The sequence below is a fragment of the Halomonas garicola genome, assembly GCF_055382465.1.
The window spans coordinates 166,338-222,770 of record NZ_AP043931.1 but is presented as its reverse complement, the minus strand read 5'-3'; the positions used below and the strand labels follow the sequence as shown (position 1 = coordinate 222,770).

Sequence of the window (56,433 nt, the reverse complement as noted above, 5' to 3'; positions counted from 1 at the left end):
AAGCTCACAGAATAAAGGTTCCTAAGCCAACAAACTGCAAGCCTGCCATGCCCCGACAAATGCTCACGGATGAACACTGGCCGAAGCTGAAATCTATCCTGCTTCAACAAGGTATTTATGACAAGACCGATCTGCGTACCACGGTGGAAGGCATCCTTTATCGGATGCGAACCGGCTGCCCGTGGCGGGACCTACCGGAGGCGTTTGGCCCCTGGAACACGGTCTACAAGCGCTTCAACGCCTGGTCAGCGAGTGGAAAGCTGATGAGGATTTTCATCTCTCTGGTGGAAGATCCTGATGTCGAGTGGCTATTTATTGATGGTTCCTACGTCAAGGCTCACCAAGATAGCACTGGGGCTGCCACGGAAGATGCAGAAGCCATTGGCAAAAGTCGTGCAGGCAATACCAGCAAGATCCACTTGGCCGTGGATGCTTATGGGTTGCCGATCGCCTTCAGAATAACCGGGGGTGAAGTGCACGACAGCACGGAAGCCCAGGCATTGATTGACGGTTTGCCGGCAGGTGACGCGCTGGTGGCTGACAAAGGCTATGACAGTGAACGTATCCGTGAGCAGGTCGAAGCCAAAGGAATGGCTGCCGTCATTCCACGCAGGCGTAACTCGAAAAAAGGAAATGCCAATCTGGACAGAGGGTTATATCGCTACCGGCATCTGGTTGAGAATGCCTTTGCTCGATTGAAACCGTATCGCGCCATTGCGACGCGCTACGATAAGCTCAAACGAAATTACGAAAGCATGGTGGCCTTGGCATGCGGCTTTTTATGGCTACCAATGTGAAACGTCAACAGGCCCTAGCACGCTCACCACCCCTCAACGGGACGCCGTTGTGAAGAAAATACGAAGATACAGCCGTACAAGCGAAGGGCGTCCCCTGCGGCCCTCCACGCTGCCGGTCACAGCGGGGCAGTCAGCAAAAAGGGGCGACACGCTGCTTGCGTGCCGCCCCTTCGCTGCTCAAGAAATAATCGATATCAGGCGCTGCGCGTTACCACGCGGCGTCTTCGCCCTCACCCTCCTGGGCGCCGCCGGGCTGTTCGCTTTGGGCTTCGCTGTCCGGCTCGTCGTAGCTGCCCGGCAAGCCGTCCTGCTCATCCTGCGGGGCGTCGGCGGCGTCACCGGACATGGCCGGCGGTGCACTCTGCCCGGCATCGGCGGGCGGCTCGGGCCGGGAGTTGCTGATCTGATCGTCCTGACCGGACGGCTGCTCCATGGTGCCCTGGTCGTCGGCGCTATCGACCCCTTCGTCAGCGGCACCGGCAACTCCGATACCCCCGACGCTCAACGCGCCCGCGGCCAGCAGAGCAAGGACGCTTTGCTTCTTAGCATAAGGAAATAAACGCATGATGATCACTCCAATCTCTTTGCCTGGTACGCCAATAAAATGACTGCTGACACAGGCGCGAAGCGCATCGCTTCTTTTTGCCTGTTACTCATCAGTCAGCGTCAACGCGGCAAAGTTTCCGCGCCGGCGCCGCCAAAAGGGCCAAACAATGTGTAAATCATCCGCTGCGAGGAGCCGCTACCGCCGCAGCTCGTCCAGAAGTTCGATGGAGCGCAGGCGGTCTTCTCGGGCATAAACGTCGGTAACCACCATCAGCTCGTTGGCTCCGGTTTGCTCAAGAAAGGCGTCTAAGCCTTCGCGCACGCCGTCGGGGTCGCCGACCACCGCCGCGCCCAGGTTCTGGGCCACGGCGGCCTGTTCCCGGGGCGACCAGTCAAGCGATTCCGCCGGCGGCAGAGTGCGGGTGCTCCGCCCCCGGTGCAGATTGAGAAACTTCTGCTGGGCGGTGGTATTCAGGTAGTGGGCGTAAGAGTCGCTTTCGGCCACGACCACCGGCATACCCACCATGGCGTAGGGCTCATCGAGCACGTCCGACGGGCGGAACTCCCGGCGGTATAGCGCCAGCGCTTCCAGCAGATAGCCGGGCGCAAACTGCGCGGCGAAGGCAAACGGCAGCCCCAGCCGCCCGGCAAGCTGAGCGCTGTAGCCGCTGGAGCCCAGCAGCCAGAGGGGCACGTGGGTATCCTGGCCGGGCACGGCGCGAATGCGCTGCTCGGGGCCCGGCGTGCCCAGGTAGCGGCGCAGCTCTTCAAGGCGCTCGGGGAAATCCTCCACCCCGGCAAACGGATCCCGGCGCAGGGCACGCATGGTCGCCCTGTCGGACCCCGGCGCCCGGCCAAGGCCCAGGTCAATCCGCCCGGGGTACAGCGTTTCGAGGGTGCCAAACTGTTCGGCAATCACCAGCGGCGAGTGGTTGGGCAGCATGATGCCGCCGCTGCCCACGCGGATGTTTTGCGTCTGGCCGGCGACGTGGCCAATCAACACCGAGGTTGCCGCGCTGGCGATGCCGTCGATGTTGTGATGCTCTGCCAGCCAGTAGCGGTTGTAGCCCAGCGCATCGGCCCGCCGAGCCAGCGCCACGCTGTCGTCAAAAGCTTCACCGGCGCTGCCGTCGTGGCGGATAGGCGCCAGATCCAGCACCGAAAGCGGCGTCTCACGAAGTAACGACATATCGGCCTCACTGTTCAGGAAAGTTACGTCAGGAAAGTTACGTCAGGAAAGTCACCTCAGAAAAGGGCACGCCCCGATCGAGGGTCAGCCTGCCTCGATTGAAGATAAGAGAATGGCGGTATAACATCCGTCACGCGCTATTCGCTAGGGTGTGTTAACAATCATTAGTTTCGTTTAAACTGATTTAGTATTCATAGATTTTGGTGGGCCATGAGTCGGTTGAAGTTACGCGATGATCAGTGGGAGCGAATCGAGCACCTGCTCCCCGGCAAAGCCTCAGACTGTGGGGTAACTGCCAAGGACAATCGCCTGTTCGTGGAAGCCGTGCTCTGGATCGCTCGGACCGGCGCCCCGTGGCGTGATCTTCCCGAATCTTTTGGGCGCTGGCACACCGTCTGCATGCGGTATAACCGTTGGTCACGAAAGGGCGTTTGGCAGCGTATTTTTGACACAGTAGCCGACGATCCCGATCTAGAGCAGCTGATGATCGACGGTAGCATCGTCAGGGTGCACCAGCATGGAGCGTCAAAAAAAACACGCAAGACGTCGAAGCCATGGGCAAATCTCGAGGCGGATTGAGCACCAAAATTCATGCCGCAGTCGATGCGTTAGGTAACCCAGTACGATTGGTTCTCACACCGGGCCAGGCGTCGGAGTATGGTGCTGCTCCCGCTCTACTGGAAGGTTTTTCCCCGCAAGCGGTGCTGGGCGACAAGGGGTATGACTCCACTGCTCTGCGGGACATGATTCAGGCCGCAGGTGCCGAGCCGGTGATTCCTCCGAAAAAGAATCGTTTGGCGCGCATTGAAGTAGACTGGCACTGTTACCAAGATCGCAATCTGGTGGAGAGGTTCTTTCAGAAAATCAAGAAGTTCCGGCGGTTATCTACACGCTATGAGCGACTGGCAAGAAACTACCAGTCACTCCTCTGCCTCGTGTCAGCCGCCATATGGCTGGCCTAATTGTTAACGCCCCCTAGTATTCATAGATTTTGGTGGGCCATGAGTCGGTTGAAGTTACGCGATGATCAGTGGGAGCGAATCGAGCACCTGCTCCCCGGCAAAGCCTCAGACTGTGGGGTAACTGCCAAGGACAATCGCCTGTTCGTGGAAGCCGTGCTCTGGATCGCTCGGACCGGCGCCCCGTGGCGTGATCTTCCCGAATCTTTTGGGCGCTGGCACACCGTCTACATGCGGTATAACCGTTGGTCACGAAAGGGCGTTTGGCAGCGTATTTTTGACACAGTAGCCGACGATCCCGATCTAGAGCAGCTGATGATCGACGGTAGCATCGTCAGGGTGCACCAGCATGGAGCGTCAAAAAAAACACGCAAGACGTCGAAGCCATGGGCAAATCTCGAGGCGGATTGAGCACCAAAATTCATGCCGCAGTCGATGCGTTAGGTAACCCAGTACGATTGGTTCTCACACCGGGCCAGGCGTCGGAGTATGGTGCTGCTCCCGCTCTACTGGAAGGTTTTTCCCCGCAAGCGGTGCTGGGCGACAAGGGGTATGACTCCACTGCTCTGCGGGACATGATTCAGGCCGCAGGTGCCGAGCCGGTGATTCCTCCGAAAAAGAATCGTTTGGCGCGCATTGAAGTAGACTGGCACTGTTACCAAGATCGCAATCTGGTGGAGAGGTTCTTTCAGAAAATCAAGAAGTTCCGGCGGTTATCTACACGCTATGAGCGACTGGCAAGAAACTACCAGTCACTCCTCTGCCTCGTGTCAGCCGCCATATGGCTGGCCTAATTGTTAACGCCCCCTAGCGCCATTCCACAAATAAGTCGAGCGGTATGACAAGCCGACCCCATCTTTATTCGACCCGCTACGAAAGCTGTGCTAGCATCCGCTTCACTTTTTATCTGCGCCATTCGTTGAATGGCGTTTTTTTTTAATCATTTTCCTCTCAAGCCGGCATTTTTTTCCGCGCAACTCGATTTTTGACCCTAACCCATCCCAACTCGCTCACTTCGCAACCTGAACGGTGTCATCTGAATGCATAACCCTGCTGCTAGTACGGCGGACAGCACGTCCGCTCACACGTCCCGATCCACGGAGCCTGCCCAGGGGCTGCGCTCCCTGGGCGATCCGGTGGTGCTTATTTTAAGCATCGGCTTTATCGTCGCCTTTATCCTGCTGTCGTTTTACGACCTCAACATGGTCGCCAACGGCGTGAGCGCAGGCTTCGCCTGGACGGCTAAAACGCTAGGCTCCTATTTCCAGTTTTTGCTGTTAGCCACCTTTTTCATCGCCGTTGGCCTGGCCACCACGCCGGCGGCCAAAGCCAAAATCGGCAACCTGGACGCGCCGGAAATGAGCACCTTCAAGTGGCTGTCCATCATTTTGTGTACGCTGCTGGCCGGCGGCGGAGTGTTCTTTGCCGCAGGCGAGCCGGCGTTTCATTTCTTGACCACGCCGCCGGCGCTGGATGCCGAACCGGGGACGCCGGATGCGGTAGCCGGTGCGCTGGCGCAGTCGTTCATGCACTGGGGCTTTTTGGCCTGGGCGGTGCTGGGCACGCTTGCCTCCATCGTGCTGGCGCATTCCCACTACGTAAAAGGCCAGCCGCTGCAGCCGCGTACGCTGCTCTACCCGGTGCTGGGCAAGCGCCTGCTGAGCGGGCCGCTGGGCGGCGTGATTGACGCGCTGTGCGTTATCTCCATGGTCGCGGGGACCGTGGGCCCCATCGGCTTTTTGTCGACGCAAGTCAGCTTTGGCTTGCACGAGCTCTTGGGCGCACCGGACGGCTTTGCCACCCAGATTGCGGTACTGATCGCGCTGGGCTCGATCTATGTGATCTCGGCGATGACCGGTATCCATCGCGGCATCCAGTTCCTGAGCCGGTTTAACGTCTTTCTGGCGCTGGCGATTGGCGCGGTCATTCTGCTTTTCGGCCCCACGCTTTACTTCTTCAACTCGTACCTCTCGGGCATGGGCTCCTACGTCACCAACTTTTTCACCATGGCCACTACCACCGCGGAAACGGCATCGCCGGGCTGGATGCAGGGCTGGACGGTATTCTTCTTTGCCTGGTTTATCGGCTATGCCCCGCTGATGGCGATTTTCGTGGCGCGAATTTCACGCGGGCGCAGCATCCGCGAGATGATCGTCGCCGTGGCGGTTATCGCCCCGATTGCCACCACCGTGTGGTTTACCCTGCTGGGCGGATCGGGCGTGTTCTATCAGCTTACCGGCGCAATCGACATGACCGAAGCGCTGACCAGCTACCAGTTTGACGTGGCGACGCTGACCGTTGCCCAGGCGCTGCCCGGCGGCACCGCAATGGCGCTGGCGATTTTGCTGCTGACCACCATCTTTGTGGCGACTACCGGCGACTCCATGAGCTACTCCATTGCCGTAGTCGGTGCCGGTCACGACAAGCCGAGTCCCAAGGTGCGTGCCTTCTGGGGCATTGCCATGGCGCTGATGGCGGGCATCCTGCTGGAGATGGGCGCCGGGCAAATCAACGCGCTGCAGCAGTTTATCGTGCTCACGGCGGTTCCGGTGTCGTTCATCCTGCTGCCGACGCTGTGGGAAGGCCCGAAAGCAGCCTATGCCATGGCCCGCGAGCAGGGCATCATCGACTAGCCCAGGAGGCCGGCTTCAACTAGCGTCGATATAAACGCCAACGGGCCGCTAAAAAGCGGCCCGTTGGCGTTTTTACGTCACGAAGCGGAAAAGGTAGGCTGAAGCCTCCGCCCAGGCAGGTTTATTCATCCACATCCTCCTCGGAGGGGCGCTGATAGTCGGCGCCTTTGCCCGACTGGATACCGCGACTCGGGTCGTCACGGCGCTCGGGACCCGTGTGCTCCACGGCGGTGGACTCGACCACGCGCAGGTTGGCCGCCGGCGCGGTGCCGTCCTTGCGCTCGCCGAAGTACAGCGTGGTGTGCGGCTGCGGGATCTCGATACCGGCTTCATCAAAGCGCAGCTTGACCAGCCGGTTATACGCACGGCCCACGGCCCACTGGTCGCCCGGCGTGGTCATGATCATCACGCGGATATTCACGGAGCTATCGGCAAGCGACGTCACACCGGCTACGGTCAACTCTTCAAGCAGCTTGGGGCCGTGCTCCTCGCTTGCCTGCAGGTCGCTGAAGGCTAGCTGGAGCTTCTCTACCGCGTGGTCGATGCTCTCTTTGTAAGCAATGCGGTATTCCTCAACATGGTAGGCAAAGTCGCGCATATAGTTGGACACCGTATCGATACTGGAGAACGGCACGATGTGGTAGGTGCCGGATAGGTCGCGGATACCCACCGAGCGAATGCTGAAACGCTCCGCCGTGCCAACCACGCCGCCGGCGCCCACGACGTCGCCGGTGTTCATGGCGTTTTCGATCTGGATGAACACCCCGGTGATCACGTCCTGGACGAGCTTTTGCGCACCGAAGCCGATGGCCAGCCCCAGCACCCCGGCGCCGGCGATCAGCGGCCCGATATTGATCCCGATCTCGGCAAGGATGATCATGCCGGTCATGGTGATCATGGTGATGATCAGCGCGTTGCGAAACAGGCTCAACAGCGTTCTGGCCCGAGCCGTCGGCTGCCCCTTGCCGGTATCGGGATTGAGCTTGTGCTCGATGAAGCTGGCAAGCCCCAGCCATATCGCCAGCGCCACGATCAGGATGATCGCCACGTGGATCAGCTTGCTTACCAGGGCGATACCCTGCTCGGAGGCGTACCAGGCGGCCAGGTCAAACAGGTACCAGGCGTCGAGCACCACCATCACTACGACGACCAGGATGATCCCCCGCAGCACTTTCAGCGCGGTGGGCACGTAGCTGTTGAGGCGCTTTTCCAGCATCGGTAGCTTGCGATTCACCTCGGCTGACAGATGAATGCGCCGGCCAATGGTCTGGGTCAATAGCGACGAAAGCAAAAGCCCTGCGACCACGGCGCCCAGCGTCTGCAGCGTGGCAAACAGCACAAACGGCAGCGCTTCGGCCGGGCGCAGCAGGGTAATGACAAACACGCCGATGAAATAGACCAGCGCCAGCAGATGCCAGGTGCGCGCCAGCAGATGCAGGGCAACGCGGCTGGGCGCCAAGGTCGCCCGCGACGCGCTGGCATTGATGCTTTGACGCAGGCGCAGGCGGTTTTTCAGCACCACGATCACGGCATAGAGGAAAGCGGCCAGCGTGATCAACGTGCCCAGCGCATCGCCAAGCGACGCGGCCAGGTAGTAGTTGACCAGCGGCACGGCCACCATTAGCCCGTAGCCGACCATGCCCACCAGCCGAGCGATCCAACGGTTCCAGTAGGAAGCCTCGAAAGCCGAAATCGGCAGCAGGCGCAGGCCCTGATAGCGCGATGAGAACAGCATGCGCACGGCGGCCTTGATCAGCTCGATTACCAGAAAAGCATTTAAAAACAGCGATGCTCGAGTAGAAAGGTCACCGGTATGGCCTATCGCAAAGGTAGCGATCAGGTTGCCGCCGACATAAGCCAGCGCGACAATCAGCGCATCGATCAGCGCGGCAATGATCACGCAGGTGACCAGCCGCAGCACCGGCGTGTAGTCGCCCCGGCGCGACCAGGTGCTGATACGGGTGAACAGCGGCTTGGCCAGCCGACGACAGGCGATGAACAGCAGAAAGGTCGCGGCAACCACCAGCCCCAGATTGATCGCCGCGCTGACAAAGGCGGCGGTGTCGAAACCGCCCGCCTCTTCGCCGCTGAACAGCTCGCGACCGATCTGGGCCAGCTGCTGGAAGTGCCCCCCCACATCGCTGACGATGCGGCTGGTGACTTCGGCAATCTGGCGCGGCAGTGACACCTCTTCAGGGGCGATATCGCTGCCCTGGGCGGCCTTCTCCGGCAGGTCTTCCGGAAGCTCGCGCGTAAGCTCGCTTTGGGGAAGCTCGCCGGCCTGCTGACGCAAAAACTCGATCAGCTCCTCTCGGGACTGATCGTCTTCCAGCAGGTTGGCAAGCGTTGCGTAGGTCGTCTCACCGTTTTCAGCGGCGGCGTCGGGCGGCGTCTGTGCCTGGGCCGTCAGCGGCGCAGCAAGCAGCAGTGCCGCCAGCAGCCACAGGCTTAGCACGGCCCCCAGCTTGGGTAGCAGTCGTAATGGCGTCACGCCGTTGTCTCCTTGGATCGAATAAACCTCTGACCATCAGCGATGGCCAATACGTGTCGTCGCCGTCGCAGTCGCTATTTAGCAGCAGCGGCAGCGGCGCGCATGGCGCCGATATTCTTTGGTCTTTGAAGGAGAATCAAGCTTTTGTCGGGTTAATATGCATTACGCCGAAGGCGCAACGAGCTTTAAGCCCGCAGCACCTCCGGAGGGCAAACAAAGGCAGGAGCTAGGGCTGGAAGGGCATGCGGAACGTCAGGCTGACATCCGAGGCGTCGTCGGTCAGCCCCAACCCCAGGCTGGTGACCACCGAGGTGCTGTCATTCAACGCATAAGTGCCGCCGAGGTTGAATACCCCGACGTTGGCATCACTGCCGACCACCTCGTTGGTCACGCCGCCCTGGGTGGTTTCGGATTTCTGGATATACTCGTGGGAGTAGGAGAGCGACAGGCTCAGCCGCTCGTTGAGCGCAAAGGCGGTGCCGAAGCCGGCACGAATGGAGTCGCCCAAGTCGACCTTGCCCGACTGTTTGCCGTCTGACGCCGAGATGTCGTCGAAGCTTTCCTCGATATTGTAAGTATAGCCCAGATTGGTAAAAACGATGGCCGGGTCCAGGGTCTTGAGCAGCGAGACCCCGCTGGTAACTGCCCAGACCCCGTTGCCGGTGGGCAGCTCGGTGGGCACGGTCAGATTCGTATTGACGTCATTACCCTTATCATCTTCATCTATTTTAATGGTATCCGTACGTGTGGAAATACCGTAGGGGTCGGTGCCGGTGGGCGCCCGAACTCCCAGGTTCAAGACTACGTCGGGGCGGGTTTGCGTCTCGGGCAGCAGGCGGTAGGAGAGCGAGGCGCTGATATCGCCGAGCCCCGCGTCATCCACCGATCTCTCGCTATTGAGCTGGGTCGAAAAGCCTTGGCCGATCGACTGGTAGGTACTGCTGCGGTAGACGAAAGGAACGTTGAGCCCCAGCTCCAGCCGGTCGGTCAGCCCGTAGCGGGTGCTCAGGTCGAAGGTGGTGATATGGCTCTGGACGTTATCGACGTTGATCTCGCCGAGGAAGATGGCGTCCAGCGCCAGAAAACCGCGCAGCGCCAGCTGGGAACGGTCGGAATAGGAGTAGTTGATGCCCGGCTCGAGGGTCAGGCGATCGGAGAACAGCGCGTGCTCTTCGCGCAGCACGTTCTCCACGCTCTGGCTGGGTCGGGCTTCCCGGACGACCTCGCCGCCGTCGTCATCGACCTGCGCCTGAGCCGCCGAAGAAACCCCCAGGGCAGTTGCCATGAGGGTAAAAGAAACCACCGATACCGGCTTGCGCGTAGAAATTATTGTGTCGCCCACACAGCTCTCCTTGGTATTTTTTGTTAACTGCTGCCGTATTGTTTTTATCGCACCGCCTGACTTATTGATAGCGGGGGGGGTAACGGCGGGTTACGCGCAGTGTAGACCAGTCGTGCGCTGACCGTCATCCTTCAGCGACGCAGACCTCGCGCCGACTCGACGGCGCCGCGCAAGCCGGACACCTCCGTATTAGCACCACGGTCGCCCATATAAAGCTGCAGCCGCGTCAGGTTGCGCACCTGCTGCGCGTCGCTGGTCAGCTGAATCGACTGCCTGAGCCCGCGGCCGGGCACGATGGCCTGGCTCACGCTGCCCATGCTCGGCACCTGCAGATTGACCCCGATTCCCCGGGCACCGCTGCTAACGGCCATCCGGGTACCCGAGGGCAGGCGTTGCTGCGTGTTGGCGGCGCCGGCGCTACCCGCCGACACGTCCCGCCCGGCGGCATCGAGAATGTCGATCTGCAGGTCGTTGGCCGCCGCGTTGAAGTTGCCGCCGGCCTGAATGCTCTGCACCACGCCGCGCGCATTGCCGGTGCCGGCGTCGCGCACCACCGCACCGTTGCCTGAAGACGCTCCCGGAAGGCTCGTTGAATTACCCACGGTCAGGTGGGGCTCGAAGCGAACCGTCGGCGACGCCCCGCGCAAATCGCCGCGCAGCGTCCCCCCGGCCCTCAGCTGCTCGCCCGCCGAGGTGCGCCATTCGCTGGACATCTGCACGCCGAAGAACATGATTTGGCCCTGGTCGACGAAGCGCCCGCGCAGCTGCGCGAGTTCAGCATCGCTGAGCTGGCGCTCCTCGGAGAAGGTCGCAAAGTCCGAGACTTCGGCCTGAACGGAGCCCGTCATCAGCCCCGCAGTGGCGATGACCGCCAGAACCGCTGCGCCGCGCGCCTTCCGGTGCATTGCTTTATCTTGTTGTTCTCGCTCGTGTGTCATCATGTTGGTGATCCTCTAAACGCTGACGAACGCTTTTAGCCAAAGCTCTATAGGTGACAACCCCGGGCTATGCTAGAAGACATCCGCGTGTCGAAAACCGAAATCGAGCAGTTTCTGTTTGGGTACCGGCGCAAAGATATCCTGCATGCGGTGCGCCGTAAGCGGCTGGCGGGGGTCCAACAGAGCGGTCTGCTGATCAAACCCCTCGCCGACGATAGCGAAGATGATGCCGTTCCACGAAGCCATGAACTTGTCGCGCTCCATGATCCGGTTACCCAGCGCCGGATCGCCGACATAAACCCGGTCCCCGCTGGCCTTCTTGACCACTACGAAGTGCTTGTAGCCCTCCAGGTCAAGCAGCACGATCACCGGAATCGAAACCGCATCCAACGTATCTGGCGCCACCTCGTAGCCCCGGCCGCGATAGCCGAGAGTCTGTACGTAGTTCTTCAGGTCCAGCAGCGAAAAGCCCCGTGCCAGCACGACTTCGGGATCCGATACCTCGAGCATCCCCGCAAGCACACCTTGCTCGGTGGTCCCGGGACGCTGGTAGGCATACTTGAGAATGGTGGCCAGCGACGCGGCTCCGCAGGAGAAGTCCGTATGCTGCTCGACCAGGTTTTCGAAGCGCCGCTCGCGAATCGACTGCACGTCTTTGCTGATCACCGTGCCAGAAACGACATTACCCAGACGCACGCTGGCGGCCTGGGCATCCAAAAAGGGTAGGGCAAGCCCGAGAAGCAGTAATGGCATCCAGCACCCACGGCTTGATTTCATGGCTGACTCCCTGGCTTACCCGATAAAGATTGGCAAGCCTGTAAAATATCAGAAGCTTGCAAAACCCGGCCTGCAAAAGCAGGCCGGGAAGGTTATTGCAGCATCATCCAGATGCTTGGCTGATAGGCGCTATCACTCAATTCGGGGGAGTCCCGGGAGAGCCGCCCATGGAGGAAGCAATCGACAGCGAGTTGCGCTGCAGGTTGTGTGTGCCTGCTGCTACGTTAACGCCGACGTTACCGCTCGCGCCCTGCAGGGCATTACTGCCAATAGTGGCGTTGTTCTCGTTGTTAATGTAGACGGTATTGGTGGTGGTTACACCGCCGGACAGGGTTCCGCCCATGGCCATCAGACCGGCTTCCTCAAAGCCCAGCTCACCGCCCTCGCTTCCTTCGAAGCGCCCGTCCTGACCCGAATCGCTCTTGTTATCGAAGTCAGCATGGCCCCAGTAGGACGAGCCGCCACCTTCCCGGTGGTTGCCATCAACACCCTCACCACCATCCTTCCAGATTTCGGGGTAGACGTCGTTGGTCTGATTCCAGCGGCCTTCGTAGTCACCGTTACCCTGACCCGCATATCCACCGACCATCACGCCGGAAACGGCCACATCAACCGTATCGGTGAACTCTTGGGTAAGCCCCTTGTTGGTTGTAGAGTTGCCGGTCGTCTGCTGGACGCCGCCTGTGGTGGCGCGGGTGTGGCCGGCATTATTGTTGCTGGAGGCTGCCAGCGAGTTCTGCTGGGCGTTGCCGGAACCTGCCGCGATGTTGGCGGTAATGTTGCCGCTGGCGCCATACAGCGCGCCGCTACCCAACCTCGCGTTGTTGGGGCTACCGGCGTTGGTCGTTACGTTACCCTCGGCGTGCTGCGCCGAATAAGCCGCGGACTGCCCGAACACATCCATGGCGTCGGAGGAGGCAAGCGCGGCGTCGTTAGCTTGGGCGTTGTTGTCACCCGCCGCGACGTTGATACCCACGTTGCCCGTCGCGTTCCCACCGGTGCCCGAACCGACGGTGGCGTTATTCTCGGAGGCTTTATTGGCTACCCCGTTGTCGGCAGTGATCTGCTTGCTGTCGACGGTGGCGCCGGAGTAGTGCGCGGCCTCATCGTCAACGCTTACGTCGATATCGAAGTCTTTGCGGGTATACGATTTATGACGCAGATCCACATGGATGTTATTCATGAATGTGGACTCAATGCTGCTCTCTGCGTCGATGCCATTGCCGTTGCCGCTGCCGTTTTCAGCAAATGCTACGGGTGCCACCATCAGCGCGGTGACGGCCAGTGCGAGTGGAGCTTTTTGGAACATTTTCATGGTATTTCTCCTGAATGAACCGATTCATTCTGATTACTGCGTTATTCGCTACGGTTTCAGCGCCATGTTCATGCGGAAGCTGTTGCTCGTAGCGTTCCCCGTGCCGGCTGACTGATTCACCTGGATAACGCCGCGGGCGCCCTCGAATGCCGTCTTGTCGATCTCGACGCGACTCGTGGAATGTCCCGAACGCTCACCGGTACCGGTCAGCCCTTGCCTGTCGGCCTGTACTCCCTGCAGCGTGGTGTCGCTGAGGTTGCTGGCCGATATGCCCATCGCCACTCCGAAGGAGTTGCTCTGCGCATTGCCTTGACCCGCCGCCTGGTTGATCGACAGCCATCCCTCCGACTGTTGAAAGGCGGCGCCCTTGATGCCCGTGATGTTTTGTTGGTTGACGAGCCACTCTTCGATCCTCGATCGCTGCTGCAGCTCGTTCGCCGAACTGGCGATGTTACCGATCGCCAGCGTGCCGACGTTGCTCTGCAGATTGCCGTCGCCGGCGGCCATGTTGGTATTGCTGACGCCGCTGATCTGGCTCAGCGCATCGCCACTTATCACGGTAGTGTTGCGTATGCCTGATAACTCTTGAGCCGCGACCGTCTGGATGCAGCCGATCATCAACAGAGTGCCTACTGTGGCCGTGACGCTTTTCTTCAGAGCGCCTGTATGAATATTCGCCATGATCAGTCCCGCCCTGTCAGAGGTGAGAGGGCCCGACCCACGGTGCCGGATATCCCTGAGGTCGCCGACGTCACCCGGCCCGCTACGCCGCCACCCCCACCGCCGCCGCTGCCACCCCCCAGGCTTCCCGCAGCTCGCTGGCTTGTGCTGCCGGCGGCGCCATTCATTCGCGAGCTGGTCCCCAGAGTATGGTGGAGCGGAGCCAGTGAGCCCTGCACGCTGCCACGGATACCGGCGGCCCGCTCATCGGTCAGCGATACGGCGTTGATGCCGTTGAGTCGCTGCTGAACCGTGTCCCGCACGTTGACTTTTGAGGTGATGGGCCCGCCATGCCGCTCGACGCGATTGATGGGGGCCGCTTCGACGCGACGCTGGATAACGATGTCACCGGGCCGCACGCGGGGTTTAAGCTGGTGGCCTGTCGCCGCGTCGGCAATGGCGACACCGGGGGCGCTCAAGGCAACCGTTAACAGGGCGACGCCCGCTGCTCGATTGATAACTAGACGCTTCATGGTTTATTGCTCCCGCCGCGTAGTTACGCTGGTGCTTTGCTGATTGCCAAGTCCGCGGGAATGCGAAGTCTTGGTATCGTTACCGCCGCCGCCCGTCGGGCGCTCATCCCAGAGGATGACGAAGTCGGCCTCACCGCCTGCGCTGCGCTGCTGCGTCCGAGCATCGACATAGCGGCCGCGGATCGACTCGAGTTGCGTATCGTCCAGGCTGTTTAGCGGACGAATACCTACCGATAGCTGAGCCGCAACGCTCGACTCTGAATGTGTTAGTGCCTCGCCGCCGGTGCTTTCTGCCTGTGTGCCCTGCGCCACTGCGACTAACAAAAGCCCGCTGAGCCATAGGCCGGTCGCGAAGCGGCGAGACGGCTGCCGTTTGGCGCTTGCCAGCTCTTGCCAACCTGCACCGTGGCAACTTGCCTGATTGTTCTGTGCGTTACGGGTCGGGTACATGGCAGCGCCTCCATAAAGTGCGGCTTCTCCTGATTATATACATGCAATAGCCGTGCCAACTTATAAGTCATTGATATTGCTCACCTCAAAAAAAACAGCCAGCATTAACTGTTACATAACTGAAAATTTCGATTGAAAAGAGGACTACAATTTCTTAAAGAAGTTAAGTAATCATTAAAAATCATATTGTTAAGGATAACCCCTCAGTGTTAAAAAAATGAGACGCTTGCTTCTTAATAAAAAAATCATTCAATATCAGAAAATTACGAAGTAAATCCAAATAATTAGAAAATGTTAATTATAATGATTAGCCATATAATCAACAATAGATAACTACATTGCCCTTAACCGAACAAGCCACTACAGTAATACCAAATACCGACCTATCACTTGATAAACATCTACTAATAAAGAAAGCTATAAAAATAGAAACTTAATTTACACCGGACTCGGGAACTTAAAACAAGGAGCACGCCACCACACCCAACAACTGGAATGAAAATAAAAAGAGGCGAGCCATGGCGGAAATCACAAATCATTGCTGGTTAATAGCTGAGCCTTCTAATAAAACGGAATCCCTAATAATGAAGACAGAAGCAATGGGCTGGGAACTTCATAAACTCAACATTTCTCTTAACAACTTCAACTTTTATCTTGACGACAAATGCCTTGTAGGTCTTGTCTTTCTTGACAGCATCAAAGAAAATCAGCTTAACCAGCTGGAATATATTATATTAAAAAACCACTGCTTATGGATTGCTGTATTAACGGATAAATCGCTACTTGAAGATAAAGACACTCTCAGCTTAGTGGCATCACTGTGTCATGGTTTTATGGAACTCTCAGCCAGAAGTGAAGATCTCAACTGCCTAATGAAGCACGCAGCATCGCTGGCACAGATTCAAAAGCAACACCTGGCTCTTCGCCGTAATACAGCTGCTACGTCAGCTGATTCGGCAGAATATGAGATGGTAGGCACTACGCCTGTGATGCATAAACTTTTCGAAACAATACGTAAAGTTGCCCCTGTCGAAGCTCCTGTTTTCATCAGCGGAGAGTCGGGCACAGGCAAGGAACTGACCGCTCTGGCCATTCACGAGCGATCGTCGCGAGCATCCCATATCTTTCATGCAATTAACTGCGGCGCGCTACCTGAGCAGCTGGTTCAGTCAGAGCTCTTTGGTCATGAAAAAGGGGCCTTTACCGGGGCTGCCCAACGCAAGATAGGTCGCATCGAAGCAGCTGATAACGGCACTCTATTTCTTGATGAGATAGGGGATTTACCATTGGAGCAGCAGGTTAATTTATTGCGCTTTCTTGAAACTCAGCGGATTCAACGGGTGGGAGGGATGAGCGAGATTTCGGTCAATGTGCGTATTGTTTCAGCAACCCACATTAACCTGGAAGAAGCTGTCAAGAAGGGGAGGTTTCGCGAGGATCTCTACCACCGTCTAAACGTGCTACAAGTTAAAGTGCCCGCATTGCGCGAGCACCCAGAAGATATTGAAATCCTGGCGCGCTATTTTTTCGATCGCTTCTCCAGCGATAAACCTTCTCAGTTAAAAGGCTTCTCGCGCGAAGCGCTTCAGGCTATGCGCTCCTATCACTGGCCGGGCAACATCCGCGAACTGCTTAACCGCATTCGCAGGGCAATGGTCATGTGTGATAATCGCCTAATTCAGCCTGAGGATCTGGATATAAAAAATAGCGAGAGCACGTTTTTCAACCAGTCTTTAGGGCAGGCCAGGGATAAGGCCGAGCGCGAAGCCCTGATCTTGGCACTTCAGCGAAGCGGGCATAAAGTTCATCCGGCGGCGCGAGAATTGGGCGTCTCACGTGTCACGATATATCGACTGATAGAAAAGCACGGTCTATTTCTATCCGCACGAAGCGCCCCTGGATAGGTAATGGCACTAATCAGGCACCCGTCCGCCCAGCTGGGCGGTAATGTCGGCGGCCGTTGCCTGCACCAGCCCGCCAAGCTCCATCAGTCGCGCTTCGGGAATGCGCGCCATGGGCCCGGAAACGGAAATCGCCGCCAGCGGCGTGCCGCGCTCGTCGTGTACGCAGGCGGCCACGCAGTGCAGCCCGACGGCATGCTCTTCGCGGTCGCAGGCAAACCCCTGGGCCCGGATACGGGTCATTTCCGTCTCCAGCGCATCCGTGGTGTAGAGGGTGTTTTCGGTTACCCGGGTAAGCTCGCGGCCTTCGAGCAGCTGGCTACGCTCGTCGTCGGGTATCCAGGCGAGCAGCGCCTTGCCCACGCCCGAGGCGTGCAGCGGCGCTCGAGAGCCCAGCCGGGTAATCATGCGCATCATCTGGGGAGATTCGTGCTGGGCCAGAAATACCGCGGTGGCGCCGTCACGAATGCCAAGGTTCGCCGTCTCGCCGGTGACGCTGGTCAAACGACGCAGGTAGGGCCGGCTGGTGGCGATGAAATCGCGCGCTTCCAGAAAGCTGTTGCCAATGCGAAACGTCTTGACGTCGATGCGCCACAGGCCCTGCTCGTTTTCCTGGGTGACAAATCCCTGGCTTTGTAGCGCCTGCAACAGGCGGTGCGTAGTGGACGGCGCCAGCTCCGCCATGTCGGCAAGCTCGGACAGCGAGAGCCCCTGGGGAATGGACGCAATATGCTCCAGCAGTTTGAGACCGCGCACCAGCGACTGGCTATGGCCGCCGCTGGCCTTGGCTGTACCGGCCGGCCGGCCGGCAGATCGACGCTTTACCTCACTCACCCGTCTTCCTCCTGAATCTCTGTGCCAAAAGCCGTCGTAAAACACGTGCGGCAAGCCCCCGCAGGAACGTTATGCGGGACAAAGAAACAGAATAACCTGCTTTGCCCATCGTTGTCGTGTTTATGGAAACAATTTCCACAAAAGTCGACACCGCAGCCTCCATGCTATCAGGCCGAACCCCTCTGCGAATCGCCCGCGCCCGCCGGACGACGCGGTGCGTTTTGCTCCCCGCTCTGTCGCGGATTGCGCCCCATGGGATGAGGCTCCCCCCGGGACCGGGCCAGCTCGATCTGGCGCTGGCGCTCCCGGGCGCTGGCGCGGGTTTTCTCGGGTAGCGAATCAATGCAGTGCGGGCAGCTAACGCCCGGCTCGTAGGCCGCGTCGCGCATGTCCTCGGCGGAAATCGGCCGGCGGCAGGCATGGCACTGCTCGAACCCGCCCTCGGCCAGGTCGTGGCGCACGGTCACCCGGTTATCGAACACGAAGCATTCGCCGCGCCACAGGGACGCGTTTTCGGGGACTTTTTCCAGATAGTTGAGCACCCCGCCCTTGAGGTGGAACACCTCGTCAAAGCCTTCCTTGAGCATAAAGCTCGAGGCTTTTTCGCAGCGAATGCCGCCGGTGCAGAACATAGCAACCTTCCTGTGTTTGGCCGGGTCGTAGTGCTCGCGCACGTAGTCGGGAAACTCGCGGAAGGTCGTAGTATTCGGGTCTACCGCACCCTTGAAAGTGCCGATGTCCACTTCGTAGTCATTGCGGGTATCGATGACCAGCACTTCCGGGTCGCTGATCACGTCGTTCCAGTCTTCAGGTTCGACGTAGGTGCCTACGGTATCGTTGGGGTCGATGTCGTCCACGCCCATGGTGACAATCTCGCGCTTGAGCTTGACCTTGGTGCGGTAAAACGGCGGCTCGTCGCAGTAGGACTCTTTGTGGTCGATATCGGCAAAGCGCGGATCGGCGGTCAGCCAGGCAAGCAGCGCGTCGATACCGTCGCGGCTGCCGGCCACGGTGCCGTTGATGCCCTCCCGAGCCAGCAGCAGGGTGCCCTTGATGCCGTTATCCAGCATGGTCTGGCGCAGGGGGTCGCGCAGGGCCTGATAGTCGTCAAGGCTAACGAACTTGTACAGCGCGGCAACGACCGTCTGCGCGGCCGCCGGTGATGAATCGCTCATGGGGTCTCCTGGAGTTCGCCCGCGTAAAGGGCGGCCTGGATGAAAAATCCGCGTATTTTACCCGATTACGCCCCGAGCGGCCATGGTGGCCGCCACCGCCACCGCCACCGGCGTCAGGGCGAGTACAGCACGCGAACCTTCAGCGTGTTCTCGACCTGGCGCAGCGCTTCCAACGACTGCTGGCTGTAGGCCTTGTCCACGTCCATGACTACGTAGCCCACGGCTTCGTTGGTCTGTAGGTACTGGCCGGAAATGTTGATGTCGTTTTCCGACAGCACCCGGTTGATCTCGGACATCACCCCCGGCACGTTGTGGTGAATATGCAGCAGGCGGTGCTTTTCCGGGTGGGCGGGCAGCGCCACCTCGGGGAAGTTGACCGAGGTCACGGTGGTGCCATTATCCGAATAGGTAATGAGCTTTTCGGACACCTCGACGCCGATGTTCTCCTGGGCTTCCAGGGTAGAGCCGCCGATATGCGGAGTAAGGATGACGTTTTCCAGGCCGCGCAGCGGGCTCTGGAACTCATCATCGTTGCTCTTGGGCTCTACGGGGAAGACGTCTACCGCCGCGCCGTGCACCTTGCCGGCCTTGAGCGCTTCGGCGAGCGGCTCGATCTCGACCACGCTGCCCCGGGAGGCGTTGATGAAGATCGCCCCGGGCTTGAGCGCGGCGATTTCCTTTTCACCAATCATCCAGCGGGAGGAAGGCACATCGGGCACGTGCAGGCTAACCACGTCCGAACGGCCCAGCAGCGCCTCAAGGCTTGCTACCTGGGTGGCATTACCCATCCCCAGCTTGGCGATGACGTCGTAATACAGCACGTGAAAGCCCAGCGACTCGGCGAGCACGGAAAGCTGGGCGCCGATGCTGCCGTAGCCGACGATACCCAGCGTCTTGCCCCGAGCTTCGTGGGAGTTTTTCGCCGACTTGAGCCAGCCGCCCTGGTGTGCCCGGGCGGTTTTTTCGGGGATGCCGCGCAGCAGCATGATCGCCTCGGCCAGCACCAGCTCGGCCACCGAGCGGGTGTTGGAATACGGCGCGTTGAACACCGCGATCCCACGCTTGAGCGCGGCGTTCAAGTCCACCTGGTTGGTGCCAATGCAAAAACAGCCCACGCCAACCAGCTTTTCCGCCGCGGCAAACACCCGCTCGTTGAGCTGCGTGCGCGACCGTAGACCGATAAAATGCACGTCGCGGATCTTTTCGATCAGCGTGTCTTCGTCAAGGGACGTCGGCAGGTGCTCGATATTGGTGTAACCGGCGTGATGGAAATTATCCACCGCGCTCTGGTGGACTCCCTCAAGCAGCAGAATCTTGATTTTGCTCTTGTCCAGGGACGTTTTAGCCATGGCTGAATCAACCTCTATAAACGGCGCGCGCCGCGTCTCGATACGTGAACAAGCACGGGAAAGTGCAGGATGAAAGGCCCGCATATTACCACAGCCGCGCCGAGCTGGCGGGGGCTGGGCAGATGAAAAGTCCGGGTTCAGCCCATGAAGCCGGCGCATATTCTCCTGGGCGGGCAGACGCGCCCCCGGGTGGTCGGTGTATACTCCCGGCCTGGCCGTCGGGTTTAGGTTTTTGTTCCATGTTGATTCAGCAGGCTTTCACCCATGAGTGATACACCAACGCCAACGCAGGATTTCGCCACGACAGTCGAGCAGCTTGAGACGCTGGTCGAACGGCTGGAGTCCGGCACGCTGTCGCTTGAAGACTCCCTCGCGGCGTTTGAACAGGGCGTGGGGCTTGCGCGCCAGGCCCAGACGCGTCTGGATGACGCCGAGCTCAAGGTGCGCGCTCTGGGCGAAGACGCCGCCGGCGGACTTTCCGTCACGCCGTTTCACCCGCCGGGTACCGGCGCCGAGACGGATGCCGGCACGGATAACGACCCACCCAGTGAGGAGACGCCGCCATGGTAGCCGTGCACGCCACGACGCTTGACGCGCATCGCCAAGCCAGCAGCGCCCGCGTGGAAGCCACGCTCACCGCGCTGTTTGACGACCGCCCGGCCGCCTCGCCGCGGCTTGAGGCCGCGATGCGCCACGGCCTGCTGGTGGGCGGCAAACGCCTGCGCCCGATGCTTGTGTACCTGGCCGGCCAGGCGCTGGGCGCCGAAGCCCGGGCGCTGGACGCGCCGGCCGCTGCGGTGGAGCTGATCCACGCCTATTCGCTGATTCATGACGATCTGCCGGCCATGGACGACGACGACCTGCGCCGCGGCCAGCCCACGGTGCACCGAGCCTTTGACGACGCCACGGCCATTCTTGCCGGGGATGCGCTGCAGGCGCTGGCCTTCGAGGTCATTGCCGCTGACCGCCACCCGCGCCTGGGCGCGCTGATCCGAACGCTTGCCAGCGCGGCCGGGCGCGACGGCATGGTCGCTGGTCAAGCGCTGGACATGGCGGCCATGGGGCAGTCCATTGATACCGCGGTGCTGGAAACCATGCACGCGCACAAGACCGGCGCGCTGATTCAAGCCTCGGTGCGCCTGGGCGGGCTTACGGCCGTGAGCGAGGACGATCCGCGCCTTGAAGCGCTCGAGCGCTACGCCCTGGCCATCGGCCTGGCCTTTCAGGTGCACGACGACGTGCTCGACGTCACCGGCGACAGCGCCACGCTGGGCAAGACTGCCGGTGCCGATGCCGCCCGGGCCAAACCCACTTACCCCGGCCTGCTGGGGCTTGACGGCGCCCGGCACAAGGCCCGGGCGCTGATCGAAGACGCCGTGGCTGCCCTGGCGCCCCTTGGCGAGCGTGCGGCCCCCCTCGCTGACCTTGCCCACTACATTATCGAGCGCGACCATTAAGCTATGTCTACGAAAGCTATGCCCATGAAGCTATGTCCATGAAGCTATGTCCATGAAGCTGTTCGACGAGATACCCCGTGAGCGCCCGGCTACGCCGCTGCTCGATACCTTTGACCATCCCGCGGCCCTGCGCGCGATGTCGCCGGATCAGCTGGCCCGCCTGGCTGACGAACTGCGCGCCTACCTACTGTACAGCGTAGGCGTCTCCGGCGGCCACTTCGGTGCCGGGCTTGGCGTGGTCGAGCTCAGCGTGGCGCTGCACCACGTCTACCACACGCCCCACGACCGGCTGGTGTGGGACGTCGGCCACCAGGCCTACCCGCACAAGGTGCTCACCGGCCGCCGCGACGCCATGCTGAGTATTCGCCAGCACGGCGGCCTGGCGGCGTTTCCCCGCCGGGCCGAGTCCGAGTACGACACCTTCGGCGTGGGCCACTCCAGCACCTCAATCTCTGCCGCACTCGGTATGGCGCTGGCCGCCCGAGCCAAGGGCGATACGCGCCGAGTCTGCGCGGTCATTGGCGACGGTGCGCTCACCGCCGGCATGGCGTTCGAGGCGCTGGCCCACGCCGGCCACGTCAACGCCAATCTGCTGGTGATCCTCAACGACAACGAGATGTCGATTTCGGAAAACGTCGGCGGCATGGCGACGTATCTGTCGCGGATCTTTTCCAGCGTGCCCTTTCTGAAGATGCGCGAAGAGAGCAAAAAGGTGCTCTCGCACCTGCCCGGCGCGCTGGAAATTGCCAGGCGCACCGAGGAGCACATGAAAGGCATGGTCAGCCCGGCCACGCTGTTTGAAGAAATGGGCTTTAACTACACAGGCCCCGTGGACGGCCACGACCTTGAGAGCCTGACCCAGACGCTTGATACCCTGAGCCGCACCGAGGGCCCGCAGTTTCTGCATATCAAAACCTGCAAGGGCAAGGGCTTTCTGCCCGCCGAGGCCGACCCCATCGGCTACCACGCCATTACCAAGCTGGAAAAGCCCGGCAGCGACGCCAAGGCCGCAGCCAGCCCCGCGCCGCCGGCACCGGCCAAGCGCAAGTACTGCGCGGTGTTCGGCGAATGGCTGTGCGACATGGCCGCCGCCGATCCGCGCCTGCTCGGCATTACTCCGGCCATGCGCGAAGGCTCTGATCTCGTGCGCTTCTCCAAGGAATACCCCGAGCGCTACTTCGACGTGGCCATTGCCGAACAGCACGCCGTCACGCTTGCCGCGGGCATGGCCTGCGAGGCCGCCAAGCCGGTGGTGGCGATCTACTCGACGTTTCTCCAGCGCGGCTACGATCAGCTGATTCACGACGTCGCCGTCCAGGCGCTCGACGTTACCTTTGCCATCGACCGCGCCGGGCTGGTCGGCGAAGACGGCCCCACCCATCACGGCAGCATGGACCTGTCCTACTTGCGCTGCGTGCCGGGCATGGTCATCCTTGCCCCGGCTGACGAAGCCGAATGCCGGGCCATGCTCAGCGCGGCCTATCATCATCCCGGCCCCGCCGCGGTGCGCTACCCCCGCGGCACCGGCCCGGGCGTGGCCGTGGCCGAAGACCTGAAGCCCCTGGCCATCGGTCAGGCAGAGACCCGCCGGAAAGGCGGCGACGGCGAACAGCCGCGCATCGCCCTGCTGGCTTTCGGCAGCATGAACGGCCCGGCCGCCGACGTGGCCGAGGCGCTTGACGCCAGCCACGTCAACATGCGCTCGGTGAAGCCCCTTGATCGCGACGCCGTGCTTCAGGCGGCCAGCGAGCATGACCTGCTGGTAACGCTGGAGGAAAACGTGGTCGCCGGCGGTGCCGGCAGTGCAGTCAGCGAGCTGCTGGACGCCGAGCGCGTCGACGCCGAGGTATTGCACCTGGGGCTGCCCGACGCCTTTGTGGAACACGGCACGCCGGCGGAGCTGCTCGCCGACTGCGGGCTCGACGCTGCCGGTATCGAACACGCCATTCGCCGGCGCCTGGCGGCGCGGGCATGATCGTCTGGGTGCCCTATCTTTCTTCTACCCGTTAACTTCGCAAACCCATTTGCAAACCCAAGAGAGACGCCATGTTGATAATTACCCTGATCGGCGCCTTCATCGGCTACCAGCTGGGCGGCCCGCTCGGTCTTTTAATCGGCGGCGGGCTGGGCTACTGGCTGGTCAAGTATCTGCGCCGAAAAATGGTGGGCAAGCTGCTGGGTGCCCAGCAGCAGTTCCTGTCGTCCACCTTTGCGGTAATGGGCTGCGTGTGCAAAGCCGACGGCCGGGTGTCCGAAGACGAACTGGAGGCCTCGCGCCAGCTGTGGGACAAGCTGCGCCTGAGCGAGGCCCAGCGGACCCAGGCCCGGGCCGACTTCAACCGCGGCAAGAGCGATGACTTTGACCTTGACGCCGAAGTCGCCAAGGTTCGCCTGATGGCCGGCAGCCAGCCGGCCCTGCGCCAGCTGTTTTTACAGGTTCAGCTGACCGCCGTGGCCGCCGACGGCGAGCTGCACCCGGCCGAGCGCGAGGTCATCATGCGCGTGGTGCGCGGACTTGGCTGCTCCGAGGCAGAAATTGCCCAGATAGAGGCCATGCTGCGCGGCGGTGCCCAGTCGGCAGCGCCCCAGGGGCCGTCACTCGAGGATGCCTACCAGGTACTTGGCGTATCAAAGGACGCCAGCGACGCCGAGGTGAAAAAGGCCTACCGCAAGCTGATGAGCGAAAACCACCCGGACAAGCTTGCTTCCAAGGGGCTACCCGAAAGCATGCGCGAAGTCGCCAAGGAGCGCACCGCGGAGATCGGCAGCGCCTACGAGCAGATCCAGAAGGCCCGGGGCAACGGCTAAGCCGCGACCCGGCTTCTAGCGGGGCTCAGCCTTTGCGCTCGACATCCACGCTGCTGGCGGGGGTGAAGTCATCCAGCGCCATCATGTGGCCAAGCTTGCCGGCCTTGGTGGAGAGGTAGCCTTCGTTGTGGGGGTTGAGCCCTGTAGTCAGCGCCACCCGCTCGGTCACGTTGACGCCGTCTCGGGTCAGAGCGTCGACCTTGCGCGGATTGTTGGTCATCAGCCTGAGCGCCTGCACGCCCAGGTGGTTGAGCATCGGCACGCAGAGGTCGTAACGCCGCATATCGGCGCCGAAGCCCAACCGCTCGTTGGCCTCGACGGTATCGGCGCCTTCGTCCTGAAGGTGGTAGGCGCGGATCTTGTTCAGCAGGCCAATGCCGCGGCCTTCCTGGCGCAGATACAGAAGCACCCCGTGACCTTCCCCGGCAATACGCTTGAGCGCTTCCTGCAGCTGATAGCCGCAGTCGCAGCGCATGGAAAACAGCGCATCGCCGGTCAGGCACTCCGAATGCACCCGCCCGAGCACCGGCGTTTCGCCGCTTACGTCCCCCAGGGTCAGCGCCACGTGATCCTTGCCCGTGGCTTCGTCCTCGAAACCGTGCATGGTGAATGTCGCCCAGGGGGTGGGCAGCCGGGATGCGGCAATGAAGCGAATCGTCACAGGTTACCTCGATGGTCGAACACGTCCGCGGAAAAAGCGCGCCGAGAAGCCTTTCCGGGTTTAACAGCGTATTTCACCGCCGCTTGCCGCGGCAGCAACGGTGCCGCAAGACGGGTATAATCAGGACGGCATTGCAGGGCGCATGGCCACACAAGCGCCGGATGGTAGCGCCCGAGTTTAGCAAAACACCTTCCATGCCATACAATCCATCTTACACCCTTGGCATGCCTCTCAGGCAGGCTATTTTTTCAAGAGCTTGTATTCTATGACTTCTGCTTTTGCCGCTCAGGCTTCACCGCTACACAATGACCGCTTACTGCGTGCGCTGGCGCGCGAGCCGGTGGACCGCACGCCGGTATGGATGATGCGCCAGGCCGGCCGCTACCTGCCCGAATATCGCGCCAAGCGCGCCGAGGCGGGCAGCTTCATGGACCTGTGCCGCAACCAGGATCTGGCCTGCGAAGTGACGCTGCAGCCGCTTGAGCGCTATCCGATGGACGCCGCAATCCTCTTCTCGGACATCCTCACCATTCCCGATGCGATGGACCTGGGGCTTTACTTCGTGACCGGCGAAGGGCCGAAGTTCAAAAAGACCGTACGCACTCCCGAAGAGGTCGAGGCGCTCAAGGTGCCCGACGCCGAGCGCGACCTGGACTACGTGATGCGCGCGGTATCCACCATCCGCGGCGAGCTCAACGGCCGGGTGCCGCTGATCGGCTTTTCCGGCAGCCCCTGGACGCTTGCCACCTACATGGTGGAAGGCAGCTCGAGCAAGGATTTCCGCCACATCAAGTCAATGCTCTACGACACGCCGGACGCCATGCACCAGCTGCTCGACAAGCTCGCCCACGCGGTGACCGACTACCTCAACGCCCAGATCCGCGCCGGGGCCCAGGCGGTGCAGATTTTTGATACCTGGGGCGGGGCGCTGTCCACGCCGGCGTACCTGGAGTTCTCGCTGCGCTACATGGAACAGATCATCTCGGGGCTGATCCGTGAGCACGACGGCCGTCGGGTGCCGGTGATCATGTTCACCAAGAACGGCGGCCAGTGGCTTGAGCATATTTCCGCCGCCGGGGCTGACGGCGTGGGGCTGGACTGGTCCACCGAGCTCTCCGACGCGCGCCAGCGCGTGGGCCATCGCGTGGCGCTCCAGGGCAATCTCGACCCCAACGTGCTGTTTGCTCGCCCCAGCGCCATTCGCGCCGAGGTCGCGCGGATTCTGGAAAGCTACGGCCAGGGGCCGGGGCACGTATTCAACCTGGGCCACGGCATCAGCCAGTTCACCGATCCGGACAACGTCACGGCATTCATCGACTCGCTGCACGAGCTTAGCCCGCAGTATCATCGCGACATTCCCGCCCACCAGAACGCCTGATCGGCAGGCCTTTCCCACCGGCTGCTCAAGCGCCCTGCAGGCTCCGCATTAGCGGGGATGCGGGGCGTTTTTCGTTGTTACTTTTCTTTCGGCCCGTGCTCTGCCGCGCCGTTACTTTTCCACGAACGCCCGCTCAATGACGTAATCCCCCGGCACGCCCATGCGCGGCGAGATCTTGAAGCCAAGCTCGTCGAGCAGCGCGCTGGTATCGTCAAGCATCGCGGGGCTGCCGCAGATCATCGCGCGGTCCTGGCTGGGGTCGAGGGGCGGCAAGCCGGCATCGGCGGTAAGTTTGCCGCTGCGGATATGGTCGGTCAGCCGCCCCTGGGTGTGGAAGGCTTCCCGGGTCACGGTGGGGTAGTAGACCAGCTTTTCGCTGATTTCCTCGCCCAGATATTCGTGCTGGGGCAGCTCCCGGGTGATGAAGTCAGCGTAGGCCAGCTCGGACACATAGCGCACGCCGTGCACCAGGATGACCTTGTCGTACAGATCGTAGACGTCCGGGTCCTGGATCAGACTCATGTAAGGCGCCATGCCGGTACCGGTAGACAGCAGATAGAGGTTGCGCCCGGGCAGCAGATCATCGGTTACCAGCGTGCCGGTAGGCTTGCGGCCGACCAGAATCTCGTCGCCGACTTCCAGGTGCTGCAGGCGCGAGGTCAACGGGCCGTCCTGCACCTTGATGCTGAAAAACTCGAGGTGCTCTTCATAGTGCGGGCTGGCGAGGGAATAGGCCCGCACCAGCGGCTTGCCGTCCACCTCCAGCCCGATCATGACAAACTGGCCGGACTTGAAACGCAGGGTTGGCTCCCGGGTAGTACGAAAGCTGAACAGCGTATCGTTCCAGTGATGAACGCTCAGCACTTCAGCCTTGGCGAACTTGCTCATGGCGGCTCCTTTTGACAATAGCGGTGACGAAGCCGGCCGCCGGGCCGGCCATTCTCTGGCGGCCTACTTTACCACTGAGTGCAACGTTTCGCGTCAGCCGGGATGCGACAGGCAAGCGCAGGCCAAAAGGAACGCGCTGCCTGTCCCGTAGCCGCAGACCCTGGCAAGCACTATGGGGAACAAAAGGGCTCGTTCAGGCCCTGCGATCTGGCAAGTGCTTCACTCAGTGCCTTATCTGGAATCATACGCCTAACTTACACCAAGGCCGACGCGAGCCATATTTATATACATGACCTATAACCCTTTGGTCGGCGGGTGCTTTTCATGCCAATGCCGAGCAATATCAGCCCGCCGGGCAATCCAGACATCGTGGTGTTGGGCTACGTAATCGAGAAACTTCTCCAACGCCAAAGCCCTGGCAGGACGACCCGCCAAACGGCAATGCAAGCCCACGGACATCATCCCCAGTGTCAGGATGAGTGTCGTACCCTCTGATACCCTGTTCTTATAAACCGACCAGGGGGCGAAAGGAGACACTCATGCCTCGTTACTCCGAGGAGCGCCGGCAAGCCGTCGTGACTAAGCTGCTGCCTCCCCACAACCTCTCCCCGCAGGTGATCGCGGAGCAGGAGGGGATCTCGCTGGGCACCGTCTACAAGTGGCGCAAGGAAGCCCGCGCCGAGGGGCGTTGCCTGCCGGATGCTCTGGGCAAGGGCGCCGATGGCTGGTCGTCCAAGGACAAGTTCAGCGCCGTGATCGAGACCGCCTCGATGAACGCCCAGGAAACTGCGGAATACTGCCGCCGCCGAGGGATTTATCCCGAGCAGCTGGAGCGGTGGCGCCACGACTGCGAGCAGGCCGCCAGCCTCTCCCACTCGGAACGCCAACGTGAGGCCGACGAGGCCAGACAGCAGCGTAAGCGCATCAAAGTCCTGGAGAAGGAGCTCGCCCGCAAGAACGAGGCCCTGGCAGAAACCGCAGCGTTACTGGCCCTAAGAAAAAAGGCGAAGGCGATCTGGGGGGACGAGGACGCATGATCAGCACCCCAGATCGCCAACGCGCCATCGCGCTGATCGAAGAAGCCCGGGCCCAAGGGGCCCGCCTGGAGGCCGCCTGCCGCGAGTTGGGCATCACCGCCAGAACGTACCAGCGCTGGACGCGCGACGGCGAGCTGCGCGAGGACCAGCGCCCTTTGGTCGACCGGCCGGTGCCGGCTAACGCGCTGACACCGGCCGAAGAGCAGGAGATTCTCGACGTGTGCCACCGCCCCGAGTACGCGAGCTTGCCACCGGAGCAGATCGTGGTGCGCTTGTTCGATGAGGAGCAGCGCTATCTGGCGTCACCCTCGTCGTTCTACCGGGTGATGCGCAAGCACCGGGAGGTGGTGCACCGGGGCCGTGCCAAGCCACCTCAACGCCGCACCAAGCCCACGACCTACCAGGCCACTGCGCCGAATCAGGTGTGGTCGTGGGATTGCACGTGGCGTGTGCCTCGACCCTGAAGGCAGCAGGAAGTAGCTGAATGGGCACGAGCATGACTGGAATACCTTCATGACGAGCAGGATGCTCCTAGTGAAGGGCTGCCCTCTGCTGTGAGAGGGCATGAGCCGAAGCGGCAGTGACCTGCAGTGCACTGGCAGGGTGATGTAACCCGTGGGAAACGGGGTGTGAGGCGAAGCCGTTACGCCAAGATGCACCTCTAGGCTAAGTATGGAAAGGTTGAGGAACACGAACCGATTAATCCGCGTCTGTGGGCTGAACGTGTCGCCACCTCCTACACGGCTTATTGGAGGTGTGTACCCCAGCAGTGAGTACAGGTACGGCTCACTTCTGCTGCGGGCAACGAATAGCCAAGTCGTTGCCAACAGAGGTATGGACAGTGCGCAGCTAATCCGTACCGGGTACACCAACTTGCAGCATGCAAGGGTAAAGATTGCGATCGGCAACCTCCTCCATACGCTTGAGTCCAGCATGTAAACGAGGGAAGGCTTGTATGGGATGGTAAGGGAGTGCGACCCCGATGCCCAACAAGCTGGCGGAGCCTCCGTAGTAGTCCGAGGTGGGGAAAGCCCACCACATGGCGAAGGGAGGCAGTTCAAGTGGCTTGTTCCACTAATTACCTGACTGAGAGAGGTGAAGACCTTTGATAATCAGGGAAATGCAGAGCAAGCTAGCAACATGGTCAACAGAAGATCCGAATCGTAGGATTGATCGACTGTTGAGGCTGATTGCAGGGCGCGATTGGCTCCTGGATGCTGCGTGGAAAACACTGGCATCAAAGGGGGCCAAGACTGCTGGGGTAGACGGTGAGACTCGACGAGTAGTAGAGCAGGATATTAGCCACTATGTGGATGATATTCGCTCAGAGCTGCTGGCTGGAACCTATCAGCCTCAGCCTGCTCGTCGTATCTATATTCCGAAGGCCAACGGCAAGAAGCGTCCACTGGGGATACCAACACTGCGAGATAGGATTGTACAACGTGCGATGCTGATGGCAATGGAGCCCATATGGGAAAGCGACTTCCATCGCTTATCCTACGGCTTCCGCCCCGAAAGAAGCGTGCACCATGCTATCCGAACCGTGAAATTGCAGCTTACGGATAGTGGAGAAACAAAGGGCCGCTGGGTCATAGAAGGCGACTTGGCAAGCTACTTTGATACTGTCCACCACCGAAAGCTGATGCGGTGCGTTCGCAGGCGGATTTGTGACAGTCGTTTCCTAGACCTCCTCTGGAAATTCATCAAAGCGGGCCATGTCGACAAAGGGCTGTTTCATGCTGCTCACGACGGCGTTCCGCAAGGTGGTGTGCTTTCACCATTACTGTCGAATATCATGCTGAATGAATTCGACCAATGGCTTGAGAAACGCTATCTTGGCAAGAAGGCTCGCAAAGATCGTTGGTACTGGAACTCTAGCATCCAACGAGAATTTCCAATCGCCATGCGAGAAAGACGACATTGGCGACCAGCGGTAGCTTACTGTCGCTACGCTGATGATTTCGTCTTGGTTGTTAAAGGAAACAAGGCTCATGCTGAGGCTATCCGCGAGGAGTGCCGACTGTTCCTTAAGGACGACCTCTCATTAACTCTGAATATGGATAAGACCCATGTTACACATGTGAATGATGGGTTCATTTTCCTGGGTCATAGAGTAGTCCGTAAACGCGGTCCCAATGGCACAATGCGCCCGGTCACGTCCATCCCCCGTGAAAAGGCAAAGAATTTCGCTGCATCACTGGCGAAAGAATTGTCTAGCAATCATAGCGCGAATAGGATTGACATGGTGGACCGCCTGAATCGCCGACTGGCGGGATGGGCAAATTTCTACCAGCATACCGACTACACCGCGATCACTTACAGGAAGATAGATGGCATTGTCTTCTGGCGATTTGGCCACTGGCTATCAAGGAAGTATCGCGCATCGATAAAGTCCATGATGCGAAAACACTTCCTGAGACCAACAGAGAAACAAGCCAAGACATGGAAATTCTTTGGCCCAAATGGCAGAGGTGTTTTCTGCGTAACGAGCCTGAGACGTCTGGTAACCAGTCGAAAGATGACCTTCCGATGGCGGCTTCCTGAGGCAAATCCCTATCTGCCACAGGAAGAGGTACGCAACACCGTCACTTCGCGCTACCGAGATGTTGCCATGGCTTTGAGCCACACTTGAATGGAGAGCCGTATGCGCTGAGAGGTGCACGTACGGTTCGGGGAGGAGAAGTAGGGAAATAGCTCGACTACGCCCTGCTTCTTACTCCACTGGGCGGTCCGATCAAGGGGCAGTACTAGGGCCTGTTGACGTTTCACATTGGTAGCCATAAAAAGCCGCATGCCAAGGCCACCATGCTTTCGTAATTTCGTTTGAGCTTATCGTAGCGCGTCGCAATGGCGCGATACGGTTTCAATCGAGCAAAGGCATTCTCAACCAGATGCCGGTAGCGATATAACCCTCTGTCCAGATTGGCATTTCCTTTTTTCGAGTTACGCCTGCGTGGAATGACGGCAGCCATTCCTTTGGCTTCGACCTGCTCACGGATACGTTCACTGTCATAGCCTTTGTCAGCCACCAGCGCGTCACCTGCCGGCAAACCGTCAATCAATGCCTGGGCTTCCGTGCTGTCGTGCACTTCACCCCCGGTTATTCTGAAGGCGATCGGCAACCCATAAGCATCCACGGCCAAGTGGATCTTGCTGGTATTGCCTGCACGACTTTTGCCAATGGCTTCTGCATCTTCCGTGGCAGCCCCAGTGCTATCTTGGTGAGCCTTGACGTAGGAACCATCAATAAATAGCCACTCGACATCAGGATCTTCCACCAGAGAGATGAAAATCCTCATCAGCTTTCCACTCGCTGACCAGGCGTTGAAGCGCTTGTAGACCGTGTTCCAGGGGCCAAACGCCTCCGGTAGGTCCCGCCACGGGCAGCCGGTTCGCATCCGATAAAGGATGCCTTCCACCGTGGTACGCAGATCGGTCTTGTCATAAATACCTTGTTGAAGCAGGATAGATTTCAGCTTCGGCCAGTGTTCATCCGTGAGCATTTGTCGGGGCATGGCAGGCTTGCAGTTTGTTGGCTTAGGAACCTTTATTCTGTGAGCTTGCCCCTATCCTGCCAATACCCCTGCCATGAAACGTCAACAGACCCTACTACCTGGTGATGATGATCGACATCTTCAGCCGCAAGATCACCGGCTGGGAGGTATTCCTGGCCGAGTCGGCCCACAACTCCCGCAGCGTGCTGGAACGGGCGGTGCTGGCCGAGCAGATCATTGACAAGCCGCTGGTACTGCACGCGGACAATGGTAGCCCCTTCAAGGGCGCCACGTTGCTGGAGAAGCTGCATGAGCTCGGCATCACGCCGTCCTTCAGCCGGCCGCGGGTCAGCAACGACAACCCCTACTCGGAGGCACTGTTCCGGACCTGCAAGTACCGGCCCTGCTACCCCGTCGACGGGTTCGCCACGCTCGACGATGCCCGCGAGTGGGTGGCTGGCTTCGTGCAGTGGTACAACCACGAGCATCGCCACAGCGGGATCCGCCTGGTGACACCGGCACAACGACATGCTGGGGAGGATACCGAGGTGCTGGCCAAGCGCCATGCCATCAATCAGGCGGCTCGGGAGGCCAACCCCGCCCGTTGGAGCGGTAAGACGCGCAACTGGACGCCCATCGGTACCGTGTCGCTCAACCCCGAGCGGGAGCTTCAGGTCACCGTTGTCGAACCGGAAAAACAGGTAGCCTAAATGACCTCAGAGGCGACATATTCCTTGACAACTACCGCACCTTCGTCGTAGATAATGCCCACATAATTTAACAAACCTCCCTCTCCCCCGATGTCATCGTGACCGTTACCCAAGGAGGCAAGACATGAAGGTGCTAAAACCCTGGCAGGCCGTAGCCATCACGGTCGCTGTCAGTTTCCTGCTGGTGTTGTGGGAAGTACCCGCCTCTACCTGGGCTACCTCGGCTACCCTGAGCCTGGCGTCCGGAGTGGCGGCTCTGGCGCTGATGGCCACTTCGGCCATCCTGGCCAGTCGCTGGGCCTGGGTAGAGCGGTTATTGGGCGGGCTGGATCGGATCTATCTCGCCCATAAGTGGATGGGCGTATGGGCGCTGGGACTGGCTTCGTACCACATGGTGTTCAAAGCCAAGCTTGGCGTCTGGGACGTGGAGCCAATCCTTGAGATCAGCAAGTACTGGACTCGCCTGCTACGCCAGACGAGCTTCGTGGCGCTGATGTTCATCATCTTGCTGGCGCTTAATCGCAAGATCCCTTACCACCTGTGGCGGGGCTGGCACAAGCTCTCTGGCCCACTGTTCGTGGTGGTTATCCTGCACTGGTTGACCTTCAAGTCGCCCATCGCCTTGGGCGATCCTGTCGGCCTCTGGCTAGGGGCGCTTTCGATCCTGGGTGTGGCGGCGGCAGCCTGGAAACTGCTGCTTTATCCGCATCTTGCCCGACAGGGCGAGTATGAGGTGGTGGAGGTCTCACCCGGCGCCGGGGCGGTTCGCCTTCGCCTGGCTCCGGTGGGCAGCGGCGTGACCTTCCAGTCCGGCCAGTTCGGCTTCTTGCGGCTGAAAGAGGAAGGCCTGCGAGAGCCCCACCCCTTCACTATCGCCTCGGCCAGTCAGGAGAGCGGCGCGGTGGAGTTCTTCATCCGCGGGCTGGGTGACTACACGCGAAAGCTGGTCAGCGAGAGCCGGGTGGGCATGCGCGCCGATATCTATGCGCCCCACGGGCACTTCACACGGCCAGAGCGGGCCGGCCATGAGGTGTGGGTCGCTGGGGGCGTGGGAATTTCGCCGTTCATCTCCTGGCTTCAGGATCCCGAAGCCAAATCGCTGGAACGGGTCACTCTTTTCTACTGTTATACCCCGGGGCGGGAGTTTCCCAGCGTCGAGACCCTGCAGGCCCAGGCCGACGCGCGCGACGTGGAGTTGGTGCCAGTGCCTGCTGGGCCGAACAGCGCGGCCTTCCGCGAACGGCTGGTCGAGATCGCTCACGATGTGCCGGCCGATAGCGTGAAGGTACGCTTCTGTGGCCCCCAGGGGCTGAAGGAGGCAGTAAGCCAACAGATGGAGGAACTAGGCATTCCGCGTCGTAACCTGGCCTACGAGTACTTCGATTTTCGATAGCGTAACCGCCGCTCTTAGGGTGTGTTAACAATCATTAGTTTCGTTTAAACTGATTTAGTATTCATAGATTTTGGTGGGCCATGAGTCGGTTGAAGTTACGCGATGATCAGTGGGAGCGAATCGAGCACCTGCTCCCCGGCAAAGCCTCAGACTGTGGGGTAACTGCCAAGGACAATCGCCTGTTCGTGGAAGCCGTGCTCTGGATCGCTCGGACCGGCGCCCCGTGGCGTGATCTTCCCGAATCTTTTGGGCGCTGGCACACCGTCTACATGCGGTATAACCGTTGGTCACGAAAGGGCGTTTGGCAGCGTATTTTTGACACAGTAGCCGACGATCCCGATCTAGAGCAGCTGATGATCGACGGTAGCATCGTCAGGGTGCACCAGCATGGAGCGTCAAAAAAAACACGCAAGACGTCGAAGCCATGGGCAAATCTCGAGGCGGATTGAGCACCAAAATTCATGCCGCAGTCGATGCGTTAGGTAACCCAGTACGATTGGTTCTCACACCGGGCCAGGCGTCGGAGTATGGTGCTGCTCCCGCTCTACTGGAAGGTTTTTCCCCGCAAGCGGTGCTGGGCGACAAGGGGTATGACTCCACTGCTCTGCGGGACATGATTCAGGCCGCAGGTGCCGAGCCGGTGATTCCTCCGAAAAAGAATCGTTTGGCGCGCATTGAAGTAGACTGGCACTGTTACCAAGATCGCAATCTGGTGGAGAGGTTCTTTCAGAAAATCAAGAAGTTCCGGCGGTTATCTACACGCTATGAGCGACTGGCAAGAAACTACCAGTCACTCCTCTGCCTCGTGTCAGCCGCCATATGGCTGGCCTAATTGTTAACGCCCCCCTAGTTCATCACCGATGTCTGTCAAGCTTTGACACCAGCCTCCAAGGCCTTCTGGGGGCTGGTTTTCCGTAAGGAAATCGCTTCAACCTTGCTATGCAAAAAAAACGGGATCTTCCCTGCTCCAGCCTCGTGATTGGCTATGCGCGGGTCTCGATGGCGGAGCAGGAACCGCGTTGCAGACCGATGCGCTTCGCAAGGCGGGGTGCGAGCGAATCTTCGATGACACTGCTTCCGGGGCCAAGGCGGAACGACCGGGGCTGATGGCAGCCCTGGCGTTCCTTCGCGATGGGGATGTACTGGTCGTGTGGCGACTGGACCGGCTGGGACGTTCGCTGCCGCATCTGGTCGAGGTGGTTAGCACCTTGGAGGCGCGTGGTGTTAGGTTCCGGTCGCTGACCGAAACCATCGATATCACCACGCCCGGTGGGCGGCCTATCTTCCATGTGTTCGGTGCCTTGGGGCAGTTCGAGCGCGACCTGATCCGTGGTCGCACCAAAGTGGGGCTGGCTGCTGCCGCCGCTCGTGGGCGCAAAAGAGGGCGCGAGCCTGTCGTCACCGACGACAAGCTGAAGCGGGCAAGGGAGCACCTGGCCAATGGGCTGAACGTCCGCGAGTCCGCCGCATGGTTCAAGGTTAGCAAGACGGCCCTCTACGCCGCCTTGAAGGCTAGCCAGCCCGATTCCCCAGACCGAAGTGCAATCACTCCTGACACTCCGTGCGGTCGCCTTCTGAAAATGACATCCGGCGGCATATTCCTTGACAACTACCGACCAGGGACCTCGTCCATTCCCCGCTGACTTCCAGGCACGTTGGCTACCCAGACCCAGCGCCAGAAGCTTGCGGCGCCGAGTTTTCGGACGTTTCCATTGCCGCCAGATCACGCAACGCAGTCGGCGACGTATCCAGCTATCCAGCGCTTCCAAGGGGCGCTTCACGTCGACGAGACTGAAGTAGCTGGCCCAGCCCGATAGCTATTGGGCTTCGAGTCTCATTGCCCTCTCGCCCAGATGTGGCTGCCTCATATACGACTCCTGTTCGTCGGCCGGGAGTTTGCCTTCAGCTTCCTTCAGATTCCGCCTCGCGGCGGACACCCTTGCTGTTCGGCTAGCGGTTCCCGCTATCAGGGTCCGCAGGGGACTTTCACCCCCAAGTCATCCCGAGGCACCACCCTCGGGAACAGCACCTATCGGTGCTACGCGCCATGCCTGGCGCACAATAAAAGCGCCGCGCGGAATGCCCGCGCGGCGCTTGCGTTAGCTGACCGTCAATAAGAGCAAGAGGACAGCCTATCTATACATGAGCGTTTAACGAAGTTCGCTCACGGCCTCTTGAATCTCTTCCACGGCGGCCTTGCTGAAGTTTTTGGTCAGGGTGTGGATCACAAGCTTTTGCGTCGAAGCATCGAGCTTTTCGCGCAGCAGCCCCAAAAACTTGGCCGGGGCAACGATAATCAGCTTGTCCATGCTGTTGTCGATACGTGCCGTATACAGACGGTCGGCCACCTGTTTGGCAAACACTTCCCTGGCATTATCCAGCGCCGAGCCTTCATCCGACGAGCGCGCCGTGCTTGACGCCGACTCGTGCACCGAGGCGCCGGGGCTGTCGGTAACCAGATCGCCCTCGTGCAGCCGCCCTTCGGCATTCACCAGGTTTTCCTGTTCAGCGAGCTTCAGCGCATCGCGGGTAAAAATGCGCGCACGCGCGGCGTCGGCTACCACGATATAGGTTGTCATCGTTGCACTTCCTCCTGTTCAACGGCGGGCCTCGACCCGGAACCTGCTGGTACTACCTCTTTACCATGGCAAGCGCCCCGAAGCAGGTCAACATTGCCCCTTACCGGAGACGCTCACACCGCATCCTTGCCGGTCTCACCGGTACGGATGCGGATCACCTGTTCCAGCGGCATGACAAAAATCTTGCCGTCGCCAATCTTGCCGGTATTAGCCACCTGGGTAATGGCTTCGATGACCTGTTCGGTAAGATCGTCATCCACGGCCACCTCAATTTTCACCTTGGGCAGAAAGTCCACTACGTATTCGGCGCCGCGATACAGCTCGGTATGGCCTTTCTGACGCCCGAAGCCCTTGACCTCGGTGACGGTAATGCCTTGCACGCCGATATCGGAGAGCGACTCGCGCACGTCATCAAGCTTGAACGGCTTGATAATCGCAGAAATCAGTTTCATGGCAGTATCCTTCAACGTAACGCTGGATAGGTAGAACGCACGAGGCACGGTTACCCCGGCGGCAAATTACGCTTAAGCATACACTGCAACCGGACACGAAGAAAAAATGCCGCCAAGGCAAGCATCAGGGGTTTTCTGCATGCGTATTGGCGATGGGTTGCGTATCCTGCTGAGAGATACACTGTTATTTTGGGACATCAAGGAGAATGCCATGGCCGCTCAAGACCGCATCAGCCAGCTTGCCCAACAAATCGGCGACCGCCTGCAGAATGCCTCCCAGGCGCCTGAAGATATCCACAAAGGCGTGCAGCAGGCGGTACGCGGCGCCTTCGATCGCCTGGAGCTGGTGTCCCGCGAGGATTTCGACATCCTCATGGACGTGCTCCAACGCACCCGCGCCCGGGTAGAAGCGCTGGAAAGCCAGGTCGCCGCGCTGGAAGCCGCCGTTGACCCCGACGCCAAGCGCGAAAGCGCCGCGGAAGACCGGGAAACAACCGGCACCTTTCCCCGGGCCGACGACGGCCCGGCAGCAGGCAGCGATCGCCAGGCGTAGGCCCGCACTACCCTACGTCATCGCGGCAAGCGCGAGCGTAGGACAAATCGTTTAGCCATCACCTGCCACCAGCGAGGGCACGCCATGACGCTTGCGATTGTTGCCACCCGGGCGGGGTTGGGGCTTGAAGCGCCGCCGGTTCAGGTGGAGGTCCACCTGGCCAACGGCCTGCCGGGGCTGACGCTGGTGGGCCTGCCCGAGGCGGCGGTAAAGGAAAGCCGCGAACGGGTGCGTAGCGCGCTGGTCAACGCCGGCTTTGACTTTCCCAACACCCGGCGCATTACCCTCAACCTGGCCCCGGCGGACTTGCCCAAGGAAGGCGGGCGTTTTGACCTCCCTATCGCGCTGGGGATTTTGGCCGCCTCCGGCCAGCTGCCGGCGGAGTCCCTTGAAGGCATGGAGTGCGCAGGCGAATTAGCGCTGGACGGCAAGCTGCGCGCCGTGCCCGGCGTCTTGCCCCTTGCCCTTGCCACCAGGGCCGCCGGGAACCGGCTGATTATTCCCCGTGAATGCGCCGATGAAGCGGCCCTTGCCGGACAGGACTTAACCGTGCTGCCCGCCGGCTCGCTATGGGAAGTTGTCGCCCACCTGCTCGACCAGGAGCGTATTGCGCCGCACCGGCTATCGGCGCCGCCCGTCGCCACTGAGCCCCTGGCTGACCTCGCCGACGTGCGCGGCCAGCAGCAGGCCCGGCGGGCGCTGGAAGTCGCCGCGGCCGGCGGTCACAATCTACTAACGTCATAGATTTGGAGACCTACTAAAAAGCGCACTGAAATCGAATGGTTGGCTTGAGTTGGTCAAGATAGGTGATGGGCAGGCCCGCTACTACGTATGTGCGTAGAAGGTTGCTGGTAGAGCGGGCCTAAAGATTAGGTTTGAACTAACAATTTCCTAGCCAAACAGCGTGACTACTATTCCGTAGATACCGACAAGGCTCATTCCGATAGTTCCAAAAATGTTTACTAATGGAATGCCAGTCATTACAACCGCTGCGATGCCAGCCTTCCACCATTCCCAATCAAACAGAAACATGAAGCCATAAATCGACAACGGCAGTTGAAAGATAAGAAGCGCGAAGAACGCTCCACCAGCTATTGAATCTAAGGCATTCTTCATTGAGTTTTTGCTTAATGACATTTGTCTGATCCTATTTGCATGCGTGACAGTCAAGGCGGGATGGTTTGTACAATAAATGCTTGGCTATGTCGACTTAGTACCTTTATCTATGATGGCTCGTAAGGTGTACCCTGTGAGCCATGCGGAAGGTTGGTGCCTAGGGTGGCTCATTGCTGTTGACATCCCGTGAGCTAAGCCCTAAATTATGAGCCATATATATTGAGCCATCTAGAAGGAAGGAAGCCATGGCCTGTATCGCTTACACCAGGGTCAGCACCGAAGACCAGTCAACCGGCACTCAGAGAGCCAGCATTGAGGAACGCCACAAGGTGGATCGCTGGTTCACCGATGAAGCCACCTCAGGGGCCATCAAGGCGAAGGACAGGAAGGGGCTCAGTGAGCTACTGAGCTATGTCCGAGAGGGCGATACCGTCATCGTGTACGCCATCGACCGATTGGGCCGGAATACCATTGACGTTCTAGAGACTGTGGATGCCCTCAAGGCGAAGGGGGTAGCTGTCCTATCTCTCCGTGAGGGCTTCGACATGAGTACGCCGATGGGCAAGGCCATGCTCACTATGCTTTCAGCGATGGCTGAGCTAGAGCGTTCCAACATCAAGGAACGCCAGATGCAGGGCATCAAGAGAGCCAAGGCAGAGGGGAAGGCTCTCGGCAGGGAGAAGGTCATCAATGACAGCGAGGTAGCCCTGTGGCGTCAGGAGAACAGCGCCAGCATCAAGTCTACAGCTATGCACTTCGGTATCTCTCCGGCATCGGTCAAGCGAGCCTGTCAAGCAGTCAAGCAGGCCAGCTAGGAGGGATAGTCACCGGGGTAGGGGATAGCCCTCCTGTCTTTCAGATAGCCCTGTGCGCCTCTCTAAGCCGCGTTCGTGCTCGGCATGGCCTACGGGGCATCTGTGGCTGTTCAAGCTCTCAGGGAGCCTGTGCGGGCGTTCTGGGCGATGCCGGTTAACCCGGACTATAGGAGAGGTGCAGGAAGGCCATGCCGTTGCATGGGTTTCCGCCCACTATAGAAGCGATGGTGACTCAGGGGCTGCCCCTAGGGTGTGTTAACAATCATTAGTTTCGTTTAAACTGATTTAGTATTCATAGATTTTGGTGGGCCATGAGTCGGTTGAAGTTACGCGATGATCAGTGGGAGCGAATCGAGCACCTGCTCCCCGGCAAAGCCTCAGACTGTGGGGTAACTGCCAAGGACAATCGCCTGTTCGTGGAAGCCGTGCTCTGGATCGCTCGGACCGGCGCCCCGTGGCGTGATCTTCCCGAATCTTTTGGGCGCTGGCACACCGTCTACATGCGGTATAACCGTTGGTCACGAAAGGGCGTTTGGCAGCGTATTTTTGACACAGTAGCCGACGATCCCGATCTAGAGCAGCTGATGATCGACGGTAGCATCGTCAGGGTGCACCAGCATGGAGCGTCAAAAAAAACACGCAAGACGTCGAAGCCATGGGCAAATCTCGAGGCGGATTGAGCACCAAAATTCATGCCGCAGTCGATGCGTTAGGTAACCCAGTACGATTGGTTCTCACACCGGGCCAGGCGTCGGAGTATGGTGCTGCTCCCGCTCTACTGGAAGGTTTTTCCCCGCAAGCAGTGCTGGGCGACAAGGGGTATGACTCCACTGCTCTGCGGGACATGATTCAGGCCGCAGGTGCCGAGCCGGTGATTCCTCCGAAAAAGAATCGTTTGGCGCGCATTGAAGTAGACTGGCACTGTTACCAAGATCGCAATCTGGTGGAGAGGTTCTTTCAGAAAATCAAGAAGTTCCGGCGGTTATCTACACGCTATGAGCGACTGGCAAGAAACTACCAGTCACTCCTCTGCCTCGTGTCAGCCGCCATATGGCTGGCCTAATTGTTAACGCCCCCTAGATCATTGGAGCGATGCCAGCCCTACTTCCTACCTCCGGTAGAACAGTACGGGAAGTCCTAGGACTACTAGGACGTGACAGGAATACCAGGACGTCACAGGGTGTTTTTGCAAGAATCGTGCCAACTTTTGGATTCCAAGATTCCCTAGTACCTTTTCTCCTTTTCCTTTCTTGGAAAAGGGATGTCCTGTAACGTCCTAGTATTCCTAGTATTGCTACTTTGGTAAAACCAAAGGTAAGAAAGGGGCTAGAGTGTCGAAGGTAGTCTTCTCCTTCTGGTTGATCCTAGTCGTGTCAGGTATCGAGCCTCTGGCTCTTCAGTCATCCAGTCCATAGAAGGAGATTCAGTATGCCCGTACAAGACCTTAGAACAGGCGACCTTACCCAGAACAATTCTTACCAGACCACAGCTACAGCATTCCCGTACACAAAGGTAGCTGTAGCCGACCTAGGTAATGCCAGTCATCCCATCAACCAGGCTTACCTGTCTGGCAAGCAAGATGGTGCCGGTGTCGTCGGTGACGACTACGCCCTGTACATCGCTTCAGGCTCTGCAAGTACAGATGCCTGGGTCTTAGCTGGCGGTGACGGTACAGGCGATGTCACCCCGGCCTGACAGCCCTTCAGAATTTCTCAGCCCTGCCTTTGCAGTCCAGCCTCTTGGCTCTGCATCGGTGGGGCTATTTTTTGTCTAGATGAGAATAATTCCCATCATGTGGAAATACCCTGTCCCGGCGCTGTGCGTCTGCCTAAGGCGTTCTGAGCGCCAGCAGTACCCATGGGCAGGTCATGGCCGGATCGCCCAGCAGTGAGCCTGTCCGGCTTGATACAGCCCTATCAGGGGTAAGGTGCCCTGTCTGGTGCCTCAGGAGCGCGGCTCTCCTTGAAAAGTACAGGACTCGCAGGGCATAGCCCTGTGGATTTCAAGCACAGGCGGGTTTGCTGGCGCATACAGGTATCGAGCCTCTGGCTCTTGATGCGAACTGTTCTCAACAACTTCCTTGCAGCCCTATGCCAGATGCAGAATCCTGCAAGGAATCCTGTGCAGCTATCTCGGTCTTCGACAGCCCCGTATTTCCCCATAGCCCTGGGCTCGAAGGAAGCAAGGGGAGGGGTGCTGGGCTGGGCTTTGCTCTCTGGCATTTGCCTGTATCTGTCCTAGCCAGCCCAGCCTGTCTGTCACTTACTAGCCTTGTATCTAAGGGTAGTCTCTCCGCCCTGCTTCCAATGGAATACCAGGCTCTCCGAGCGGAAATCTACAACCACCTTGGAGAAGCATTCTCGCATCTTGGTATTGCACAGGGTCTTGTCTTCTGGATGCTCAAGCACAGCAGTCCTTAGGCTCTCTGCACGCCGCCTTGCCAGCTCAGTGCCTAGCATGTTCCGTTGCTGGTACAGCTTGGAAAGTCTGTCTTTTATTTCATCTAGTTCGATCCTTCTTTGAGAAAGCCTCTCTTGCAAGAAGGGGATGCCCTTAGCGTTCGGTGGAAGCTGTCCTTGCTCGATTGTCTCTAGCATCCTGTCAATGCTTTTCTCCTTTAATTTTAGCTCTAGCTTTGTGTCTTCTATCTGCATGTCTACTGAGTCATCGCCGGAAGGGCAGGCATCGACAAGCGTGTTTATCTTGCTGTGAATTATAGGCTCTACACGGTCATAGCGGACTGCATTGTACTTGCATCCTGCACCTTGTCGGGCTCTCTGACAGGCTAGGTATACCCAGCCTTTGGCTACGTTCTTGGATACCCTAGCCATCGTGCTACCGCACAGAGGACAGGTGGATAGCCCACCTAGGATGTTCTGTACTTGGCTCTTGGAATGCCTACCTCTTCTTGGTGCCTTGCTGGCTTGCAGTGCTTGGAAGTGCTCAAAGGTATCCTTGTCGATGACAGCAGGGTAATAGCCTTCAATGGGGTCACAGGCTTCCCTGTCTGCCTTCCTCTCTGGCCTGCTGGTAAAAGGTGTTAAGGTGCCATAGGTGGCAGGATTGTTCAGTATCTTGTGCACATAGCTAGGGTGCCAATGCTTACCACGACCGAAGACAGGGACTCCCTCAGTGTTCAGGGACTCACATATAGATTTCTTGCCTATTCCATCTAGGGCCTGTTGACGTTTCATGGCAGGGGTATTGCAGGATAGGGGCAAGCTCGCAGAATAAAGGTTCCCACACCAACAAACTGCAAGCCTGCCATGCCCCGACAAATGCTCACGGATGAACACTGGTCGAAGCTGAAACCTATCCTGCTTCAACAAGGTATTTATGACAAGGCCGACTTGCGTACCACGATAGAAGGCATCCTTTATCGGATGCGCACCGGCTGCCCGTGGCGGGACCTACCGGAGACGTTTGGCCCCTGGAACACGGTCTACAAGCGTTTTAACGCCTGGTCAGCGAGTGGAAAGCTGATGAGGCTTTTCAGCTCTCTGGTGGAGGAGCCTGATGTTGAGTGGCTGTTCATTGATGGCTCCTACGTCAAGGCCCACCAGGACAGCACCGGAGCTGCCACGGAAGACGCAGAAGCCATTGGCAAAAGTCGTGCAGGCAATACCAGCAAGATCCACTTGACCGTAGATGCCTATGGGCTACCGATAACCTTCAGAATAACCGGGGGTGAGGTGCACGACAGCACGGAAGCCCGGGCATTGATTGACGATTTGCCAGCGGGTGATGCATTGGTGGCTGACAAGGGCTATGACAGCGAGCGTATCCGTGAACAGATCGAAGCCAAGGGCATGGCTGCCGTCATTCCACGCAAACGCAACTCAAAGAAAGGAAATGCCAATCTGGACAGAGGCTTATATCGCTATCGGCATCTGGTTGAGAATGCCTTTGCTCGATTGAAGCCGTATCGCGCCATCGCAACGCGTTACGACAAGCTCAAGCGAAACTACGAAAGCATGGTGGCCTTGGCCTGCGGCTTTTTATGGCTGCCCATGTGAAACGTCAACACGCCCTAGTGCCATCTCGAAGATTCTACGGACGACCTCGCCACGCTCAGGGATGATCTCGAAGGATACGCCATCGCTAGCAGGCCGGAGCCATTGAGGGGCGCGGGACGTAAGGCGGACAGGTTCACCAGAAGCTAACTTTTTCCTCTTGTTTTGCCAAACTGAGCGTAGTCGGCGTGCTTTGGTAGATGATTCCTCATTGGCCCTCATGAAGATGAGGACTGCCATTAGGAAAGCTGTTGGGTCCTTTATGAGGGTTTGATTGCTGTACTCTTTCTCATCTACTAGAGTTACAATGGAAATTCCCATTGTGCAGATTTCGACAAGCACTGACGCTGCAAGATGCGCGGACTGCCTTGAAATCCTGTCTAGAGATTCAACGAGTAGGTATGAGCCGGGCTCGATAATCCCTTCTTCGACAGCCTTCCTAAATAGCTTAAGCTCTCCAGCCTCCATGTTTTTTCCCTGATAAGCGGAAACCCCAAGATCTCGAAAAGACGTTTCCTTATCCAGCTCCAGCCCGTGCCGGTCTGCGTACTCTTGGGCTAGCTGTGTCTGCCTTCTGCGGCTATCGCCCTGCATCTGCTCAGGGGTAGAGAAGCGTAAGTAGCTGTACGCCCTGGGTTTCTTCTGCTCAGTCATGCCTGTAGCCCTCCCCTTCCTTGCACCTCTAGGATGCCGCTAGCATAGACATAGGTCTTCACAGACACAACCTGTTTTTTGCCGGCCCTCCCGGTACCGGCAAAACCATGCTGGCAAGCCGCCTGCCGGGCATTCTGCCGCCGCTTTCCGACGAGGATGCCCTGGCCGTAGCCGCGGTCCGCTCGGTATGCGGCCTGCCGCTGGAAAAGCACTGGGGACAGCGCCCCTTCCGCCAGCCCCACCACAGCGCTAGCGCCGCCGCGCTGGTGGGCGGCGGCTCAAAACCCAAGCCCGGGGAAATCTCGCTTGCCCACCACGGCGTGCTGTTTCTCGACGAGCTGCCGGAGTTTTCCCGCCACGTGCTGGAAGTGTTGCGCCAGCCCCTGGAAACCGGGGAAATCCACCTGGCCCGGGCCAGCCACGAGCGCCGCTATCCGGCCAATTTCCAGCTGGTAGCCGCCATGAACCCCTGCCCCTGCGGTCACCTGGGCGATCCACGCACCCGCTGCCAGTGCAGCCAAAGTCAGATACAGCGTTACCAGGCACGGCTTTCCGGCCCGCTGCTGGACCGCATCGACCTGCAGGTCGAAGTGCCCGCGCTGCCGCCGGAACAGCTCACCGCCCAGACCCCGGGCGAGTCTTCCTCCGAGGTTCGCAAGCGCGTGCTCGCCGCCCGCCAACGCCAGCAGGCACGCGGCACGCTCAATAGCCAGCTGAGCGGCAAGGCGCTGGAAGCCGCCTGCGCCCTGGACGCCGAGGAGCGCGCCTGGCTTGCCGGCGTGCTGGAGAAACTGCGCCTTTCGGCCCGCGCCTATCATCGGGTGCTGCGCGTGGCGCTGACGCTTGCCGACCTGGAGGGCGCGCCCAAACCCGTGCAGTCGCACTTCATCGAAGCCATCGGCTATCGCCAGCTCGATCGCCTGTTGAAGGGTGGCTAAAGTCGTAAACGGGCCGGCTTTCCCCTGCCTTGACCGGTTTATTGCGGGTGGCTAGGCTTGACTCGTTATTTGACCAATAGGTCAGGAAATGGCGAAAGGCTCGCCGCTACCCGATAGCGATATCTCCCGCCATCGCGGCCCAGGCAGCAACACCACTTATCACAATGGCTCAAGTTAATGACTCAAGCCACAACGACTCAAGCCACAACAACAAACAGGTAGGGGTATGAACGAGACAACCGCTCGCGCCAACGAGGCGCTCAACACGAGTCCCGATCGTCTGTCATTCCTGGACCGTTTTTTCAACGTGTCCAAACGCGGCTCCAGCGTTAAAACCGAAATCCTTGCCGGTCTGGCTACCTTTCTGGCCGGCATGTACATCATCGTGGTCAACCCCGCGGTGCTCAACGATGCGGGTATTCCCTTTTCCGCCGCCCTGTCGGCCACCGTGGTCATCAGCTTTCTCGGCAGCCTGGCCATGGCGTTTTACGCCCGCAACCCCATTCTGGTCGCCCCCGGAATGGGCATGAACGCGCTGTTTACCTACACCCTGGTGCTGGGGGCGGGCCTTAGCTGGGAGGTGGCGCTTGGCTGCGTGTTCTGGTCCGGGGTGATCTTTGCAGTGCTGGCGCTATTCAACGTGCGCAAGGCCGTGATCGAGGCGATTCCGTCGTCGCTACGCTACGCGATTACCTGCGGCATCGGGCTGTTCATCACCTTTGTCGGGCTGCAAAACGCCGGCTTTATCGTCGGCAGCGACGCCACCATCGTCACGCTTGGCAACATGGATGCCCATCTGGCGACGTTTTTTCTGGGGCTGATTGCCACCGCGGTCTTCGTCATCCTGCGCTTTAACGGCGCGCTGGTCATGGGCATTGCCCTGACCACTCTGGTCGCCGCGCCCATGGGCCGGCTGTGGGGCGAGGAAGTGATGGTAGCCTGGACGGGCCTTGCCGCCTGGCCGGACTTCAGCGCGGTGATGAAAGTGGACATTCTGGGGGCGCTGAAGGTCGCCTACCTGCCGTTCATCTTCGTCATGCTGTTTACCAACTTCTTTGACGCCATGTCGTGCTTTATGGCGCTATCCGAGGCCGCCCCCGAGCTCAAGGACGAAGACGGCAACCCGCGCAACCTCAAGCGCTCCATGACGGTGGACGCCTTCTCCTCGATGATCGCCGCGCCGCTTGGCACCAGTGCCGCCCAGACGTTTGTGGAATCCGGCGCCGGGGTGGCCCAGGGCGGGCGCACCGGGCTGGTGGCGCTGGTGATCGCCTTTCTGTTCCTGCCGTTTTTGTTTCTTTCGCCGCTGCTGTCGCTGGTGCCAAGTATCGCCACCGCGCCGGCGCTGGTCATGGTGGGGCTATTCATGATGGCGCCGATCAGCAAGGTAGAGTGGGACCGCTTTGACCAGGCTTTCCCCGCCTTTCTCGCCATCATTCTGATGCCGCTGACCTATTCGATCACGCTGGGAATCGCCTTCGGCTTCATCAGCTTTGTGCTGATCAAGGTGCTCACCGGGCGTCTGGAAGAGATCAAGCCGGCCATGTGGATCACCGCGGCGCTGTCCCTGGTCATGCTGCTCACCGCCCAGTAAGGCGCGGCGCCCGGCGTCAGCGTTCCGCCGTCTGGAGGGTATCGGGCGGCGTTTCCACGGCGGCCGGGCGCTTGATGCCGCAGCCCTTGATGACGACCCGGATCAGAAACTGCGTGATCTCTTCCAGATCCTCGTCGTCCAGGGTGGTCCGGCCGGTAATGCCCAGCACCTGGGTTTCAAAATCGGCGTAGTGCTGGGTCGACGACCAAATGAGAAAAATCAGCCATACCGGGTCCACCGGGTCCATCAGGCCCCGGGCGGCCCACTGGCGAAGCACCGCCGCGCGGTTTTCCACCCACTCGCGCAGCTCGCCCTGGAGGTAGTCCTGCAAGAACGGCGCGCCACCGAGAATTTCGCTGGCAAACAGCCGCGAGCCTGCCGGGTGGCTGCGGGACAGCTGAATCTTGGCGCGGATGAAGGCCGAAATGACCTCGACCGGGTCGTCTTCCGGGGAGATGCTGTCCAGAATCGCGTTCCAGCGGGTCATCATGCGCTCCAGCAGGCGCACATAAAGCTTGCGCTTGCTGCCCATGTAGTAGAGCACGTTGGACTTGGGCAGCCCGGCCTGGTGGGCGATTTCCTGCAGGCTGGCGCCGCGATAGCCGTGGCGCGCAAACACGCCTTCGGCGGCCTGCAAAATTGCCTGCTCGTTGCGCCGGCGGATGGCACCGGCCTCCTGTTCTCGGGGGAAATCAGCCTTGGCCATGGGCCCTCACCTTCTCGTCAGCGCGCGCATCGGCACGCGCAGGCAAAGCTGAATCTTGCCTGAAAAGCCGCTTCCAAGGCAATTCCGAACGGCAGACGGCGGGGCTCGCCAGCGCTGAACTGCCGACGCTCAGACAAAAGTCGCAGGGCAAAACGACTTGATAAAGCTGACCATGTGGTCAAGAATTGAAGTTAACCCCGACACGCGGCCAGCAACCTGCTTCACCACGACAAGACAACCGGGCCACGACAATGATAACCGGAGCCGACCATGATTGACTTCTATCTCAACGGCCAGCGCCAGCGCCTGGAAGGCGTCAGCGCCGATACCAGCATTCTGGAACTGTTGCGCGAACAGCTCGACCAGATCGGCACCAAGGAAGGCTGCGCCACCGGCGACTGCGGCGCCTGCACCGTGGCCATCGGCGAGCCCGACGAAAGCGGCGCGCTTGGCTACCACAGCGCCAACGCCTGCGTGACGCCGGCCCATCAGCTCAGCGGCTGCCACCTGGTCACGGTAGAAGGCCTGGCCGACGGCGAGCGCCTGCATCCGGCCCAGGCGGCCATGGTCGAGTGCCACGGCAGCCAGTGCGGCTTTTGCACGCCGGGCATCGTGATGTCGCTTTTCACCCTGTACGAAGACCAGCAAAAGCGCCCGGCTCCGCTGACCCAGCAGCGCCTGGAAGGGGTGCTTGGCGGCAATCTCTGCCGCTGCACCGGCTACCGCCCGATCCGCGATGCCGCCCTCACCATGCAGGACCACCCCCACGCGACGCCCGCCTGGGCGGCCAACCCCACACTGGGCAAGGACGTGGCGGCGCTGGCCAGAGACGTGGGCAGCAGCGCCGGGCATGCCGACACCGGCAAGGCCGCGGGCTACGCCATGCCCCGGGATATCGCCGCGCTGCGCGAGCTCAAGGCCAGCCGCCCCGACGCGCGGCTGGTGGCCGGCGGCACCGACCTGTGGCTGGAAACCACCCAGCAGGTCAAGGACCTGGCAGACATCATCGACGTGCGCCGGGTCGCCGAACTCACCGAGATCGAAGAAGGGGACGCCGGCTGGTGGATCGGCGCCTCAGTGACGCTTACCCGCCTGATGCCGCTGCTGGCGGAGCACTACCCGGCGTTCGAGCACATGATGCACCGCTTTGCCGGCTCCCAGATCCGCAACCGCGCCACCCTGGGCGGCAACATTGCCAACGCCTCGCCCATCGGCGATACCCCGCCGACGCTTCTGGCGCTGGACGCCCGCCTGCGGCTGGACGGCCCCCGGGGCAGCCGCGAGATGGCGCTCGAGGACTTCTTCCTCGACTACAAGAAAATCGCCATGGACGCCGACGAGTTCATCGCCGCGGTGTTTCTCCCGCGCCCAACCGCCGGCCAACAGCTCAAGGTATGGAAGCTGTCCAAGCGCCGGGAGGACGACATTTCCGCGGTGCTGGGCGCCTTTTCCTGGCGCCTGGAAGACGGCGCGATGCGCGACGTACACCTCGCCTTCGGCGGCATGGCGGCCATCCCCCGCCGAGCGCCCACCGCCGAGGCGGCCCTTGAAGGCAGCCGCCCGGACGCCGCCGCTTTCGCCCACGCCCGGGCGGCGCTGGCTCGTGAGCTCACGCCCATGGCCGACATGCGCGGCAGCGCCGAATACCGCACGCTTGCCGCCGGCAACCTGCTGGAACGGCTGCGCCTGATGATCGACGCCGACAGCGATAACAACGGCGATAACAACAGCACAGCGACCAAGGTGACCCTCGATGCGTACGCTCACTGAACTCGAACAGCCCGTCCCGCAAAACGCCGCGCATCGCCGCTACCAGGGCGATGAGCCGCTGGCCCGGGACACCGTCGAAAGCCAAGGCAGCGCCGGCAGCGCCCGCCCCCACGAGAGCGCGGTGAAGCACGTCACCGGCCGGGCCGCCTACATCGACGATTTGCCCACGCCCAAGCGCACCCTGCACGTCATGGTCGGCCAGTCGCCGGTGGCCCACGGCCGCGTCACGCGGCTGGAGCTGGGCAAGGTGCGAGCCTTTCCCGGCGTCGTCGACGTCGTAAGCCTTGACGACGTGCCCGACCATACCGATATCGGTCCGGTGTTTCCCGGCGACCCGATCTTTGCCTTTGACGAGATCAGCTACGCCGGCCAGAGCCTTTTTGCCGTGGCCGCCGAGAGCTACAAGATCGCCCGTCAGGCGGTGCTGGCCGCGGTAGTGGAAATCGACGAGCAGCCGGCAAGCCTCGACCCGGTGGCCGCCGCCGACCGCGAAGAGCTGGTGCGCCCCACTCACGTTCACGAACGCGGCGACTGGCAGGCGGCCCTTGACGGTTCGCCCCACGTCCTCGAAGGCACCCAGTTCGTCGGCGGCCAGGAGCACTTCTACCTGGAGGGTCAGGCCTGCCTGGTCGAGCCCACCGAAGACGAGGGCGTGCTGGTGCACACCTCCAACCAGCACCCCAGCGAAACGCAAAAGCTGGTGGCCGAGGTGCTGGGCATTCCTTTCCATGCGGTGACGGTCTCCAACCGGCGCATGGGCGGCGGCTTCGGCGGCAAGGAAACCCAGGCCTCGCCCTGGGCGTGCATCGCCGCGATTATCGCCCGGCGCACCGGCCGCGCCGCCAAGGTGCGCCTGCCTCGGGCCGACGACACCCGCGGCACCGGCAAGCGCCACCCCTTCCACAACGCCTATAAGCTGGGCTTTGATGAGCGCGGCGTGCTCACCGGCGGCGACATCGACATCATCGGCGACTGCGGCTACTCGCCGGACCTGTCCGAAGCCGTGGTCGATCGCGCCATGTTCCACGCCGACAACGCCTACTCGCTGGGCGACGCTCGGGTCACCGGCAAGCGGGCCAAGACCCACACCGCCTCCAACACGGCGTTTCGCGGCTTTGGCGGTCCCCAGGGCGTGATGATTATTGAACAGGCGATGGACGATATCGCCCGCTACGTCGGCGAAGACCCGCTGACCGTGCGCAAGCGCAATCTCTACCGCGACGCCGACCCCGACGGCACGCCGCGCAACGTCACCCACTACGGCCAGCGCGTGGAGCAGATACCGCTTTTGCACGACGTCATCAGCCAGCTGGAGGAATCCAGCGACTACTGGAACCGGCGCCGGGATATCACCCGCTTCAACGCCCAAAGCCCGATCATCAAGCGCGGCCTGGCGCTGACGCCGGTGAAGTTCGGCATCTCGTTCACCGCCCAGCACCTGAACCAGGCCGGCGCCCTGCTCCACGTCTATACCGACGGCAGCGTGATGATCAACCACGGCGGCACCGAAATGGGCCAGGGGCTGCACACCAAGATCTGCCAGGTGGTGGCCCGGGAGCTGGGGCTCGACCTGGACAAGGTGCGCATTACCGCCACCCGCACCGACAAGGTGCCCAACACCTCGCCCACCGCGGCCTCAAGCGGCGCCGACCTGAACGGCATGGCCGCCCGGGACGCCGCCAGCAAGCTGCGCGAGCGGCTGTTTGACTTTGCCTCCGCCCACTTTGATGCCCACGCCGGCGGGCTCGATCGGGAAACCATGCGCCTGGAGCACGGCGAGCTGGTCGCCGGCATCGGCGCCGACGAGCACCGCATCAGCTGGGGGGAGCTGGTACAGGCGGCGTATCTAGGCCGTATTTCGCTTTCCGAGAAGGGCTTCTACGCCACGCCGCTGATCCACTACGACCGCGCCACCGGCCGCGGCCGCCCGTTTTACTACTTCGCCCACGGCGCGGCGGTGTCCGAGGTGGAAGTGGACATGCTCTCCGGCGAGTACCGCGTCAGCCGCGTGGACATTCTCCACGACGTCGGCGATTCGCTGAACCCGGCCATCGACATCGGCCAGGTCGAGGGCGGCTTCATCCAGGCCATGGGCTGGATGACCAGCGAAGAGCTCAAGTGGAACGACTCGGGCCAGCTGACCACGGTCGGCCCCTCCACCTACAACATTCCGACCTTTGGCGACACGCCGGAGGTATTCAACGTCAAGCTCATGGAAGGCCATCCCAACTCCCAGGCCAGCATCTACCGCTCCAAGGCCGTGGGCGAGCCACCCTTCGTGCTGGGCATCTCGGTGTGGTCGGCGCTGCGCGACGCCCTCGCGAGCCTGGTGAACTACCGCTTCTGCCCGGTGCTCGACACCCCGGCCACGCCCGAGCGCGTGCTGATGGCGGCGGAAATCCTGTGCCAGCAGACCGACAGCAAAAACGCGAGGCCCGACCATGAGCCCGCATGACGTCTGGCACGGCGCCCTTGATCGCCTCCAGCGCGAAGCTCGCTCCCACGCGTTGGCAAGCGTGGTGGGGGTGGCGGGCTCCACGCCCCGGGAGCCGGGCACCAAGATGGTGATCACCCCGGACACCGTCCACGACACCCTGGGCGGCGGCAACTTCGAGTGGCAGGTGATGGAAACCGCCCGGGAAGCGCTGGCCAATGGGGAAAGCGGCACACGGCTTGAGGCCTTTCCGCTGGGCGGGCGCAGCGGCCAGTGCTGCGGCGGCTACGTTCACGTCATGCTTGAGCTGTTTGCCGGCGCCGAGATGCAGGTGGCGCTCTTTGGCGCCGGCAACGTCGGCCGGGAGCTGGCCAAGCTGATCGCCCCGCTGCCCTGGCGCCTGCACTGGCTCGACAGCCGGGCCGACGCCTTCCCCGACACCTTCCCCAAGGCCCCGGGCAACGAGCGCCAGCGGCGCCGGCAGATCACCGCCGGTGCCGACGGCGAGCCCGACGTAGCCAAGGCCGTTGCCGGGCTGCCGGCGGGCTGTCACGCGCTGGTGATGACCCAGGATCACGGCGAAGACCGGGCGATCATCGATGCCCTGCTGCGCCGGGGCGACTGCGCCTCCCTTGGCGTCATCGGCTCGCGCTCCAAGTGGGCGAGCTTTCGCCGCCGGCTGCGCGACGCCGGGCACCGCGAGGCTGACCTTGCCCAGGTGCGCTGCCCCATTGGCGTCGCCGGCGCCCGGGGCAAGCGGCCGTACGAAATCGCCCTGGCGGTGGTCGCCGAGCTATTGACCTTCAAACCCGCCGCCGAACAGCCGGACCGGCGCGGCGTCGCCCCGGAAACCCTGCGCGCCGCCTTTCACCCGGTCACCCCCAACACACAGAAACAGCGCGCTTGAGGCGCTCCGACCCGATTCCCCAGCGCCAACGGAGAGCATAACAATGACGAACCTGACCACTGCCACCCGCGTGCTGCGCGGCCCGCTCTTGAGCTTTGCCAGCGATCCGGGAGACGGCGATACCCCCGCGCCGGGCAGCGTTCGCCACCTGGAAGACGGCGCCGTCTGGATCGTCGATGGCCGCATCCACGCCGTGGGCGACTACGCCGAGCTGGCCCCGCACCTGCCCACCGGCATCGAAACCTTGGACTACTCGGGCAAGCTGATGATGCCGGGCTTTATCGACAGCCACGTGCACTATTCCCAGCTCGACATCATGGCCTCCTACGGCCGCCAGCTGCTCGACTGGCTCAACGACTACACCTTCCCCGAAGAGTGTCGCTTTGCCGATCGCGCCCACGCCGACGCCGTCGCCGAGGCGTTTCTCGACGAAACACTACGCGTGGGCACCACGACCGCCCAGGTGTTCTGCACCTCGCACCCGGGCTCGGTGGACGCCTTCTTCACCGCCGCCAACCGCCGGGGGCTGCGCATGCTCGCGGGCAAGGTGCTGATGGACCGCAACGGCCCCGACGATCTCACCGACGACACCCTGGGCGGGCTTGCCGACAGCGAACGGCTGATTGCCGACTGGCACGGCAAGGGCCGGCTGGGCTACAGCCTGACGCCGCGCTTTGCCCCTACCTCGACGCCTGCGCAGCTGGAAGCCACCGGCGCGCTGCTGCGCAACGCCCCGGATATTCACCTGCAGACGCACCTGTCAGAAAACGAAGGCGAAATTGCCTGGGTCTCGGAGCTGTTCCCGGAAAGCCGCGACTACCTCGGCGTTTACGAGCGCTACGGGCTGGTAGGGCCGCGCAGCACCTTTGCCCACGGCATTCACCTGGACCAGGGCATGCGCAAGCGCCTGGCCGACGCCGGCGCGAGCATTGCCTTCTGCCCCACCTCGAATCTGTTTCTGGGCAGCGGCCTGTTCGACCGTGAGGCCTGCAAAGACGTCGGCATGGCCACGAGCCTAGCAAGCGACGTGGGCGGCGGCACCGACCTCTCGGGGCTTGCCACGCTCAAGGGCGCCTACCAGGTCGGCCAGCTGCTGGGCCAGCCGCTCACCGCCTGGCAGGGCTTTTACCGCCTGACCCTGGGCAACGCCCGGGCGCTGCACCTGGACGAACACATCGGCCAGATCCGCGAGGGCGGCGAAGCCGATATCGTAGTGCTCGACCCGGCGGCCACGCCGCTGCTCGCCCGGCGCACCGCCCACTGCCAAACGCTTGCCGAAACCCTGTTTGCGCTGATGATGCTGGGTGACGACCGCAGCGTCTACGCCACCTGGGCCGGCGGGGAGCGGGTTCACGCCCGGGACTAGTCGGCGCATGCGGCCCCGGCGTCCGCGCCGGCCGGGGCCGCCAGACGGTCGAGAAAGTCCCCCAGCTCGGCAAACAGCGCCTCGCGGATCGGCGGGGCTTCGTTGACCAGATGGTGGCGCGCCTGCGGCTGATGATAGACCTCGGCCCGGGGGAATTTTTCGCCCAGTACGGCCAGGTTGTAGCGCCAGTCCACGGTCTGATCCTCTTCCCCCTGCAGCATCAGCGCCGGCAGCGTTGACGGCGGATACGCCGGCAATCGCGCCATCCAGCGGCGCATGGCGCTCACCCAGACAAGGCTCAACTCCCAGTGCTGGAGCGGATCCTGCCGGCGCAGGAAATCCACGAAGGCGGTATCGGTGGAGTTGGGCCAGTAGCGCCGGGAGACGGTGCTGACAAAGGGCGCCGCCAGCCGGTGCAGCGTGCTCGCCCGGTGCCACCCCCAGGGGCGCACCAGCGGCGCCAGCATGACAAGCCCAGCCCAGGGCGCGGCGCCTTGGCGCCTCAGCGCATCGGTTGCCAGTATCGCCGCCCCGGTACTTTGCCCCACGCCCACCCAGGGCGCCGGGGCAAGGCCCTGCGCCGCCACGGCGCTCTGCACGACGTGCAGGCATTCGCCGTAGGTGGCAAAGTCGTCGATCGCCACTCGCTCGCCGCTGGATAGCCCGTGACCGGGCAGATCCCACAGCACCACCTGCCAGCCCCGGGCCAGGAGCATCGCCAGCAGATGGCGGTAAAGGCCCAGGTGGTCGAAGTAGCCGTGCACCACAAAGGCCGTGCCCACCGGCGCCGGCGGCGCCCACACCTGGCACCAGAGTAAAAAAGCCCCCGTCGGCACCATGCCGGCATACACCCGGCGCGCCTTCTGGCGGCAGGGCGCCAACCCATAGTGCTCAAGGTAGGGCGCCACGGCCTGCGCCGCGGCGCTATCAGGGCGCAGCCGTACCAGTCCCTTGCCAGCGGTAGAGGAAAACACCTCCCGCAGCGGGCCAAACTCGTTCATCCAGCCCCTCCTGATCAAGCCGGTCATCCGCGCTGGTTTCTCAACGGCCGGCAGATGCACTAACTTGGTATCATTTAGTCGGACATCGCGGCACTGCCCGCTTCGTCCTATTTACATACTTGCACATTTATGGAACTATTTTCCGCAAATTGAGCTGTCGGCATCTGCATCAGTGCTGTCATACGCACGTCGACCGGCATGAGGTAGCAGTTGTATTTACTGTTGCATTCACTTGGCCGTGGCGAACATCTGGGTACCACGATTGGCCACGGGCCCTCTTAAGGGAGAGTTTCCATGAGCGAGCGTATCACGCGTCACCGTCTACAGGTGTCAGCTGACCTTGATCGCTTTATCAACGAGCAGGCGCTGCCGGGCACAGGCGTCGATCAGGATGCCTTCTGGAAAGGCGTCGACGCGTTGTTTCACGACCTGGCGCCGAAAAACCACCAGCTGCTCGACGAGCGCGCCTCGCTGCAGGAAAAGCTCAACGCCTGGCACCGCGACAACCCCGGCCCGATCACCGATATGCCGGCCTATCGCCGCTTTCTCACCGACATCGGCTATCTGACCGAGATCCCTGAGCGCGTCGAAACCACCACCGCCAATGTCGACCCCGAGCTTGCCTCCCAGGCCGGCCCGCAGCTGGTTGTGCCGGTCAACAACGGCCGCTACGCGCTGAACGCCGCCAACGCCCGCTGGGGCAGCCTCTACGACGCGCTCTACGGCACCGACGTCATAGCCGAAGACGACGGCGCTGAAATCACCCGCGAGTTCAACTTCAAGCGCGCCGACAACGTCATCGCCTATGCCCGCGGCGTACTCGACCAGGCCACCCCGCTGGCCGACGGCTCCCACCGCGACGCCACCAACTACGCCGTTCGCGACGGCAAGCTGGTCGTCACCCTCGACGGCGGTCGCGAGACCGGCCTCAAGGACGCCGACAAGCTCGTCGGCTTTGACGGCGACGCCGCCGACCCGTCCTCGATCCTGCTGGTCAACCATGGCCTGCACATCGAACTGCAGATCGACGGTGACAACTTCATCGGCAAGACCGACCCGGCGCGCATCAAGGATGTCGTCGTGGAAGCCGCCACGTCCACCATCATGGACTGCGAGGACTCCATCGCCGCGGTCGATGCCGAAGACAAGGTCGGCGTTTACGCCAACTGGCTCGGCCTGATGAAGGGCAACCTGCAGGAAACCATCGAGAAAGACGGCAAGAGCTTTGTTCGCGAGCTGCGCGGCGACCGCACCTGGCAAGGCAGCGGCGGCGACAGCGTAACGCTGCAGGGCCGCGCGCTGATGTTCATCCGCAACGTCGGCCACCTGATGACCACGCCGGCCGTGCTCGACGACAGCGGCAACGAACTGCCCGAAGGGATCCTCGACGCTCTGGTGACTTCGCTGATCGCCATCCACGACCTGAAGAAACCCGCCGGCCAGCCGCGCAACTCGCGCACCGGGTCGGTGTATATCGTCAAGCCCAAGATGCACGGCCCGAAGGAAGTCGCTTTTGCCGACGAGCTCTTCGGCCGCGTCGAGGATATCCTCGGCATGGAGCGCGATACCCTGAAAATGGGCGTCATGGACGAAGAGCGCCGTACCAGCGTCAACCTCAAGGCCTGCATCAACGCCGCAAGCTCCCGGGTGGTCTTCATCAACACCGGCTTCCTCGATCGCACCGGCGACGAAATGCACAGCGTCATGGAAGCCGGCCCGATGGTGCGCAAGGGCGAAATGAAGCGCACCGCCTGGCTTGACGCCTACGAGAAGAACAACGTCCAGACCGGCCTTGCCTGCGGCATGCGCGGCCGAGCCCA

The 56,433-nt window shown here is 61.0% G+C and carries 50 protein-coding genes and 3 pseudogenes (1 of these 53 cut by a window edge); 31 read left to right on the top strand and 22 right to left on the bottom strand.

Annotated features, from left to right (window positions below):
• The first annotated feature begins 47 nt into the window (after nucleotides 1-47).
• Nucleotides 48-797, top strand: a complete 750-nt coding sequence (locus ACZ46Y_RS01305) for an IS5 family transposase (protein WP_311881913.1) — start codon at nucleotides 48-50, stop codon at nucleotides 795-797.
• A gap of 208 nt (nucleotides 798-1,005) precedes the next feature.
• On the opposite strand, the gene ACZ46Y_RS01300 is transcribed toward ACZ46Y_RS01305, so the two are convergent.
• Nucleotides 1,006-1,362, bottom strand: a complete 357-nt coding sequence (locus ACZ46Y_RS01300; RefSeq protein WP_311957746.1) for a hypothetical protein — start codon at nucleotides 1,360-1,362, stop codon at nucleotides 1,006-1,008.
• A 177-nt stretch (nucleotides 1,363-1,539) separates the two neighbouring features.
• Nucleotides 1,540-2,532: an LLM class flavin-dependent oxidoreductase gene (locus ACZ46Y_RS01295; RefSeq protein ID WP_311957747.1), complete on the bottom strand. Its 993-nt coding sequence runs from the start codon at nucleotides 2,530-2,532 to the stop codon at nucleotides 1,540-1,542.
• 210 nt (nucleotides 2,533-2,742) lie between these two features.
• Here ACZ46Y_RS01295 and ACZ46Y_RS01290 point away from each other — a divergent pair.
• The 3 genes from ACZ46Y_RS01290 to ACZ46Y_RS01280 all read left to right on the top strand — a co-directional run bounded on the left by ACZ46Y_RS01290 (nucleotide 2,743) and on the right by ACZ46Y_RS01280 (nucleotide 6,124).
• Nucleotides 2,743-3,494 (top strand): IS5 family transposase gene (locus tag ACZ46Y_RS01290; RefSeq protein ID WP_464380067.1). Its coding sequence is split into 2 segments (ribosomal slippage): nucleotides 2,743-3,075 and nucleotides 3,078-3,494, totalling 750 coding nucleotides; the frame shifts between segments, so codons are not numbered across the junction.
• Nucleotides 3,495-3,533: 39 nt separating this feature from the next.
• Nucleotides 3,534-4,285 (top strand): IS5 family transposase gene (locus ACZ46Y_RS01285; RefSeq protein WP_407650536.1). Its coding sequence is split into 2 segments (ribosomal slippage): nucleotides 3,534-3,849 and nucleotides 3,849-4,285, totalling 753 coding nucleotides; the frame shifts between segments, so codons are not numbered across the junction.
• Nucleotides 4,286-4,531: 246 nt separating this feature from the next.
• Nucleotides 4,532-6,124 carry a BCCT family transporter gene (locus ACZ46Y_RS01280; protein ID WP_311957257.1) on the top strand — a complete coding sequence of 531 codons (1,593 nt, stop codon included), beginning with the start codon at nucleotides 4,532-4,534 and terminating at the stop codon, nucleotides 6,122-6,124.
• A gap of 121 nt (nucleotides 6,125-6,245) precedes the next feature.
• Here ACZ46Y_RS01280 and ACZ46Y_RS01275 read toward each other — a convergent pair whose 3' ends face one another.
• From ACZ46Y_RS01275 to ACZ46Y_RS01250, 6 genes are all read right to left on the bottom strand, one after another.
• Nucleotides 6,246-8,615 carry a mechanosensitive ion channel domain-containing protein gene (locus ACZ46Y_RS01275; RefSeq protein ID WP_311957256.1) on the bottom strand — a complete coding sequence of 790 codons (2,370 nt, stop codon included), beginning with the start codon at nucleotides 8,613-8,615 and terminating at the stop codon, nucleotides 6,246-6,248.
• Nucleotides 8,616-8,841: 226 nt separating this feature from the next.
• On the bottom strand, nucleotides 8,842-9,957 hold the full coding sequence (locus ACZ46Y_RS01270; RefSeq protein WP_311957246.1) for a transporter family protein: 1,116 nt from the start codon (nucleotides 9,955-9,957) through the stop codon (nucleotides 8,842-8,844).
• A gap of 131 nt (nucleotides 9,958-10,088) precedes the next feature.
• On the bottom strand, nucleotides 10,089-10,805 hold the full coding sequence (locus ACZ46Y_RS01265) for a hypothetical protein (RefSeq protein ID WP_464380066.1): 717 nt from the start codon (nucleotides 10,803-10,805) through the stop codon (nucleotides 10,089-10,091).
• Between the two features lie 162 nt (nucleotides 10,806-10,967).
• The gene (locus tag ACZ46Y_RS01260) at nucleotides 10,968-11,672 is read right to left on the bottom strand and encodes a C39 family peptidase (protein WP_311957242.1); all 705 of its coding nucleotides are present in this window, start codon (nucleotides 11,670-11,672) and stop codon (nucleotides 10,968-10,970) included.
• A gap of 136 nt (nucleotides 11,673-11,808) precedes the next feature.
• Nucleotides 11,809-12,987 carry a hypothetical protein gene (locus ACZ46Y_RS01255; RefSeq protein ID WP_311957240.1) on the bottom strand — a complete coding sequence of 393 codons (1,179 nt, stop codon included), beginning with the start codon at nucleotides 12,985-12,987 and terminating at the stop codon, nucleotides 11,809-11,811.
• A 48-nt stretch (nucleotides 12,988-13,035) separates the two neighbouring features.
• Nucleotides 13,036-13,668 carry a hypothetical protein gene (locus tag ACZ46Y_RS01250; protein ID WP_311957237.1) on the bottom strand — a complete coding sequence of 211 codons (633 nt, stop codon included), beginning with the start codon at nucleotides 13,666-13,668 and terminating at the stop codon, nucleotides 13,036-13,038.
• Between the two features lie 329 nt (nucleotides 13,669-13,997).
• Here ACZ46Y_RS01250 and ACZ46Y_RS01245 point away from each other — a divergent pair, with 329 nt between their 5' ends.
• Nucleotides 13,998-14,138, top strand: coding sequence for a hypothetical protein (locus ACZ46Y_RS01245; RefSeq protein WP_311957234.1), 141 nt, complete (start codon nucleotides 13,998-14,000; stop codon nucleotides 14,136-14,138).
• Nucleotides 14,139-14,183: 45 nt separating this feature from the next.
• Here the strand turns inward: ACZ46Y_RS01245 and ACZ46Y_RS01240 are convergent, their stop codons facing one another.
• Nucleotides 14,184-14,630, bottom strand: coding sequence for a hypothetical protein (locus ACZ46Y_RS01240; protein ID WP_311957231.1), 447 nt, complete (start codon nucleotides 14,628-14,630; stop codon nucleotides 14,184-14,186).
• 518 nt (nucleotides 14,631-15,148) lie between these two features.
• Here ACZ46Y_RS01240 and ACZ46Y_RS01235 point away from each other — a divergent pair.
• On the top strand, nucleotides 15,149-16,534 hold the full coding sequence (locus ACZ46Y_RS01235) for a sigma-54 interaction domain-containing protein (RefSeq protein ID WP_311957229.1): 1,386 nt from the start codon (nucleotides 15,149-15,151) through the stop codon (nucleotides 16,532-16,534).
• A 9-nt stretch (nucleotides 16,535-16,543) separates the two neighbouring features.
• Here the strand turns inward: ACZ46Y_RS01235 and ACZ46Y_RS01230 are convergent, their stop codons facing one another.
• The 3 genes from ACZ46Y_RS01230 to serA all read right to left on the bottom strand — a co-directional run bounded on the left by ACZ46Y_RS01230 (nucleotide 16,544) and on the right by serA (nucleotide 19,889).
• Nucleotides 16,544-17,365: an IclR family transcriptional regulator gene (locus ACZ46Y_RS01230; protein ID WP_311957227.1), complete on the bottom strand. Its 822-nt coding sequence runs from the start codon at nucleotides 17,363-17,365 to the stop codon at nucleotides 16,544-16,546.
• Between the two features lie 167 nt (nucleotides 17,366-17,532).
• Nucleotides 17,533-18,540: an oxygen-dependent tRNA uridine(34) hydroxylase TrhO gene (gene trhO, locus ACZ46Y_RS01225; RefSeq protein WP_311957225.1), complete on the bottom strand. Its 1,008-nt coding sequence runs from the start codon at nucleotides 18,538-18,540 to the stop codon at nucleotides 17,533-17,535.
• 113 nt (nucleotides 18,541-18,653) lie between these two features.
• Complete coding sequence (serA, locus tag ACZ46Y_RS01220; protein WP_311957223.1) at nucleotides 18,654-19,889, bottom strand: phosphoglycerate dehydrogenase; 1,236 nt, start codon at nucleotides 19,887-19,889, stop codon at nucleotides 18,654-18,656.
• Nucleotides 19,890-20,153: 264 nt separating this feature from the next.
• On the opposite strand from serA, the gene xseB reads away from it, so the two are divergent.
• The 4 genes from xseB to djlA all read left to right on the top strand — a co-directional run bounded on the left by xseB (nucleotide 20,154) and on the right by djlA (nucleotide 24,154).
• Nucleotides 20,154-20,459, top strand: a complete 306-nt coding sequence (xseB, locus tag ACZ46Y_RS01215) for an exodeoxyribonuclease VII small subunit (protein WP_311957222.1) — start codon at nucleotides 20,154-20,156, stop codon at nucleotides 20,457-20,459.
• The gene (gene ispA / locus ACZ46Y_RS01210) at nucleotides 20,453-21,346 is read left to right on the top strand and encodes a (2E,6E)-farnesyl diphosphate synthase (RefSeq protein ID WP_311957220.1); all 894 of its coding nucleotides are present in this window, start codon (nucleotides 20,453-20,455) and stop codon (nucleotides 21,344-21,346) included. Before xseB ends, ispA begins: the two co-directional genes overlap by 7 nt.
• Nucleotides 21,347-21,392: 46 nt before the next feature.
• Nucleotides 21,393-23,321, top strand: a complete 1,929-nt coding sequence (dxs, locus tag ACZ46Y_RS01205; protein WP_311957219.1) for a 1-deoxy-D-xylulose-5-phosphate synthase — start codon at nucleotides 21,393-21,395, stop codon at nucleotides 23,319-23,321.
• 71 nt (nucleotides 23,322-23,392) lie between these two features.
• The gene (gene djlA / locus ACZ46Y_RS01200; protein ID WP_311957216.1) at nucleotides 23,393-24,154 is read left to right on the top strand and encodes a co-chaperone DjlA; all 762 of its coding nucleotides are present in this window, start codon (nucleotides 23,393-23,395) and stop codon (nucleotides 24,152-24,154) included.
• 25 nt (nucleotides 24,155-24,179) lie between these two features.
• Here the strand turns inward: djlA and ribA are convergent, their stop codons facing one another.
• Entirely contained in the window at nucleotides 24,180-24,815 is a 636-nt protein-coding gene (ribA, locus tag ACZ46Y_RS01195; RefSeq protein ID WP_311957213.1) for a GTP cyclohydrolase II, read from the bottom strand.
• Nucleotides 24,816-25,080: 265 nt separating this feature from the next.
• Between ribA and hemE the strand changes: the two genes are divergently transcribed.
• Entirely contained in the window at nucleotides 25,081-26,193 is a 1,113-nt protein-coding gene (gene hemE, locus ACZ46Y_RS01190; protein WP_311957211.1) for a uroporphyrinogen decarboxylase, read from the top strand.
• A gap of 111 nt (nucleotides 26,194-26,304) precedes the next feature.
• Here the strand turns inward: hemE and ACZ46Y_RS01185 are convergent, their stop codons facing one another.
• The gene (locus ACZ46Y_RS01185; RefSeq protein ID WP_311957210.1) at nucleotides 26,305-27,081 is read right to left on the bottom strand and encodes a ferredoxin--NADP reductase; all 777 of its coding nucleotides are present in this window, start codon (nucleotides 27,079-27,081) and stop codon (nucleotides 26,305-26,307) included.
• 539 nt (nucleotides 27,082-27,620) lie between these two features.
• Here ACZ46Y_RS01185 and ACZ46Y_RS01180 point away from each other — a divergent pair.
• From ACZ46Y_RS01180 to ltrA, 3 genes are all read left to right on the top strand, one after another.
• Nucleotides 27,621-28,118: a helix-turn-helix domain-containing protein gene (locus ACZ46Y_RS01180; protein ID WP_311957767.1), complete on the top strand. Its 498-nt coding sequence runs from the start codon at nucleotides 27,621-27,623 to the stop codon at nucleotides 28,116-28,118.
• Nucleotides 28,115-28,582, top strand: coding sequence for a transposase family protein (locus tag ACZ46Y_RS01175; protein ID WP_464380063.1), 468 nt, complete (start codon nucleotides 28,115-28,117; stop codon nucleotides 28,580-28,582). Before ACZ46Y_RS01180 ends, ACZ46Y_RS01175 begins: the two co-directional genes overlap by 4 nt.
• A 716-nt stretch (nucleotides 28,583-29,298) precedes the next feature.
• Complete coding sequence (ltrA, locus tag ACZ46Y_RS01170; protein ID WP_464380065.1) at nucleotides 29,299-30,750, top strand: group II intron reverse transcriptase/maturase; 1,452 nt, start codon at nucleotides 29,299-29,301, stop codon at nucleotides 30,748-30,750.
• A gap of 133 nt (nucleotides 30,751-30,883) precedes the next feature.
• Here ltrA and ACZ46Y_RS01165 read toward each other — a convergent pair whose 3' ends face one another.
• Complete coding sequence (locus ACZ46Y_RS01165) at nucleotides 30,884-31,633, bottom strand: IS5 family transposase (protein WP_311881913.1); 750 nt, start codon at nucleotides 31,631-31,633, stop codon at nucleotides 30,884-30,886.
• A gap of 92 nt (nucleotides 31,634-31,725) precedes the next feature.
• Between ACZ46Y_RS01165 and ACZ46Y_RS01160 the strand changes: the two are divergent.
• The 4 genes and pseudogenes from ACZ46Y_RS01160 to ACZ46Y_RS01145 form a co-directional block, all read left to right on the top strand.
• Nucleotides 31,726-32,322: pseudogene (locus tag ACZ46Y_RS01160) on the top strand (transposase); the annotation flags it as partial.
• A gap of 124 nt (nucleotides 32,323-32,446) precedes the next feature.
• A complete protein-coding gene (locus tag ACZ46Y_RS01155; RefSeq protein ID WP_311957745.1) occupies nucleotides 32,447-33,715 on the top strand; it encodes a ferredoxin reductase family protein in 1,269 nt (422 codons plus the stop codon).
• 80 nt (nucleotides 33,716-33,795) lie between these two features.
• Nucleotides 33,796-34,547 (top strand): IS5 family transposase gene (locus ACZ46Y_RS01150; RefSeq protein ID WP_407650535.1). Its coding sequence is split into 2 segments (ribosomal slippage): nucleotides 33,796-34,128 and nucleotides 34,131-34,547, totalling 750 coding nucleotides; the frame shifts between segments, so codons are not numbered across the junction.
• 187 nt (nucleotides 34,548-34,734) lie between these two features.
• Nucleotides 34,735-35,358 (top strand): recombinase family protein, encoded by a 624-nt coding sequence (locus ACZ46Y_RS01145; RefSeq protein WP_446497140.1) that lies wholly within the window; start codon nucleotides 34,735-34,737, stop codon nucleotides 35,356-35,358.
• A 507-nt stretch (nucleotides 35,359-35,865) separates the two neighbouring features.
• Here the strand turns inward: ACZ46Y_RS01145 and ACZ46Y_RS01140 are convergent.
• Together ACZ46Y_RS01140 and glnK are read right to left on the bottom strand one after the other, a co-directional pair.
• Nucleotides 35,866-36,294, bottom strand: a complete 429-nt coding sequence (locus ACZ46Y_RS01140) for a host attachment protein (RefSeq protein WP_311957705.1) — start codon at nucleotides 36,292-36,294, stop codon at nucleotides 35,866-35,868.
• 113 nt (nucleotides 36,295-36,407) lie between these two features.
• Nucleotides 36,408-36,746, bottom strand: a complete 339-nt coding sequence (glnK, locus tag ACZ46Y_RS01135; RefSeq protein ID WP_311957709.1) for a P-II family nitrogen regulator — start codon at nucleotides 36,744-36,746, stop codon at nucleotides 36,408-36,410.
• 211 nt (nucleotides 36,747-36,957) lie between these two features.
• Between glnK and ACZ46Y_RS01130 the strand changes: the two genes are divergently transcribed.
• Complete coding sequence (locus ACZ46Y_RS01130) at nucleotides 36,958-37,299, top strand: accessory factor UbiK family protein (RefSeq protein ID WP_311957711.1); 342 nt, start codon at nucleotides 36,958-36,960, stop codon at nucleotides 37,297-37,299.
• 84 nt (nucleotides 37,300-37,383) lie between these two features.
• Nucleotides 37,384-38,034: pseudogene (locus tag ACZ46Y_RS01125) on the top strand (magnesium chelatase domain-containing protein); the annotation flags it as partial.
• Between the two features lie 156 nt (nucleotides 38,035-38,190).
• On the opposite strand, the gene ACZ46Y_RS01120 reads toward ACZ46Y_RS01125, so the two are convergent.
• The gene (locus ACZ46Y_RS01120) at nucleotides 38,191-38,436 is read right to left on the bottom strand and encodes a hypothetical protein (RefSeq protein WP_311957712.1); all 246 of its coding nucleotides are present in this window, start codon (nucleotides 38,434-38,436) and stop codon (nucleotides 38,191-38,193) included.
• A 224-nt stretch (nucleotides 38,437-38,660) separates the two neighbouring features.
• Between ACZ46Y_RS01120 and ACZ46Y_RS01115 the strand changes: the two genes are divergently transcribed.
• The 3 genes from ACZ46Y_RS01115 (at nucleotide 38,661) to ACZ46Y_RS01105 (ending at nucleotide 40,925) form a co-directional block, all read left to right on the top strand.
• Nucleotides 38,661-39,230 carry a recombinase family protein gene (locus ACZ46Y_RS01115; RefSeq protein WP_311957719.1) on the top strand — a complete coding sequence of 190 codons (570 nt, stop codon included), beginning with the start codon at nucleotides 38,661-38,663 and terminating at the stop codon, nucleotides 39,228-39,230.
• A gap of 311 nt (nucleotides 39,231-39,541) precedes the next feature.
• A protein-coding gene (locus ACZ46Y_RS01110; protein ID WP_407650535.1) for an IS5 family transposase occupies nucleotides 39,542-40,293 on the top strand; the annotation gives its coding sequence in 2 pieces (ribosomal slippage) (nucleotides 39,542-39,874 and nucleotides 39,877-40,293; 750 coding nt in all).
• 365 nt (nucleotides 40,294-40,658) lie between these two features.
• The gene (locus tag ACZ46Y_RS01105; RefSeq protein WP_311956747.1) at nucleotides 40,659-40,925 is read left to right on the top strand and encodes a hypothetical protein; all 267 of its coding nucleotides are present in this window, start codon (nucleotides 40,659-40,661) and stop codon (nucleotides 40,923-40,925) included.
• 563 nt (nucleotides 40,926-41,488) lie between these two features.
• On the opposite strand, the gene ACZ46Y_RS01100 is transcribed toward ACZ46Y_RS01105, so the two are convergent.
• Complete coding sequence (locus ACZ46Y_RS01100; RefSeq protein ID WP_311956750.1) at nucleotides 41,489-42,424, bottom strand: recombinase family protein; 936 nt, start codon at nucleotides 42,422-42,424, stop codon at nucleotides 41,489-41,491.
• Nucleotides 42,425-42,496: 72 nt separating this feature from the next.
• Between ACZ46Y_RS01100 and ACZ46Y_RS01095 the strand changes: the two genes are divergently transcribed.
• Entirely contained in the window at nucleotides 42,497-43,246 is a 750-nt protein-coding gene (locus ACZ46Y_RS01095) for an IS5 family transposase (RefSeq protein WP_311881892.1), read from the top strand.
• Here the strand turns inward: ACZ46Y_RS01095 and ACZ46Y_RS01090 are convergent.
• Entirely contained in the window at nucleotides 43,229-43,897 is a 669-nt protein-coding gene (locus ACZ46Y_RS01090) for a recombinase family protein (protein ID WP_311956751.1), read from the bottom strand. The two genes, ACZ46Y_RS01095 and ACZ46Y_RS01090, sit on opposite strands and share 18 nt — an antisense overlap.
• A 65-nt stretch (nucleotides 43,898-43,962) precedes the next feature.
• Between ACZ46Y_RS01090 and ACZ46Y_RS01085 the strand changes: the two are divergent.
• Both ACZ46Y_RS01085 and ACZ46Y_RS01080 read left to right on the top strand, forming a co-directional pair.
• Nucleotides 43,963-44,835, top strand: a pseudogene (locus ACZ46Y_RS01085) (YifB family Mg chelatase-like AAA ATPase); the annotation flags it as partial.
• Between the two features lie 226 nt (nucleotides 44,836-45,061).
• Nucleotides 45,062-46,429 carry an NCS2 family permease gene (locus tag ACZ46Y_RS01080; protein ID WP_311956752.1) on the top strand — a complete coding sequence of 456 codons (1,368 nt, stop codon included), beginning with the start codon at nucleotides 45,062-45,064 and terminating at the stop codon, nucleotides 46,427-46,429.
• Between the two features lie 16 nt (nucleotides 46,430-46,445).
• Here ACZ46Y_RS01080 and ACZ46Y_RS01075 read toward each other — a convergent pair whose 3' ends face one another.
• Nucleotides 46,446-47,135: a TetR/AcrR family transcriptional regulator gene (locus ACZ46Y_RS01075; RefSeq protein WP_311956753.1), complete on the bottom strand. Its 690-nt coding sequence runs from the start codon at nucleotides 47,133-47,135 to the stop codon at nucleotides 46,446-46,448.
• Between the two features lie 270 nt (nucleotides 47,136-47,405).
• Here ACZ46Y_RS01075 and xdhA point away from each other — a divergent pair, with 270 nt between their 5' ends.
• The 4 genes from xdhA to guaD are packed head-to-tail and all read left to right on the top strand — an operon-like array spanning nucleotide 47,406 to nucleotide 53,612.
• The gene (gene xdhA, locus ACZ46Y_RS01070) at nucleotides 47,406-48,905 is read left to right on the top strand and encodes a xanthine dehydrogenase small subunit (RefSeq protein ID WP_311956754.1); all 1,500 of its coding nucleotides are present in this window, start codon (nucleotides 47,406-47,408) and stop codon (nucleotides 48,903-48,905) included.
• Nucleotides 48,889-51,360: a xanthine dehydrogenase molybdopterin binding subunit gene (gene xdhB / locus ACZ46Y_RS01065; protein WP_311956755.1), complete on the top strand. Its 2,472-nt coding sequence runs from the start codon at nucleotides 48,889-48,891 to the stop codon at nucleotides 51,358-51,360. The genes xdhA and xdhB overlap by 17 nt, the downstream gene beginning before the upstream one ends.
• Nucleotides 51,347-52,246 carry a xanthine dehydrogenase accessory protein XdhC gene (gene xdhC, locus ACZ46Y_RS01060; protein ID WP_311956757.1) on the top strand — a complete coding sequence of 300 codons (900 nt, stop codon included), beginning with the start codon at nucleotides 51,347-51,349 and terminating at the stop codon, nucleotides 52,244-52,246. Before xdhB ends, xdhC begins: the two co-directional genes overlap by 14 nt.
• A 43-nt stretch (nucleotides 52,247-52,289) precedes the next feature.
• Entirely contained in the window at nucleotides 52,290-53,612 is a 1,323-nt protein-coding gene (gene guaD / locus ACZ46Y_RS01055) for a guanine deaminase (protein ID WP_311956759.1), read from the top strand.
• On the opposite strand, the gene ACZ46Y_RS01050 is transcribed toward guaD, so the two are convergent.
• Nucleotides 53,609-54,613, bottom strand: a complete 1,005-nt coding sequence (locus ACZ46Y_RS01050; protein ID WP_311956760.1) for an alpha/beta hydrolase — start codon at nucleotides 54,611-54,613, stop codon at nucleotides 53,609-53,611. The genes guaD and ACZ46Y_RS01050 overlap by 4 nt on opposite strands.
• 294 nt (nucleotides 54,614-54,907) lie before the next feature.
• On the opposite strand from ACZ46Y_RS01050, the gene ACZ46Y_RS01045 reads away from it, so the two are divergent.
• Nucleotides 54,908-56,433: the 5' portion of a malate synthase G gene (locus ACZ46Y_RS01045; RefSeq protein WP_311956761.1), read on the top strand. The gene runs 670 nt beyond the window's last position; the window shows 1,526 of its 2,196 coding nt (coding positions 1-1,526); its start codon is at nucleotides 54,908-54,910; its stop codon lies off the right edge, out of view.

Bases quoted from the DNA above. Each gene is read 5' to 3' on its own strand.
- ACZ46Y_RS01185 (WP_311957210.1), bottom strand. From the start codon at position 27,081: ATGAGCAAGTTCGCCAAGGCTGAAGTGCTGAGCGTTCATCACTGGAAC.
- xdhC (WP_311956757.1), top strand. From the start codon at position 51,347: ATGAGCCCGCATGACGTCTGGCACGGCGCCCTTGATCGCCTCCAGCGC.
- ACZ46Y_RS01175 (WP_464380063.1), top strand. From the start codon at position 28,115: ATGATCAGCACCCCAGATCGCCAACGCGCCATCGCGCTGATCGAAGAA.
- ACZ46Y_RS01180 (WP_311957767.1), top strand. From the start codon at position 27,621: ATGCCTCGTTACTCCGAGGAGCGCCGGCAAGCCGTCGTGACTAAGCTG.
- ACZ46Y_RS01165 (WP_311881913.1), bottom strand. From the start codon at position 31,633: ATGCCCCGACAAATGCTCACGGATGAACACTGGCCGAAGCTGAAATCT.
- ACZ46Y_RS01095 (WP_311881892.1), top strand. From the start codon at position 42,497: ATGCCCCGACAAATGCTCACGGATGAACACTGGTCGAAGCTGAAACCT.
- guaD (WP_311956759.1), top strand. From the start codon at position 52,290: ATGACGAACCTGACCACTGCCACCCGCGTGCTGCGCGGCCCGCTCTTG.
- ispA (WP_311957220.1), top strand. From the start codon at position 20,453: ATGGTAGCCGTGCACGCCACGACGCTTGACGCGCATCGCCAAGCCAGC.
- xdhB (WP_311956755.1), top strand. From the start codon at position 48,889: ATGCGTACGCTCACTGAACTCGAACAGCCCGTCCCGCAAAACGCCGCG.
- ACZ46Y_RS01105 (WP_311956747.1), top strand. From the start codon at position 40,659: ATGCCCGTACAAGACCTTAGAACAGGCGACCTTACCCAGAACAATTCT.
- ACZ46Y_RS01100 (WP_311956750.1), bottom strand. From the start codon at position 42,424: ATGAAACGTCAACAGGCCCTAGATGGAATAGGCAAGAAATCTATATGT.
- xdhA (WP_311956754.1), top strand. From the start codon at position 47,406: ATGATTGACTTCTATCTCAACGGCCAGCGCCAGCGCCTGGAAGGCGTC.
- ACZ46Y_RS01235 (WP_311957229.1), top strand. From the start codon at position 15,149: ATGGCGGAAATCACAAATCATTGCTGGTTAATAGCTGAGCCTTCTAAT.
- ACZ46Y_RS01265 (WP_464380066.1), bottom strand. From the start codon at position 10,805: ATGACGGGCTCCGTTCAGGCCGAAGTCTCGGACTTTGCGACCTTCTCC.
- ACZ46Y_RS01140 (WP_311957705.1), bottom strand. From the start codon at position 36,294: ATGACAACCTATATCGTGGTAGCCGACGCCGCGCGTGCGCGCATTTTT.
- ACZ46Y_RS01080 (WP_311956752.1), top strand. From the start codon at position 45,062: ATGAACGAGACAACCGCTCGCGCCAACGAGGCGCTCAACACGAGTCCC.
- glnK (WP_311957709.1), bottom strand. From the start codon at position 36,746: ATGAAACTGATTTCTGCGATTATCAAGCCGTTCAAGCTTGATGACGTG.
- ACZ46Y_RS01120 (WP_311957712.1), bottom strand. From the start codon at position 38,436: ATGTCATTAAGCAAAAACTCAATGAAGAATGCCTTAGATTCAATAGCT.
- ACZ46Y_RS01130 (WP_311957711.1), top strand. From the start codon at position 36,958: ATGGCCGCTCAAGACCGCATCAGCCAGCTTGCCCAACAAATCGGCGAC.
- dxs (WP_311957219.1), top strand. From the start codon at position 21,393: ATGTCCATGAAGCTGTTCGACGAGATACCCCGTGAGCGCCCGGCTACG.
- ACZ46Y_RS01305 (WP_311881913.1), top strand. From the start codon at position 48: ATGCCCCGACAAATGCTCACGGATGAACACTGGCCGAAGCTGAAATCT.
- serA (WP_311957223.1), bottom strand. From the start codon at position 19,889: ATGGCTAAAACGTCCCTGGACAAGAGCAAAATCAAGATTCTGCTGCTT.
- ACZ46Y_RS01300 (WP_311957746.1), bottom strand. From the start codon at position 1,362: ATGCGTTTATTTCCTTATGCTAAGAAGCAAAGCGTCCTTGCTCTGCTG.
- ACZ46Y_RS01255 (WP_311957240.1), bottom strand. From the start codon at position 12,987: ATGAAAATGTTCCAAAAAGCTCCACTCGCACTGGCCGTCACCGCGCTG.
- ACZ46Y_RS01050 (WP_311956760.1), bottom strand. From the start codon at position 54,613: ATGAACGAGTTTGGCCCGCTGCGGGAGGTGTTTTCCTCTACCGCTGGC.
- xseB (WP_311957222.1), top strand. From the start codon at position 20,154: ATGAGTGATACACCAACGCCAACGCAGGATTTCGCCACGACAGTCGAG.
- ACZ46Y_RS01245 (WP_311957234.1), top strand. From the start codon at position 13,998: ATGCCGCTCGACGCGATTGATGGGGGCCGCTTCGACGCGACGCTGGAT.
- ACZ46Y_RS01250 (WP_311957237.1), bottom strand. From the start codon at position 13,668: ATGGCGAATATTCATACAGGCGCTCTGAAGAAAAGCGTCACGGCCACA.
- ACZ46Y_RS01075 (WP_311956753.1), bottom strand. From the start codon at position 47,135: ATGGCCAAGGCTGATTTCCCCCGAGAACAGGAGGCCGGTGCCATCCGC.
- ACZ46Y_RS01295 (WP_311957747.1), bottom strand. From the start codon at position 2,532: ATGTCGTTACTTCGTGAGACGCCGCTTTCGGTGCTGGATCTGGCGCCT.
- ACZ46Y_RS01090 (WP_311956751.1), bottom strand. From the start codon at position 43,897: ATGACTGAGCAGAAGAAACCCAGGGCGTACAGCTACTTACGCTTCTCT.
- ACZ46Y_RS01280 (WP_311957257.1), top strand. From the start codon at position 4,532: ATGCATAACCCTGCTGCTAGTACGGCGGACAGCACGTCCGCTCACACG.
- ACZ46Y_RS01260 (WP_311957242.1), bottom strand. From the start codon at position 11,672: ATGAAATCAAGCCGTGGGTGCTGGATGCCATTACTGCTTCTCGGGCTT.
- trhO (WP_311957225.1), bottom strand. From the start codon at position 18,540: ATGAGCGATTCATCACCGGCGGCCGCGCAGACGGTCGTTGCCGCGCTG.
- djlA (WP_311957216.1), top strand. From the start codon at position 23,393: ATGTTGATAATTACCCTGATCGGCGCCTTCATCGGCTACCAGCTGGGC.
- hemE (WP_311957211.1), top strand. From the start codon at position 25,081: ATGACTTCTGCTTTTGCCGCTCAGGCTTCACCGCTACACAATGACCGC.
- ACZ46Y_RS01115 (WP_311957719.1), top strand. From the start codon at position 38,661: ATGGCCTGTATCGCTTACACCAGGGTCAGCACCGAAGACCAGTCAACC.
- ACZ46Y_RS01240 (WP_311957231.1), bottom strand. From the start codon at position 14,630: ATGTACCCGACCCGTAACGCACAGAACAATCAGGCAAGTTGCCACGGT.
- ACZ46Y_RS01155 (WP_311957745.1), top strand. From the start codon at position 32,447: ATGAAGGTGCTAAAACCCTGGCAGGCCGTAGCCATCACGGTCGCTGTC.